Raw genomic sequence first — 47,257 nt, forward strand, 5'->3', positions numbered from 1 at the left:
TCGCCGACGACATACTGCTGATGCACCAAGGCGAACTCAAACCCCTGGCCGCCCCGGAAAAGGTCTTCACCGAAACCCACCTGTCCGACGTCTTCAACCTAAGCGGCCAACTGACCGGCCCGCCCGAAGCGCGCGTCCTCACCCTCGCCAGCCAGCCGCTGCTGTAAAAGAAAGCAAGACACCCCGCCGCCACAAGATGACTTCCTCTTATACCTCCCTGAATTCGCTTGCGAATTTTGGGAGGGGGACCGCCGCGATTTATCGCGGTGGTGGTGGGGTAACTTACGTTCAGCCTTAATCCTGCAAACGCTTCGCTGAAACGCCTGAAGCGTACGCCACAAAATCCGCTCCGTAAGACGGCTCAATGGACATGACCATGGCCTGCCCCGCCTCAATAGCAACCATCTTCTTCTCGAGGAAAGCCGAATAAGCGTCCTGATATTGTTGATCCACCGAAGGATGCGGACCGGGAAAAAGCCGTTCCATGATCAGGGCATCAGGCCGCGTGTTTTGGATGATCTCGGCGTGGCTGATGATGTTGCTTTGCTGAAAATCATCCATATGCAAGCCTTCGACGCCTGTCAGCTCAATCTCCCAGGCTTCTCCGTTGTAACTTGTCAGGGACAGACGGACGTCTTTTTCCAGCACCTGAATGCCGATCAGATACCCGTCATGGAAACTCGGAATCTCCACCGCCCCTCACATCCCCTCCCGCTTCGTCGCGATCCGCGCCAGTCGGCCCCAACTCAGCCGCCCGGCCGCCAGCGCGCCCTGGCGGAAGGCGCGGCGGCCGACGCCGATCATCAGCCACGCCACCACGATCATCAGACCGAGACTCACAACGATTTCCCACCACGGCAGGTCATCGGCCAGTCGCAGCGGCATCAGGAACGGCGTGAAGATCGGCACGAAGGACAGCCAACGAATAATGGGCGAGTCCGGCGCGACCATGGCCGACTGCATGCACAGCATCGGGATCATCAGCACGATCATCATCGGCCCCATGATCGCCTGCGCGTCCTTCTGCGTCTCGCAAAAGGCGCCGATGGCCGCAAAACTGACGCCGAACATCAGATAGCCGCAGGCGAAATAGACCACGAGCAGCGCGATATGCAGCGGCGAGAACAGCCCGCTCAGCCCCGCCTGAACGCCATGCAGAATTTCCCGCGGGACGAAGCTCATCCCCGTCGCCGCCAGCGCCCAGCCGCCCAGCGCCCATATGCAGGCCACGCTCAGCAAAACGCCCGCCACGCCCAGCACCTTGCCGATCAGCAGGCTTTCCGCCGAACTGGAGGCCAAGACCACCTCCAGCACCTTGCTCGACTTCTCCTCGATCACCCCGGACAGCAGGATCATCGACGACGAGAAGATGCTCATCCAGGCTAGATAGCCGGTCAGCATGCCCGCCAACCTCGGCGCATTCTCACGCAGGGCCTGGCTGAAGCCATCGCCCCCGCCGTCCGCCACCGGGGTCAGGCTGACGATATTGGCGCGCGATTCGCGCATATCGTGGGCCAGTTGCGCATCGACGCCATGCTCGCGCGCCAGCTTGTAATATTGCAGCCCATGCAGATCCCATTGCAGCCTGTCGGCCAGCTTGCCCTTCTGCTTCGGCGTGGACCAGATATGGAATTGCAGCACATCGTTCTGGTCATAGACGACGATGATATTGCTCACCTTCGCATCCGGCGCGTTCAGCATGGCCGGTATCTTCGCCTCGGCCTCGGCGGGCGTCATGCCCGCGCTCAGACCGGCGGGCAAGGCCGCTAGCCGCACCTGATCGGCGTGCGCCATCTGCGCCGCCAGCCCTTCCAACCCCTCGGCTTTCGTCGCCTGCGCCCGGATCAGCGCATCGAGATCGCCTTCGACATGGTCGTCGCTTAAGTCCAGCACCGCCACCGACAGCACGGTCACCGGCGCGGTCTGGCGCAACAGCAGCGGCACCGCGATCACCGCCGTAATCAGCAAAGGCAGCGTCACCAGCGACAGCCAGAAGCCGATCGTCTTCACAAAGGCCAGATATTCGCGTTTCGCGATCAACAGCGTCTTAGACATGAGCGGCCCCCTCTCCGTTCAGCACGATAAACGCATCGTGCAGGCTCGGCTCGCGCGCCTCGAACCGCCGCACGTCCAGCCCTTTGAGGAAGGCCGCCTTGAGCGCCTCATGCGGGCTGGCCTCGGCGGCCAACCGGCAGCGCCACAACCGCCCGCCCTCGCCGTCTGCGACCGCTTCGACCGCCGCAATCCCCGGCAGGGCCAGGCAATCGGCCTCGGACAAGGCCCCCTCCAGATCGAGATAGCGCGGCGCCGCCGCCCGCGCGGCCTTCAGTGTCCCCTCAAACCGCTTCTCGCCCTTCGCCATCAGCACCACCTTCTCGCACAAACGCTCGGCGTGCTGCATGACGTGGGTGGAGAACAGAACCGTCGCCCCGCGCCGCGCCAGATCGCGGATCACCGTCTCCAGCCCGTCCTGATTGACCGGGTCCAGCCCCGAAAATGGCTCGTCGAGAATCACCAGCTCCGGCTCATGCACAAGGCACGAGATCAACTGCACCTTCTGCGACATGCCCTTGCTGAGCGAGCGGATCTGCGCGTTGGCGAACGCCCCCAGCCCCTGCGCCTCCAGCATCTTTCGCCCGCGTTCGCGCGCCACAGACGCCTTGACGCCCTTGAGCCCGGCCAGAAACACGATCACATCCAGCGCGCTCATCTTGCGGTAAAGCCCGCGCTCCTCCGGCATGAAGCCGATGCGGTCCAGCGCCCGACCGACCGGCCCGCCCAGCACCTCGATCGTCCCGCGCGTCGGCGCCGTCAGGCCCAGCATCATGCGCACGCTGGTCGTCTTGCCCGCGCCGTTCGGCCCTAAAAAGCCGCAGATCGTCCCGCGCGGCACTTCAAAGCTTAAATTCCGCACCGCCTCGAAAGCCTCGAAGCTCTTGCCGACCCCCGCCAGCCGCAACGCCAGATCGCTCATGCACACCCCCGTTTTGCCGCGACCCTAAAGCCTCCCGCTTACAAAGAAAAGCCCCGCGTAACCTTTCTCAACAGCGCGACGTATCCCTTAACCGACAGCGCGCCTGTCTTACATCATCACGCCCCACTCCATCTGAGGAACCCCCGCATGACCCGCACCATCACCCTGACCGCTCTGGCCCTCACCCTCGCCACCCTGGCCGCCTGCTCCGCGCCGAAGACCAGCGAAAACGCCATGTCCATGAGCGCCTCCTCCTCCGACGCCATGGCGCCGATGGCCAGCGGCGACGCGATGGCCGCGTCCTCCGGCGACGCCATGGCCCCCATGTCCAACAACGCTATGTCCGACTCCGCCATGAGCCACTGACCGCGTCAGGCGGGCGGTCCCTCCCTTCCGCCCGCCTTACCGTTTTTGAATCTCAGCCCGCCCGTTTCGCGCTCTCATCCTTACGCCGCCCCGCCTATTTTAAGGCGTGGGGCTGCAAGAATGGAGCATGACATGACCAAGACGCAGATTTCCGCCGCCGCCATCGCCGCAGGCCTGGTTTTCAGCGGCGCGGCCTTCGCTCAGACCCTGAACGATCCGGCCCAGCTACAGCGCGAGCATCAACGCGCGGTCGCCGCCAATGACCCGGCCAACGACCCGTACAATCCGCAAAGTTCCAACCGCCTGAACCAGCAGCAATTGCAACGCGCCCAGGCCCTCGGCGACGAGCCAGTCTATCAGACCGACCGCTATGACTACACCGCCCCTGCGGCCCCGCCGGTCGCCTACAATAATGACAGCTACAGACGCGACGACCAGCAAGCCCTGCCCGAAGACACGCCGCCGAACATCACCGTCGTCGGCCCGACCCACGCCGCTCCGTCCAGCTTCGGTCAGCCGGACACCAGCCCGCAATCGACCGGAACGCCCATGGTTGACACCCCCTACGCCACCACCCAACCGGCTCCGGACTTCCAGTAAAACAAAGCCCCCGGCGCAAACCGGGGGCTTTCCATCTCATCCCTCCCTGCGCAGCGGGGAGGAGGGACCGCGAAGCGGTGGGAGGGCTTTATTCCACCCCCAGCTTCGCCTTCAACAGCTCATTGACCGCCGCCGGATTGGCCTTGCCGCCGGTCGCCTTCATCACCTGCCCAACGAACCAGCCCAGAGCCTGCGGCTTGTCCTTGACCGCCTCGGCCTTGTCGGGATTGGCGGCGATGATCTCGTCAATCGCCTTCTCAATCGCGCCGGTGTCCGTCACCTGCTTGAGCCCGTGCTTCTCAACGATCTCGGCAGGGCTGAGAATCCCCTTCTCATCCCACATATGCTCGAACACCGTCTTGGCGATCTTGGACGAGATGGTTTCGTTCTCGATCAGCTCGACAAGCCCGGCAATATGCTCCGGCGTGATAAAGCTCTCGCCGATCTCCTGCCCCGCCTCGGCCAGCCGCGACAGCAGCGCATTCGTCACCCAGTTGGCGACCAGCTTGGCGTCGCGCCCTTTCGCCGCCGCCTCGAAATAGTCCGCCCGCGCCTGATCCGAGATCAGCACGCCCGCATCATAGCTCGACAGACCGTACTCGCTGATAAAGCGCGCCTTCTTGTTGTCGGGCAGCTCGACCAGATGCTGGCGAATCGCCTCGATCCACGCTTCCTCCAGCTCAAGCGGCAGCAGGTCGGGATCGGGGAAGTAGCGATAATCGTGCGCCTCTTCCTTGGAGCGCATCGAGCGCGTCTCCACCTTCACCGCGTCGAACAGGCGCGTCTCCTGATCAATCGCGCCACCGTCCTCAAGGATTTCGATCTGCCGCCGCGCCTCGTACTCGATGGCCTGCTGCATGAAGCGGAATGAGTTGACGTTCTTGATCTCGCAGCGCGTGCCGAACGGCTGGCCCGGACGACGCACCGAGACATTGCAGTCGGCGCGCATATTGCCCTTTTCCATATCGCCGTCGCAGGTGCCCAGATACACCAAGATGGTGCGCAGCTTCTTGAAATAGGCCACCGCCTCATCGCTTGAGCGGATATCGGGCTTGGACACGATCTCCATCAAAGCCGTCCCCGCGCGGTTGAGATCGACGTAAGTCGCGTTGGGGTCAAGGTCGTGGATCGACTTGCCCGCATCCTGCTCCAGATGCAGCCGTTCGATGCGCACGGTGATCGCGGTTCCGTCATCCTTTTCGACCAGCACCTCGCCCTCGCCCACAATGGGGTGGAACAACTGGCTGATCTGATAGCCCTGCGGCAGGTCGGGATAGAAATAGTTCTTGCGGTCAAAGCGCGAGAAGCGGTTGATCTGCGCCCGCAGCCCCAGCCCCGTCTTCACCGCCTGCTCGACGCAGAAACGGTTGAGCACCGGCAACATGCCCGGCATGGCGGCGTCAACCAGGCTGACCTGCTCATTCGGCCCCGCGCCAAAGCCGACGCGCGCGCCGGAAAACAGCTTGGTGTTCGACGCCACCTGAGCGTGAACCTCCAGCCCGATCACCAGTTCCCACGGACCCGTCCGGCCCATAATGTGTTGCGAAGCCTCAGCGGCGCGAATATCGAGAGCGTTTGTCATAGGGGGGATATAGCGGGGGAGTCGGGGCGTGGGAAGGAAAATTGATCTCAATAGCTCCCAAATGTTTATATCATTAGCGTTGAAGCGTGTCTTATTGTACTCTGTGAATCGAATAACTACCAAATTTAGCGCTATAGCGGATGAGACCGATCAATGCTTTCAGACGAAATTGAAAAAGCACAACACTTAGTAAAAACAGACGCTTTTACAATGTCGATTGGGGAAATCGTCAGCATGTATGACGATAGTGAAATTGTAGTTGATCCAGAATTTCAAAGACTCTTTCGATGGAATTCGAGTCAAAAATCAAAACTTATTGAGTCGATTCTTTTGGGCATTCCAATTCCATCCATTTTTGTATTTGAGAAGGATGACGGTAAGTGGGAATTAATCGACGGACTTCAAAGAATATCGACGATCTTAGAATTTATGGGTAAATTAAAAAACCCAGATGGTGGCTTGATGCCCCCCTCAATACTCGAAGCTACCAAGCACCTTCCTTCATTGCATAATACGGTCTGGGAGAGGAGTGAGAAAATAATTGACCTGCCACTCGATGAACAAGTTCCTCTTGAAAAACCATTTCAACTAACAATTAGACGCTCTAGATTAAGTGTGGAAATTTTAAAAAGACCAAGCAATGAGCAAACAAAATTCGAACTATTCCAAAGGCTTAATGCTGGCGGAACTCAAGCAAATGCTCAAGAACTAAGAAATTGCATCATACTAATGGTTAATAAGGATTATTTTAGATCAATAAAGATTCTAGCGGAAGGGGAAGACTTTAAAAGTGTAATATCAGTTACAGAAGATCAAATTGAAAGACAACGCCATCTAGAGTTAATGACACGCTTCCTGGTTCACACCTATATTCCTTATGATGGAACATTGGATGTTGAAGAGTACATTGACAATGGAATTGTCGAGCTTGCAACCAATAATGATATAAATAATAATATTGAGTGCATTAGCTTGACCTTTTCTCTATTAAACAAAATCGCTGGTCGAGACTCCCTTAGGAGGTATGACAACGGGCATTACTCAGGTCGGGTCGGATTGGTTGGTCTTGAAGTTATTGCTGTTGGAATTGCAAAAAACATCACCGCAATATCAGAAATGAAAAACTCTGAAGAATTCGTTTTACAAAAATCTAGAGACTTTTGGTCTCAGCCAGAACTTGAGAACTTCACATCACCAGGATTACGGGGAACTATAAGAATACAGCGAACAGTTCCATTTGGTGAAAAGTGGTTTAAGCCATGAGTAAAGCATTTACCGAAGCCGATTTTTTATCGCAAATTACTGAAGATCGCACTTGGAGACTTAAAGAAATCTCTGACCTGAAAAATGTGACGCTTCGTTCAGACGCCAAGATGCAACGAGTTTTACTCCGCGCGGCCATCACAATTTGCTATGCGCACTGGGAAGGATATGTGCGTTTTTGCGCCCGTAAATTTATGGAACACATTTCCATAAAAAAATTGAAATACAACGAACTAGATGATCAATTTAAAAAGAATTATTTTCTGCCTAGACTTAATTCGTTGGCTATTTCCAAGTTGGGCATTGAGGCTAGATGCCAATTGATAGATGACATTCTATCATGCTCTTCGCAAAGATTTTCACGACCAAATGACGATTTAATTAACACAAAATCTAATTTAAATTCTGACGTCCTCAAAGATATTTGTCTTGTTTGTGGAATTAATTATCGTTTGTTTGAGACAGACCTTTCATTCATTGATGTATTTCTCTTAAAAAGACGTAATGCGATTGCACATGGGGAAGAAGCTTTGATTTCAATTGATGAACTTGATGATCTTGTCGATACAACCACAAAATTGATGCGACTGTTCGGAGATGATTTAGAAAATAAAGTGTCTCTTCAAGAATATAAAGCTGCCTGAAATTCTTTTTTATTAAACGCCTATTATACATTCCGCATCTCAAGTCGATTTAATCCCCGCCCCTCAAACTGGCCCTATCCTATCCCCCATGTCAGACTGGGACGACAGGATCAAAGCCAATGAGGACGCGCTGAAGGCGCGGCTGGCGCAGCCTTGACCGTACACCATCCGTACAGTAAACTCCCCCCTCAATAGGGAGTTCCGCCATGCCCGATGACGCCCGCGCCAAGACCGCCCGGATTGACCTGCGCATGACGCCGCAGGCTAAGACCCTGCTTGAACAGGCCGCAAAGGCGCGCCACAAAACCTTGAGCGAATTTGTCCTCGACCAGAGCCTGAGCGCCGCCGAGGAAACCCTGGCCGACCGCCGCCTGTTCCTGCTCGACGACGCGCAATGGGCCGAGTTCAACCGCCTGCTCGACGCCCCGCCGCGCGACATGCCGGAATTGAGAAAGCTCGCCGCCGTCAAACCGCGCTGGGAAGCCTGAATGCAGCCTCCCCGGCCGATTGCGCCCGGCGATGCGCTGGACGACTTCGATTGCGGCGTTCCTAAACTCAACCATTGGCTCACTCATCGCGCGCTTGGCAATGATCTCAGCGGCGCATCGCGAACCTTTGTCATCGAAAATAACGATCGGATCATAGGCTATTACGCCCTCAGCGCCGGTTCCATCTTCCACGCCGACGCCACAGGCAATATTCGCCGCAATATGCCCGATCCGATCCCCGTCGCCATTCTGGCGCGGCTCGCCATCGACACCGCGTTTCAGAACGACGGCCTTGGACACGAACTGCTGCACGACGCCGTGCGCCGCACGCTCAGCGCCGTTGAAACCCTCGGCCTGCGCGCCCTGCTGATCCATGCCCTGTCGGAACGCGCGCGTGGTTTCTATGAAAAATGGGGCTTTAAACGCTCGCCCACCAATGACCTGACCCTGATGGCGTCCCTGACCGACCTGCGCAAAGCTTTCGGATAAGGCAAGCAAGACACCCCACCACCACATCTCAGCCGCTGCGCGACTTCGTGCGGTCCCCCTCCCCGGCATAGCCAGGGAGGTATAAGAATAACTAACCTTATACCTCCCTGAACGCGCAGCGTTTGGGGAGGGGGACCGCGCCCGCAGGGCGTGGTGGTGGGGTATCTTGCTTCCCGACTAATCCCCGCCCCTCAAACCGCGCTTATCCTATCCCCCATGTCAGATCGGGCGGACAGGATCAAAGCCAATGAGGACGCGCTGAAGGCGCGGCTGGCGAAGCTGCGCGAGTTTTCCGAGGGCGTGGCGGAACGGCTGCGCCAGCTTGACATGCCCAAGACCTATCTGGAAGCCGCGCGCGGCGCCCGCGCCGTTCAGCAGGCCGACCGCCTGTTGCTGCTGGTTCCGAAGGTCGATCTTGTGATCAACGGGCCGCTGCCGGAGACAACGGAAAGCCACCCCTCCACCGCTTCGCGGTCCCCCTCCCCATCGCTGCGCGACAGGGAGGAGAGCGATGATGCGCCCCTCTCCTCCCCACCCTGTGGGGAGGCGGCGCAAGAAGCGGTGGAGGGGTACAACATCCCCGACCCGAAGACCGGCTATCAGGCGGTCCACCCGGCGCGGCTGGACTTGCGCGACTATGCCGACCGGCTGATGGAGGCCGTCGGCGAGATCGCCGAGGCTGACACCTATCTCGAAGCCCTGCGCGCCGCGCGCTACGGTCAGGCCGCCGAGCGCATGTTGCGCCAGCTCTATCACCTGCCCGACGGCGGCTACGGTCCGTGGACCTATGACCACGACGACGATGAAGACGAAGACTGGGACGAGGACGACTGGGACGAAGACGAAGACGACGATGACGGACAAGAGGACGCCGAAGCCGAACCCGTCCTTTACAACTGGCAAAAATACGTCTGGGGCACGCCCAGCTTCCGCCATCCCGACAATGAGCTGTGCATCGAAATGCCCGGTGAGGAAGACAAAAGCGACTGGCAACTCTTCTGCGCCACCTGCGATGAATTGCTCTATGTCAGATTAGCCCGCGAAAGCGGCGTCTGGCGCGACGGAACCCCTTACGATCCCGACGATCCCTGGCATTCCTGCCCGCGCCTGCAATATTTCTACGCTGCCCACCCGCCGCCGGAATGAAAAAAGGCCCCGGCTGACGCCGAGGCCCTGAAAACGCCCTCTCACCACAGCTTAGTGGTAACGATACGTCTTGCCCTTATAGATGTACCAGTAGTTCATCCCGGCAGGACGCGTCTCGAAATAAACGACCTTATGATCCGCACGCGGCGCCGGCTCATAAGAACCGTGCTTGAAGACATAATAGTTGGCGCCGCGGCAGCGGATCTTCTCGTGCGAATTCTTGCCGACCACATAGCCCGCCGCGCCGCCGACCGCGCCGCCGATCACCGCCGACTTGGTCTTGTCGCCCTTTTTGCCGAGCAGGCCGCCCGCAATCGCGCCCGCCGCCGCGCCGATGGCCGCGTCCTTGCCCGCCAGGTCTTCCTTCTTGACGTAGCAATAGCCGTCATAACGCGCGCCCTGCGCCGACGCCGCCAACGGGGTCATGGCGCCCAGGCTCAACGCCGCCGCGCCCGTCGCCAAAGTGATCATACGAACCGAAGCCAGACGAATCATGTCGCCCTCCTGATGAAAAAACCTGTTCCCTATCTCGCCCCGGATTACGGTAGAAAGATGACGTTTATAACATCACCTTCATGCCATCATTGTCGGCGCTTTTGTACATGGCCTGAATGATGCGGATATCGCGCAGCCCCATCTCGCCGGGCGTCAGATGCGCCACATTGGCCCGCGCCGCCTTGGAGAAGCCGTCCACCTGCGCGGCGAACTGGCTGATCGGATTGCCCGCATTGAGCGGCTGGCCGTTGGAGAGGGTGACGTTCTGGCGGTAATAGTCCGACGCAGGCTCCATGACGATGGCGCCCGTCGCGCCAAATATCTTCTGCCGCGTCCCCCCGGCATAGCAGTAGGAGGACGAACCCTGCGCGTGGATGCCGGACGGGAAGGTCATGCGCCAGTCCACGCCGCCCTCGACCTCACGGAAGCGCGGATCGTCGCGGGGGTAAGAATAGACGGCCGAGACCGACACCGGGTCTTCGCCAAGGCACATCATCGCCGCGTTCATGGCGTAGATGCCGATATCGTACATCGAGCCGCCCCCGGCCAGCGCCTTCTGCAAGCGCCATTTGTGCGGCGGCCAGTCGGGATTGGCGTTGAAGCCTGCGTCGCCGGTGAAATATCTGAGCGTCCCCAGCTCGCCCGACGCGCAGCGCCGCGCGACCTCGACATTGTTGGGCTCGAAATGCACGCGGTAAGCGACGCCGAGCTGGCGGTTGGCGGCCTTGGCGTCGGCGATCATCGCCTCGCACTCGGCAGGCGTGGAGGCCATCGGCTTCTCGCACAGCACATGCTTGCCCGCCTTGAGCGCGCGGATCGTGTACTCGGCGTGCAGCCCGACCGGCAGCACGATATAGACGCAGTCGATCTCCTTATCCTCTGCGATCTTATCGAAGGTATCATAGCTATAGAGCTTCGAGACGCCGTACCGCGCGCCAAGCTCTTTCGCCTTGTCGGGATTGCCCGAAACAAACGCCGTGATGGTGGACTCGTCCGCGCCCATAAAGCCGGGGATCACCTGCCCCAGCGCGAAGGTGCCAAGCCCCACAATCGCCCAGCGCATGCGCTGCGACGGCTGATCGGGCAGATCGGGATGACCAAGCAGCGGCTGGCCCACAGCCTTGGGCGCAGAGCCTTGCGCAGCGGCGGAAACGGCTGTGGCGGCCAGGGACAGCCCTCCGGCCCCCAGAAGAAGGCGGCGACGATCAATCATAGTCTCTCTCCCAACATGTATTTGCGGGAGAGACTTGCCGGTTTTGTAATCGGTTACAAGTTCTTTATGCGCGGCCCCCACCCGCCCCATCGCTTTTTCCCCGGCGTCGGCGGCAGCTATAAAGAATGAAAACCGCCGCCCTGCTCGACCTGCCGCCAGACCCCGCCGCCGATGCGCGCGCCCAAGGCCTGCGCTATGTCAGCGACGCTAAGCCGGGCCTGACCCGCCGCCGCTACGGCAAGGCCTTCGCCTTCTTCGACCAGAGGGGCGACCGCATCCGCGACGCAAAAACCGTCGCCCGCATCAAGGCCCTGGCCATCCCCCCGGCCTGGCGCGATGTCTGGATCTGCCCGCACGCCAACGGGCATCTGCAAGCCACCGGCTTCGACGCCAGGGGCCGCAAGCAGTACCGCTACCACGCCGACTGGCGCGCCCTGCGCGAGGACAACAAGTTCGGTCACATGCTGGCCTTCGCCGAGCAGTTGCCCGCCATCCGGGCGCGGATCAAAGCCGACATGGCGCGCCGGGGTCTCTGCCGTGAAAAGGTGCTGGCCAGCGTCGTCGCGCTGCTGGAGCGGACCCTGATCCGTATCGGCAATGACGAATATGCGCGTAAGAACAACAGCTTCGGTCTGACCACCTTGCGGCCCGAACATGTCGAGATCAGCGCCCGGACCCTGCGCTTCCGCTTCACCGGCAAGTCGGGCAAGACCTGGAGCCTGAAACTGTCGGACCGCCGTATCGCCCGCGTCGCCCGCGCCTGCGCCGAAATCGACGGTCAGGAGCTGTTCAAATATGTCGATGAGGACGGCGTCGTGCGCGACGTCACCTCCGGCGACGTCAACGCCTACCTGCGCGAAGCCTGCGCAGGCCAGGTCACCGCCAAGGACTTCCGCACCTGGCACGGCACGGTGCTGGCGGTCTCCTGGCTGGCGTCGTGCGAACCTTGCGCCTCGGCGGCGCACGGCAAGCGCATGGTGGCGCAGGCGATGAAGGCGGTCGCGCAGAAGCTGGGCAACACGCCCGCCGTCTGCCGCAAATCCTACGTCCATCCCAAGGCGCCGGAGGCCTATCTGGCGGGCGAATTGGTTCTGCCCGCCGCGAAAGCGACGGACGACCTGTTATCCCCGGAGGAACTGGCCGTGTTAGCCTTTCTCAAGGACAGGCTGGCCTAAGCTTCACCGGGAACGTGCGCCCAGAATTCGATCTCGACCGTCGCGCCGTAAGCGAGACTGGTCACGCCAAAGGCGGTGCGCACCGGCAGGCGGGCCGGATGGAAGTACGGCTTGTACAGGCGGTTGAAGTCGCCCCACTTGTCGATGTCGGTCAGCATGACCGTGCATTTGAAGATGTGTTCGAGGCCAAGACCGTACTTTTTCAGAATGTCGGCGGTGTTCGACATGATGAATTTGACTTCGTTCTCGAAGCCCTTGGCCAGTTCGCCCTTTTCGTCGAGGCCGATCATGGCCGACAGGAACAGCACATTGCCGACCTGCACGGCTTCGGAAAACGGCGAGCGCGGATGCGGATGCAAGAAATAGGTGATCCCGTCAGCCGGGATCGGATTGATGGCGGGGCGGTTTTCGACATTGCTCATGACGCTTATCCTAACGATCTTGCCGGTGCGGGAAAAGGGGGCGCAGGGCCTTTATCACCCGTCGGCGTTCTCCGCGACCACCTTTTTGGCGCGCATGGCCGCCCAGCGATACAGGCCGACAATGCCTATAAAGGCCAGGACCAGGGCGATGATCATAGAGACGCTTTCCGACGGCGCAAAGGACGCGAACGGCCCGGCGAACGGGGCGGGATTTTTGGTCAGGACGATGATCCCGGCCAGGGCGACATTGAGCAGGCTTTCGCCGACGATGAAGCCCGACGCGACCAGCACACCGAGACGCTTGGCCGCCTCGCCCCAGTCATGGCCGTTGACCTTGCGCCCGGAGACGAACTTCTCGAACAGCCAGCCCGCAACGGCGCCGACTACGACCGGCGCGGTGACGGCGGAGGGCAGATAGATGGCCAGCCCCACGCCCAGAGGCGGCAGGCTGAACTTCTCCTTGCTCGACTTGCGCAGCAGGACGTCCACCACGACCAGAGCCAGACCGACTAAAGCGCCGATGCCCAGCAGTCCCCAGTCGAGATCGCCGCCGATCACCCCTTTGGCCAGGGTCGAGATCAGCGTCGCCTGCGGCGCGGGCAGCGGCTGGTTGGTGATGGCGTGGTAATGCGGATCGCCCGCAAAGCCATTGGAATTGTTGAGCAGTTCCAGCACTGGCGGAATGACCAGAGCGCCGGCGAAGATACCGATGATCAACGCCACCTGCTGTTTCCACGGCGTTGCATCGACCAGTTGCCCGGTCTTGAGGTCCTGCAGATTGTCATTGCCGATCACCGCGACGGCCAGAACGACGGTGGTGACGAGCAACGCATAGGCGACCAGGGCCTGCCCGGTATCGGGTCCGGTAAAATGATAGCCGATCATGCCGGTCAGAAAGGCGGCGCCGATTACGGTCAGGATGGCGATGCCCGACACCGGCGAGTTGGACGAGCCGATCAGTCCGGCCATGTAGCCGCACACCGCCGCCGCCAGCAGGCCCGCGACCAGAATATACAAAACGCCGGTGATCACCAGCGGCAGGGCCAGATCGTTCAGCGGCCCGCCGGAGACGAAATTCATCAGCAGCCAGCCCGCCGGAACCATGCTCAGCAGCACGACCAGGCCGACGATCCAGACCGGCAGATCCTGTTCGGTGCGCGCAATAACGACGCCTTCGGAGCGGCTGAGGCGGTTGGTCTCCAGCGCCGACATCAGGCCGGACCACACCGGCAGGGCCAGCTTGCCCAGCGTCCAGATCGCCGCTGCGCCGATGGCGCCAGCGCCGAGGAAGCGCACCTTGGTGGACCAGACCGCACCGGCATGATCGGCGGCGGACAGGTCCGGCATGGGAAAATGCACGGTGAGGATTGGCACGAACACGCCCCAGGCCAGGGCCAGACCGACGAACATGGCGACGCCGACCGTAATGCCCATCAGGTGCCCGGCGCCCGCCAGAGCCAGAGACGACGAACCGGCCAGCCCCGTGGCGCCCTTGGTTCCGACCTTGAAATAGGTGGAGATTTCTCCGGCCAGCAGCTTGGCGCCCGCGCCCGCCGCGTAAAGAGCCGAGGCCAGACTGCCCCAGATGACCGCCAAGAGGCCCGCCCGCCCTTCGGCGCCGCCTTCGCGCGACGAGGTGCCGACGCGCAGCACCTCAGCGGCGGCGACGCCGTCTGGATACGGCAGAGCCGACTGGCTGACCAGCGCCCGGCGCAGCGGCATGGTGTACATCACGCCCAGCACGCCGCCGATCGCGCAGGCGGCGAAGGTGGTGAGAAAATGCACATGTTGCCACCAGCCGATGATCATCAGGCCCGGCAGGACGAAAATCACCGAGGCCAAAGTTCCCGCCGCCGAGGCGATGGTCTGAACGATATTGTTTTCCTGGATCGAGGCGTTGCGAAACGCCTGCAACAGCGCCATCGAGATGACCGCCGCCGGGATCGAGGTTGCGAAGGTCAGACCGACCTTGAGGCCAAGATAGACCTGCGCGGCGGTGAAAACCAATGTGATCAGTATGCCGAGGACGATGCCCCGCGCGGTGAATTCGACGTGCTTGACGGGATGTTTCGCGGGCGCAGTCTGGCTCATGAAAGGCTCCAATGGATCTCTGGCCATGATTTAGCCGCAAGTTGCGGCGTTCGCCAAGGTATTTGTTGCAAAAGATATTTTTCGCGCCGCAGCACGATCAGGCGCCCGTCGCCTGCGGCAGATCGGCGCCGTCGTCATCGCTCAGCAACTGGTCGCAGATATGGCGGTATTTTTGCAAGGTCACATTGCCGTCGTCGAGCAGGTCGGGAAGTTTCGCGTCCGCCTGAGCGATGTCGGCGTCAACCTGATCGTCGTCAAGCTGCGCCGCCTCCTTATAGACTTCACGCGCCTGCGCCCGCGCCTGCTGCACATCGGCGACCTGCTGGCCCGCCAGACCGCGCGCCAGCACCAGATCATAGGTCGCCACACAGCCAATGGCGGCGGTCATGACCGCGTCCGTATCGTCATCGTCGTCGCCGTTCTCATCCTGCGCGAAAGCGATGGGCGCCGCCAGCAGCCCGATCAGGGCGACGGCGGCGACGGACAGGCGAAGTACGGAACGGATCATGGAGCGAACCTGTGGAAAACAGCTAACAGGTAACCCCGCCTCGCGATTCCGGCAAGCCGCCTGTTTACGCCCACCATTGCGCCGGACGCGCCGAAAAGGCGGCGGCGCGCTCGATGGCCTGACCGACATTCAGCACGGTCGCTTCGTCGAGCGCCTTGCCGATGACCTGAAGGCCCAGCGGCAGACCGCTCTTGTCCAGCCCGGCGGGAACGCTCATGCCCGGCAAACCCGCCAGATTGGTGGTGACGGTGAAGACGTCGTTCAGGTACATCTGCACCGGATCGGCGGCCTTGGCCTGATCGCCCAGCTCGAAGGCCGAGGACGGCGTGGCCGGGGTCAGGATGACGTCGCACTTTTGATAGGCCGCCGTGAAATCCTCGGCGATGCGACGGCGCACCTTAAGCGCCTTGACGTAATAGGCGTCATAGAAGCCCGCGGACAGCACATAGGCGCCGATCATGACGCGGCGCTTGACCTCCTTGCCGAAACCTTCCGAGCGCGACAGCTCGTAAACATCCGTCAGGCCTTGCGCCGACTCGGTGCGGTGGCCGTAGCGCATGCCGTCGTAGCGCGCGAGGTTGGACGAGGCTTCCGCCGGGGCGATGATGTAGTAGCACGGCAGGGCGTATTTGGTATGCGGCAGGGAAATGCGCACGATCTCGGCGCCCGCGTCTTTCAGCCACGCAATGCCCTGCTCCCACAGCGCGTCGATCTCAGCGGGGATGCCGTCGAGGCGGTATTCGTCGGGTATGCCGACGCGCAAACCTTTGAGCGACTTGCCCAGAGCCGCCGAGAAATCCGGCACCGGCAGGTTCAGCGAGGTCGAGTCCCTGACGTCGTGCGAACACATGGATTGCAGCAGGATCGCCGCGTCCTCAACCGTCTTGGCGATCGGCCCGGCCTGATCCAGCGACGAGGCGAAGGCGACCATGCCGTAGCGCGAGCAGCGGCCATAGGTCGGCTTGATGCCGACCGTGCCGGTGAAGGCGGCGGGCTGGCGGATCGAGCCGCCGGTGTCGGACGCCGTGGCGGCCAGACACAGATCGGCTGCGACCGCGGCCGCCGACCCGCCGGACGAGCCGCCTGGGGTCAATGGCGCGTTCGAGCCGCTGCTTTTCCACGGATTGACGACATTGCCCCATTTCGAGGTCTCGTTGGACGAGCCCATGGCGAACTCGTCCATATTCAGCTTGCCCAGCATGACCGCGCCGTCGTCCCACAGGTTCTGCGTGACGGTCGATTCATAGGTCGGCACGAAATTATCGAGAATGCCCGAACAGGCGGTCGTGCGCACATCCTTCGTGCAGTAAAGATCCTTGATCCCCAAAGGCGCGCCTTCCAGGCGCCCGCCCTCGCCCTTGGCCAGCCTGGCGTCGGAAGCGGCGGCCTGCGCGCGCGCCTTGTCGAAGGTGGTCGCGACATAGGCGTTGAGCGCCGGATTGGCGGTTTCGATGGCGCCGATAAAGGCTTCGGTCAGTTCAACCGAGGTGAAGTCTTTCGCCTTCAGGCCGTCGAGCGCGCCCTTGAGCGTCAGTTGCGTCAGCTTGCTCATGATTACTCCACCACCTTCGGCACGACGAAGAAGCCATCGACGGATTTGGGCGCATTGGCGACGATCTGCTCGACAATGCCGCCATCCGTGACCACGTCGTCGCGCAGCGGAGTCGGCATGTCGATGGCCGTGGTCAACGGTTCGACGCCCTCGACATCGACCTCGCTCAGCTGTTCGATCCAGCCGAGAATGCTGTTCAGCTCGCCGGCCAGCGCCTCCAGGCGCTCATCGCTTTCGCGCAGGCGCGCCAGACTGGCGACCTTCTTCACCGTCGCCACATCAATGGCCATGACAGGACTCCTTAAAAATCAGGGCTCCCGGTTAGCGATTGGAGGCGGTTTTGGCAAGAGGCGCACACAAATAAGGACCGCGCGGGCGGGGTCGCCGCGCGGTCCTTTGCGCCGTCTGACGGTAAGAAGCGCGTCAGCGGCGCTCGGCCAGCGCGCGCGCAGGCGGCTGGTCTTTGCGGGACAGGCTGGCGTTTCGGGACGCGGTCAGTTGCTGTTCCACCTTCTGCATGGCTTCGGTCTCGCAGGCGCGATCGTCGGCTTCGCGCCATTTCGGCCCCTCGCCTTCGCTTTCACAGACATATTGTGCGGCCTTATAAAGACGGGCGCGCACATTCTGCGCCTTGGCGGGACTGTTGAGGTCGGCGGTTTTAAACGTCACCGCCACCCTGGTCGGCGTCAGATCGTCCGCATTGCAGGCAAAAGCGGTCCCCAGAGCGCTGACCGATACAGCCAGCGCGCCAATAAAATACAGATTTTTCATCGAAGTTTGCTCCGCAGATTTACCGGTCGTTGGACGCCAGAATCTGAGCCTTGTCGGCGCGATCGTTTTCACGGTCGAGACGGCTCAGTTGCGGCGCGCCGACCTGACGGACGGCGTCGTTGAGCGCCTGACGCTCGCACGCCTTATCGGCGTCGGCGGTCAGCGGGTCGGATGCGTCGCTGGCGCAGACCGCATGCGCGGCGGCCTGCAGCTTGGCGTAATAGAAGCGCGTCTGGTTGACGTCGTTAAAATCGACATGCGCGGTGACGGCGCGCTGATCCGGGGTGCGGGTCTGCGCCTGAGCCAGGGTCGGCGCGATGGCGACGAAGGTCAGGGCGGCAGTGGCGATAAGAGCGATGCGGGACATGATCAGTTTCCTTTGAGATAGTTTCCAGAGAGAAGCGTTTAAGAACTGAGCAAACAAATACACGCATCAGATGACGGTTTAAACATGAATATTGTTAAATCGAATCCATGTATTAAATGAATTTCATGAATTACAGGAATTTAATTTATGACATAAATTTAATACTTATGTTGCAAAAGAAATTTTCACGAATGCGACGAGTTCGCCCGCTGCGCATTGACTTGAAAGCGAGGCGGCGCCAGTGGTCAGGTCATGCCCGTATTCGACATCACCGACCTCAAAGCCGCCCTGCCGCCGCGCCGCGCCCTGCTGGGCCTTGACCTCGGCGAAAAGACCATTGGCGTGGCGGTGTCCGACATCTCCCTGACCCTCTCCTCGCCGCTGGAATTGATCCGTAAGAGCAAGTTCACGCAGGAGGCCGAGCGCTTGTTTCACCTGATGAAGCAGTGCGAGGCGGACGGGATCGTCATCGGTCTGCCGGTCAATATGGACGGAACCGAAGGGCCGCGTTGCCAGTCGGTGCGCGCCTTCGGACGCAACCTCTTACGCCTGCGCGACCTGCCGATCGCCTTCTGGGACGAGCGCTGGTCGTCCTCGGTGATGAACCGCTTTCTGATCGAGGAGGCCGACCTGTCGCGCGCCAAACGCGCCGAGGTCATCGACCGCAACGCAGCGGCCTATATTCTGCAAGGCGCTCTGGACCGTATGCGGGACGCCGCCCCGTGAACGCGGCGACGATTTTCGGCGGCCTGTTTCCGATCTTTCTGCTGATCGCGCTTGGCTACGGCTTGCGCAAGTCGAACTTTCTGAGCGATTCGGCGTGGCGCCCGATCGAGACCTTCGCCGTATATGTTTTGTATCCGGGCTTTCTGGTTCCGGCCATCTGGGGCGCGGACCTGTCCGGGCCGTCCGCCGGCCCGGTCGGGGCGGCGATCCTTTTGACCATCGCGATCTCGGCGGGGCTGGGCCTGCTGCTGAAACCCGTCCTCCGCCTGTCCGGCCCGACCTATTCCAGCCTGTTTCAGGGTCTGATCCGCTTCAACTCCTTCGTCTTCATCCCGGTGGCGGCGGCGATTTTCGGGCCGAAGGCGATGAGCGTCGCCGCCGTCGCGGTCAGCGCCCTGATCCCGGTCACCAACCTTTTGAGCATACTGGCTCTGGCGCACTGGGGGGATATGGGGGCCGAAACGGTCCGAAAGACGCCCCTGCAACTGGCGCGCACCGTCATCAGCAATCCGATCTTCGCCGCCTGCCTGCTTGGACTATTGCTGAACCTGCTGCGCGTTCCGCACCTGCCGCCGCTGGAAAAGGCGCTGAACATGCTGGGCGAAGCGGCGATTCCGACCGGGCTGATCCTGGCCGGGGCGGGCTTAAGCTTCGGCTATGTCGCGCGTCAGCCGTGGCTGACGGCGGGAACGGCGGCCTATAAGGTGTTGATCATGCCGCTGATCTGCTGGGGACTGTGCCGCGCCCTGGGCGGCGATGCGCTGGCGCAGGGCGTGGCCCTGTGCTGCGGGGCGGCGCCGTCAGCTGCGGCGGCCTATGTGCTGGCGCGGCATATGGGCGGCGACGCGCCCTTGATGGCTGGAATCATCGCCCTGACCACGGTGTTGAGCGCGGCGGCCATGCCGCTGCTGCTCATCGCGTTTCATCTCGGATAGTCAGGATCAGCCGTAAGACTGCCGCGGCATGGCGGACGGATCGGGCGCCGCGTCAGCCCCCTGCCGCTGCGGCAGCAGCCCCTGCATGATAATGCGGTTGACGTCGATCAGCGGCGCGATCTCTTCCTTGCTGCGCATGACCAGCGAGGTGTGCTTGTTCACCCAGATCGACAGCGAAATGATATTGGCGCGGATCTGCGCAGGCAGCTTGTTGCCGTCACTGGCGCAGTCCGAGGCGAACATCGACCACATGCGCCGGTTCCAGTCCAGCGCGTCCATCCGCTCGCGAATCTGCATGCGGTCCAGCTTCTCAGCCTCCATCAGCGCCCGCGTCACCTGTCCGAACAGACGATACTCGGTCTGGCGGGGGTCTTCGGCGCGGGCGGCGGTGGTCTGATACGCTTTAAGCGACATGTCCCAGTCTTTCGTCCTCATACTCGATGAGCTTGCGACAGCCCATCAACGCTTTATAGTATTCACGCGCCAGAATGCTTTTCGACACGGCGACGCATTCGGCCAGAATCACGGGATTATTGATCACGCCCATGAATTCGGTCATGCGATGCAGGAATTCATCGTAGAACTTGTCGGCGCTCGCCTCGTCCAGATACATCATCATGACCGGGAAATAGACATGACGCGCCGGCGAATTCACGTCCTCGGACTGCATGATGTCCTTTTCGCGCAGTACGGACGCCTTATTCTGCAGCACCAGCGAACAGCGGCGGTCGCCATTCTGCACGACGGCGCCATTCAGCACGAACTTTTCACCAGGCTTCAGCGACAATTTAAGCGGCATCAGACTTTCCTTGGCCGGCCTGGGCGAAACAGACGGTCCCCATTTCCTACCGCAACCGAGGTTAACATCCGGTTTCGCGACAGGCCGGAAGGCGCTGCGAGGATCGGCCCTGCGACAACCCGGCCAGCTTTCTTTAGGTTGTCTTAAGCGAATCCCTGTTTACAGAATGGCACGTCGCGTCGTCCGGAGCTAGTCCATGTCCACTAAGCCAAAAGGTCTGTCCCCCGCCCTTCAGGCGGCGCCGGACGGACGGTTTGCGCCTTTGGAGGCGATTGCCAGCGACCCGCGCTCCGGCGCAAGGCCCCGGGGCGACGTCGCCCTGCCGTTTCAAGGTTTCGATCCTCAGGCGCCCGCGCGAAGGATTATGGGTGATTCGGGCTCAAGCGAAGCCCTGCGCATCCTCGCCGAAGCCAATGAGCATATCCGCAAGGCCGATATGCTCAGGCTTTTGCGCGACTCCGTCGAGAATTTCAAAATCGGCAGATGGGCCGAAGGCGGCGAACTGGCGCTCAAGGCGCTGCATATCGACGAGGAATGCGCCGAGGCCTGGCACATACTCGGCGTGGCGCGCGACAAGTGCGGCGATTTCACCACCGCCCTGACCTGTTATGACGCGGCGCTGAAACTGCAACCCGACAATATCGCCATCGCCTCCGATCTGGGCCGCCTCGCCTATCGCATGGGCCATAACGATATGGCGGAGAAGTTCTTCCGCTTTCACTTGAATCAGTGTCCCGACAGCATTGAAGCGGTCAACAATCTGGCCACCACCTTACGCGAGGAGTCCAAGAACGAGGAAGCCATCGCGCTGCTGCAGGACGCGATCCCGCGCCATCCGCAGGATCCGCAGTTGTGGAATGTGCTGGGCACGGTGATGAACACCATGGGCGATATTCCCAGCGCGCAACTCTTCTATCGCGAGGCGCTGCGCTTCGATCCGAATCATGTCCACGCCCTGTACAATCTCGGCGGCACGGAGGTCAGCGAGGAGTCGGTCGAGCTTCTGGAGCGCGCCCTGCCGATGTTCGACGATCCCTTACATCAGCACACCTGCAAGCTGAGCCTGGCCTTCGCCAATCTCGGCCTGGGACGACTGGAAAAGGGCTGGGAGTGGTATGTCGCCCGCAGCCGCCATGCGGGCAATGAGACCGTTCACTATGTCATACCGCGCCCGCGCTGGCAGCCGGGCGAAGCGGTCGCCGGGCGGCGCCTGTTCGTCTCCGCCGAGCAGGGTCTGGGCGATGAAATCCTGTTCGCCAACCTCTTGAGCGACCTGCGCCGCGAGATCGGACCGGACGGCCATCTGGCGGTCGGGGTCGAACCGCGCCTCGTCCCGCTGTTCCGCCGCAGCTTCCCCGATATCGAGATCGTGCGCCACCACACCACCAAGCACGAAGGGCGCACGGTGCGCATCTTCCCCGATATCGACGACTGGAGCCGTTTCGACGCCTGGACAATCATGGGCGACTTCCTGAGTCGCTACCGCAACCATGTCGAGGATTTCCCGACCGACGGCGGCTATCTGACGCCCGACCCGGAGCGCGTCGCGCACTGGCGGCGCGTGCTGGGCGAACTGAACGCAAAGCCCAAGATCGGCCTGCTGTGGAAAAGCCTGATCCGCCACGCGCGGCGCGACCGCTTCTATTCGCCGTTCGCCGATTGGGAGCCGATCCTCAAGCTGAACGGGCTGCAATTCGTCAACCTGCAATATGGCGACGTGTCCGAGGAACTGGATATGGCGCGGGCCGCTGGGATTGATATCTGGACGCCGCCGGGCATCGACCTGAAAAACGATCTCGACGACGTGGCGGCGCTGTGCGCGGCGCTGGACGTGGTCGTGACGCCGCAGGTCGCCACCGCCAATATCGCCGGCGCCAGCGGCGCCAATATCTTCCTCATGCTGCCATTGCTGAGCTGGACCGCGCTGGGTACGCGACGGTTTCCCTGGTATCCGACAGCGCGCTGCTTCTTCACCGAAACCTTCACCGACTGGGCGCCGGTCGTGCAAGCGGTCGCCGACGCCCTGCGCGCCGCCTATCCGGCTGAGACGAAGACGTGACAGCGACCGCTCTGACTGAGGCCCTGCACCGCGCCGAACGGTTGGAATCGCAAAACGACCTGCCCGGCGCCTTCGCCGCCTATGAGGCGGCTCTGGGCGTTGCGCCGGACTCGCCGCTTGTGGCGCGGCGGCTGGCCAATCTGGCCTTCCGGCTCGGCGATTATGGGCTGGCGGAGAAGTTCTACGCCCATTTACTGCGTGGCGCCGAGGTCGATGCGGCCCTGATCTGCGGCTATGCGTCGGTCTTGCGCGAACTGGGGCGCTGCGAAGAGGCGGTCGATCTGCTCAAGCCGGTCGTCGCGCAGAACCCGGAGATTCCGCAGCTCTGGCGCGCGCTTGGCGAGGTTCTGGCCGCGCAACAGGATAACGACAACGCGCTGATCTTCTACAATGAGGCGCTGCGTCTGGCGCCGGATGACGCCGCGACGCGCATGCTGCGCGGCTGGCTGTTGTTCGAAATGGGCCATGAAACGGAGGCGCTGGACGACCTCGCCGCCGTATCGGGTCAGTTCGACGACGCCGACGACGACGCCAGCGCCGCCATAGCCCATGCGCAACTGCTGCTGGCGACCGGCGACCTCGCTCAGGGCTGGGCGGCCTATGAGGCGCGTTATCGCTATGGCGCGACGCAGGAGGTGCATTACGCTCTGTGGTCGCCGCACTGGCGGCCCGGCGAGTCTCTGGCCGGGCGCCGCCTGCTGGTCTGCGCCGAACAGGGTCTGGGCGATGAGGTTCTGTTCGCCTCGCTGCTGCCCGACGTTTTGCGCGATCTGGGACCGGACGGCGAACTGACGCTCGCGGTCGAGCCGCGGCTCGTCCCGCTGTTTGCGCGCAGCTTTCCGCAGGCGCGCGTCATCGCGCACCGCACCCGGCGCGTCGATGGCCTGTTGCAACGCAGCTTTCCCGACTTCGATCAGAACCAGATCGACCAGTGGGCCTTGATGGGCGATTTTCTCAGCCTCTACCGGGCGCGCCTCTCGGATTTTCCGACGGAAAACGTCTTTCTGACGCCCGATCCGGCGCGCGTCGCGCACTGGCGGGCCGCGCTGGACGGCATGGGCGCGGGACCGAAGATCGGCGTCCTGTGGAAAAGCCTGAAGAGCGGCGCGCGGCGCGATCCTTATTTTGCGCCCTTTGCCGCCTGGCGGGATGTGCTGACCACGCCCGGCGCACGCTTCGTCAATCTGCAATATGGCGATACCGCTGAGGAGACGCGGCTGGCGCAGGGCTGGGGCGCGCCGCTGCTGACCTTGCCCACGCTTGATGTGAAAGACGATCTCGACGATCTGGCGGCGGCTTGTCGCGCGCTTGACCTGATCATCGCCCCGCCCAACGCCGCCAGCAATATCGCCGCCGCGTCCGGCGCGCCTTTATGGCTGGTGACGACGCGGCGAAGCTGGACGCAACTGGGCGCGCCGGACTTTCCGTGGTATCCGTCGGCGCGCGTCTTCCAGCCCGCAGATCTCAGCGACTGGAGCGGCGTTATGCGCGAGATACGCGACGCCCTGATCGCAAGGTTTTCGTTATGAGCCAGCCCCACCTCGGTTCCGTCAAGTTTAACGACGCGGCGACGCGCGACTGGCTGGCGCAAACGCGACGTGAGCGCGATGACCTGCGGCTGGGCGCGCGCCCGCTGATCCTGCTGGGCGCCGGTTCGGTGCTGAGCCGCGATTTCGTCACCGCCATGCTGGCGCGCGGTCAGGTCGTCGCCCTCGTCGATAACGCCCGCGCCGGGACAAGCGAGGACGGCGTTCCCGTCATTGGCGATAGCGACGTCGCAGCGATCGTCGCGCGCCACCCCGATGCGATTGGCGTTATGTGCTGCGGTTCGGAAAACGCCATCGCGCATTTCAACCGCGTCTGGACGAAGACAGACCGGCCCCTTTTGACCTATTTCGCGGTTCTGGCCGCCCTGCCCGGTCTGGTTCCGGCTGGCTCGCCGCTGCGCCTGATCGACGCCTTCACCGATGAGGCGCGCATCTTCGCCGAACACGCCGCCGTCAGCGACGTCTTCAGCGACGCCGACAGCCGCCGCACGCTCGACGCCCTGATGCTGTACCGGCTGACCTGGGATCAGGCCTGGCTCGACGCCGTACGCATGCCGGAAAACAGCATCTATTTTGCAGAAGGCCTGCTGCCGATTGGCGATGACGAGGTGCTGGTCGATGGCGGCGCCTATGACGGCGATACGGCCCGCGCCTTCGCCGCGCGCACCGGCGGGCGCTATCGTCATATCCACGCCTTTGAACTCGACCCGGACAATGCGCGACGTTTTGCCGAAAAAAGCGGCGGCATGCCCAATGTCACCTTGCACGCCTGCGGTCTGTGGGACGGACCGGCGCGTGTCAATCTCAAGGGCGAGATTGATCTTGGCCGCCGCATTGATTCCAGCCTGCCCGGCGAACACAGGCTGGAGGCGCTCGACGACCTCGACATCGGGCCCGTGACTCTGATCAAGCTCGATATCGAAGGGGCCGAAGCCAACGCCTTACGCGGCGCGCAGAAGACGATCATGCGTTACCGCCCGAACATGGCGATCTGCGCCTATCATAAGCCCGACGATCTCAGCGTTCTGACCGCCGCCTTGCGCGACCTGCCGGGCGATTATCGCCTGAAATTGCGCCACCACTCGCCGATCCTGTTCGACAGCGTAATCTACGCGCTTTAGTGCGCCATATAGAGGTTGAGCTGCGTGTTTTGCAGCAGGGCGCGCGTCGTGCCGCCAAAGGCGAATTCGCGCAGGCGTGAACGACCAAAGGCGCCCGCGACCATATAGTCGGCCTTATGGCGTTCATTGGCCTCGATCAGTTGTTGCAGAATATCGCCCTTGGGGAAAGTTTCCACCGTCGTGGCGATTCCGTGCGCGGCGTAATAGTCGGCCAGACGGTTCAGATCGGCGGGTGCGTCGCCGGAAGGCGATCCGACCACCACCACCTTGGACGCCTTTTTCAGCAGGGCGACGGCGCGGCGGGCGGCGCGCGAGGACGGCTCCTTGCCATCCCAGGCGACAATGGCGGTTCCTTTGATATCAAAGGCTTTCCGGGCGATAAACACCCCGGCGCGCTCCTCCATCAGCACCTGCTGGAAGGCTTCGGACAGCAGGCCCTGCCCCCTGGCGCTGGCGTCGCAGAACACCACGAGGTCCGACAGGCGCGTCTCCATGGCCAGATCCTGCCAGACCGGGGAATCGAGCGCGGTGAAGGTCTTGTTGGCGTAAGACAAGGCGGCGAACTGCTCGCGCGCCACGCTCTCGGCCTCGTCGGCGGCGGCCTTGAGATTGTCGAGCGCCGACATCTGCACCGTGCCCATAAAGCCCTCGCCCAGCCATGGCGCCAGTTCGGCGGGATCGGGCGGCGTGAACAGCACATTCAACCGCGCGTCAAAGCTCTGCGCAATCTGCGCCGCCAGATCGAGCGCCAGCCCCTCGCCCTTGGCGCCGCTGACCGGCGCGCTGATCCGCGACCATGCCTGACCTTTTGTCATCTCCGCCTCCCGATTATCTGTGCATAAGCGTCGAATCGTCTCGCCGCCTTTGCAGCAACCTTATTTATATACCTCTTGAGATAAAAACCCGATGTGACATTTTACACCCCAATGGCTCGTAAATCCCAAAAAACCGTGGAACCGCGCGCGTGGCAGCGCATGTTGTCCGGGCGTCGGCTTGACCTGCTTGATCCACACGCCATCGACATCGAGATCGACGACATCGCTCTGGGTCTGTCGCGCGTCGCGCGCTGGAACGGCCAGACGCGCGGCGAACATGGCTTCAGCGTCGCGCAGCACAGCCTGATCGTCGAGGAGATCTGCGGCCATATCCAGCCGGAACTGGCGGTCAACTGGCGATTGATGGCGCTACTGCACGATGCCGCCGAATATGTGATCGGCGACATGATTTCGCCGTTCAAGGCGGCCCTGGGGCTCGATTACCGCCGCTTTGAGGACCAGTTGGAAAAGGCGATCCATATCCGCTTCGGCCTGCCCGCCCTGATGCCGGCCCCGGTCAAGAAGCTGATCAAACAGGCCGATCACGCCTGCGCCTTTTCGAGGCGACGCAACTGGTCGGTTTCAGCGACGCCGAGGCGCGGCAATGGTTCGGCCAGCCGCCTTCAGGTTACGACCTTCTCATCGAACCCCTGTCGCCGAACGCCGCCAGCGCCGCCTTTGTGGCGCGTTTCGAGACCCTGCTGGCGCGGCTGAACGCATGACGCAGGATCTGGCCATCGAACTGTCGGCGGTGGTCGTGACGGTGCGCGACAACGAAGCCTGCGTCCTGTGCCTGAACCTTGCCGATAAGAACCTTTCCGATAAGAATTTGCCCGATAAGGACGGCCCCGCCTACGCCCTGCCGTCCGGGCCGTTCGCGCCGCGCGCGCACCGCACCTTCGACCTGGCCCTGCGCGCCTTCGTGCGCGAACAGACCGGCTTCAAGATCGGCTATGTCGAGCAGCTCTATTCGTTCGGCGACGCCGACCGCGAGGCCGTTCTGCCCGGTCTGAAGGCCGAGCGCATCGTCTCGATCGGCTATCTGGCCCTGACCAGCGACAGCGATTTTCAGGCGCGCATCAACGCCGCTTGGGCGCCGTTTCAGCGCTTCTTTCCGTGGGAGGACTGGCGCTGCGAACGCAATCCGGCGCTGGAGGCGCTGCGCGAACCGCTGGCGCGCTGGTGTGCGGGGGCGCCCACGCCTGAGGAGGCCTCCTTGCGCCGCCGCCGCGTTGAGAGCCTGTTCCCGCGCGAACTTGACCACTGGAACGAAGAGCGCGTTCTGGACCGCTACGAACTGCTGTACGCTGCGGGTCTGATCGGCGAGGCGCGACGCGGAACGGACGACGCCCCGCCTCTCTATGGCGGCGAGCCGATGGCCTCGGACCATCGCCGCATCCTGGCCACCGGTCTGTCGCGCCTGCGCGGCAAGCTGAAATACCGCCCGATCATTTTCGAGCTGACCCCGCCGCGCTTCACCCTGCTGGAATTGCAGAAGTCGCTGGAGGCGCTGTCGGGCCTGCGCCTGCACAAGCAGAATTTCCGCCGCGGGCTGGAGCGCACCGGCTTCCTCGCGCCCACCGGCCAGATGCGCGACGACACCGGCGGTCGCCCGGCGGAACTCTACGCCTATGACCGCGATCGCTTCCGCGTCAGCCCGTCATCGGGCCTGAGCCTGCCACGGGCTTAGGTTTTAAACTGCTCGTCATAGAGCTTCTGATAAAGACCGCCCTGCGCCAGCAAACCCGCATGCGTACCGCGCTCGACAATGCGCCCGTGATCCATGACCAGGATGTCATCGGCGCTCAGCACCGTGCTGAGGCGGTGCGCAATGACCAGGCTGCTGCGGCCCGCCAGCAGGGTTTTCATCGCCTCGCTGATGCGCGCCTCGGAACGCGAATCGAGCGACGAGGTCGCCTCATCGAGAATGATCAGGCGCGGATCGCGCAGGGCGACGCGCGCAATCGCCAGTCTCTGCTTCTCGCCGCCGGACAGTTTATAGCCGCGCTCGCCGATCACCGTGTCGAGCCCGTCAGGCAAGGCTTCGACCACATCGCGGACATGGGCGATGTCGAGCGCGCGCCACAGCTCGGCCTCGTCGGCGCCTGGCTTGGCGTAAAGCAGGCTGTCGCGAACGCTGGCGTTAAAGAAGATCGCCTCCTGCGTCACCACCGCGATCAGCCGCGTCAGCTGCGCGAAGTCGAGATCGCGCAGATCGACGCCGTCCAGCAGCACGCGGCCTTCGGTCGGATCGTAAAGCCGGGTCGCCAGATAGCTTAGGCTGGTCTTGCCCGCGCCACTGGGGCCGACCAGGGCCAGCATCCGGCCCGGCGCCAGATCGAAGTCGATCCCGTCCAACACCTTGCGGTCGGCGCCGTAACGCAGCGACACGCCGTCAAAACACAGTCCGCCCCTGGGTTCGGCGATGCGGACAGGGTGCGGCGGCTCAGTCATATCCACGGACAGATCGAGCCAGGCGAAGATGCGCTGGAACAGGCTGGCGGCGCTGATCAGATCGACCTGGGCGTTGACCAGCGATGTCGCGGGCGCGTACAGCCGCCCCAGAAAGCCGACAAAGGCGACGATGGTGCCGGTGGTGATTCGTCCGTCGATCGCCTCCCAGCCGCCGACCAGATAGATCAGGGCCGGGCCGACGCTGGCGAAGGACATGATGAACAATAGGAACCAGCGCCCCAGCGTGCTTTGTTTGATCACCAGTTGACGCAACTGCGCCGCCCGCTCAGAGAAATCCGCGCGCTCAGTGGCCTGCGCGCCGAACAGGCGCATCAGCAGGAAGCCGCCGACCGACAGGCGCTCCTGCATATAGGCGGTGAACTCGGCCAGCCTCTGCTGAGTCTCCTTCGCCACGTCGCCGCGCGCGCGTCCCACCTTACGCGTCGGCAGAATAAACACCGGCAGGATGCCGAGCGCGATCAGGGCCAGCCGCCAGTCCAGATGCAGGATCACCAGCGCCGTCACCACCACGGTCAGCGTGTTGCTGATCAGATTGACCATGGTGTTGCTGACCACATTGCGGATGCTCGCCACATCGCTTTGCAGGCGCGACTGAATCTCGCCGGAGCGGGTGTGGGTGTAGAATTGCAGCGACTGAGCAAGCAGACGCGCATGCATCTCCATGCGGATGCCGTAGATCACGTCCTCGCCGAGACGGGTGACGACATAGCTCTGCCATACGCCCAGCAGGTTGGCGGCCAGCGGCGCCAGGATCATGCCCGCAACCAGCAGGGCGAGAGTCTGAAAATCCTTGTGCGGGATCGCCTGGTCGATCACCTGCCGGATCAAAAGGCCCGGAACGACGCCCAAAGCCGCCGCCGCCGCCAGACAGAACAGGATGGCCAGGGCCGAGCCCCAGGACGGGGTCAGATAACGCAGGATGCGCCGCCATTCGCCGATGGTCAGGCGCACCGGCGGGCCTTCCGGCGCCGAGGACGGCATCAGGCTGTTCAGATAGGCAGATCGCGCCACTAGGCGAGCTTCACCAGCTTCGCGGCCTGCGCCATCCAGTTTTCGCGCGCGACGCGGTCGCCGGGGCGGATGCGGTTGGCGATCCAGGCGACCTGTTCCGGTCCCCAGCCCGCCACCTGCCAATAATGCCAGATTCCCAGCGCGTTCAGCTCGGCCTCGACGCCGGGCGCGGCGCCGGACAGCACGCTGAGATCGTCAGGCGAACCTTGCGGCGCCGACAGACGCGCAGGCTCCAGACCGACGCCCGCCTGCTCGACCGCGGCGACGACGCTGTGCGGCGACATGGCGGCCAGACTGGAGACGCGGCGTTGCAGATTGTCGCCCTGCGGTTTGAGCGTGATGTGCGCCGGGGTCTGCGGTTGCGTCGTCACCGGCGATGCGCCATGCACGATCCCGACCGGCAGCGGCGTGTACGGTCCGCTGGCGGCAGGTTGCGATCTGGCCAATATGCCCGCGGTAAAGGCTTCGGCGGCGGCGTCAAGATAGGCCACCGGCGCAGGACGGGCGGCGGGCGCAGGTTCAGGCTTCGCCTCTGGCGTGGCCGCAAGTGTTTTCGGTTCGTCGTCCAGCAGCATGGGCGCCGGCATGGCGCGGCGCGGCGTCTTGCGCGGCGCCGGGGTCACAAGATAGGCCAGCAGCGCCGGGACGAAGAAGGCCACGGCGAACAGAAGGCCTGTCTTCGCCAGCAACAGATCCATGCCATGCACATGATTGAGCAGGTTCATCGCTTCGCCCGCTTCATCAGCACGCCGGTCAGCAGGCCAATACCTGCCGCCGCCGCCAGAAACCAGCGCAATTCCATGACCAGATGCACCATCGCCCCCTACCCCGCATTCACTGAAAAAACGATCCGGCGATTCTGTTCGCGCCCTTCCGGCGTGGCGTTGTCCGCCACCGGCAGGGCTGCGCCATAGCCGCGCACCGCGATGCGGTCGGCGGTCAGGCCCTTTTTCACCAGTGCGTCGGCCACCGCCTGGGCGCGCGCCTGCGAAATCAACTGATTGACCGTCCCATCGCCGACATTATCGGTATAGCCTGATATGGTCAGACGCGCCGTCGCCGGACAGGCCGCCACCACGCGATAGACATCGTTCAGCACGACGCGGCTGGGGCTGGTCAGATCGTAGGTGCCTGGCTCGAAATCGAGGCGCTGGCCGGTCATGACGGCGTTGACGCGCTGTTCGCAGCTATTGGCGGCGACGGTTGCGGCCTCATAGGCGGCGTCGCCCGCCACGCGCGGTTTGTCGCTGTTCGCTGCGACCGCCGTGGCGCGCGCGCCCTCGACTGGCGGCGGCGCGGCCATCGAGGCGGCGGGCGCGACCTGCGAGGCGGGCAAGGCGCTGTGGTCGTTGTCGGCGGGCACCGGCGGGGTCGCGACATCGGCGATCGCCACGCGGCTGACGGGACGGTTGAGAAGCGCGCCGCCGTGCGCGATATGCGGCTCGCCCGGCATGGCGACGCCGGACACGACGGTCTTCGCCTCAGTCAATTCGGCGACGTGGGCCGGATCATTGTCCTTGAGCCGAAGGGTGACGTCCTGCCCGCTGACCTCGGCCTTGACGTGGATCAGGCCATTATCGGCCAGCGCCCGGTTCACAGCGGTCTGCAGGTTGGTCTGCATCTGCGGCAAGACCTGCGTGGTCGCCACGACAGCCAGAGCCGCCGTCGCCGCTATCCCTAGAAATGCTACGGCGCCGGCCTTCATGGCGTCCCCTCTGCGCTGATCCGTTAACCTTTTTATCGCGGGAACGCACAGGAGACAAGCCGGGAAACCCCGCGGTTGAATGTAATGACAAAGCCCGGACGCGCAAACGTCCGGGCTTTGCGTGATTTACGAGCGGGAGGCCTTACTTCGACACAATCGCCGCCTGCGCCGCCGCAAGTCTGGCGACCGGCACACGGTAGGGCGAACACGACACGTAGCCGAGGCCCTGACGGTGGCAGAAGGCGATCGAGGCCGGATCGCCGCCATGTTCGCCGCAGATGCCCAGCTTGATGTCCGGGCGCGTGGCGCGGCCCTTCTCGGCGGCCATGCTGATCAGCGCCCCGACGCCGTCCTGATCGAGCGACACGAACGGGTCTTTCTCGAAAATACCCTTTTCAATGTAGGGGTTGAGGAAACGACCTGAGTCATCGCGCGAAATGCCGAAGGTCGTCTGGGTCAGGTCGTTGGTGCCGAAGGAGAAGAACTCCGCCGTCTCGGCCAGCTTGTCCGCCATCAGGGCCGCGCGCGGCAGCTCGATCATGGTGCCGACCTTATAATCGACGCTCTTGCCGCGCGCCGCGAACACGGCCTTGGCGACGCGGTGCGTCATGTCGGTCAGGTACTTCATCTCGGCGCGGGTGGCGACCAGCGGGTGCATGATCTCAGGCTGAGGCTTGCCGCCCGCCTCAATGCGGTCGATGGCCGCGTCGAAAATGGCTTCAAGCTGCGATTCGTAAATCTCCGGGAAGGTCACGCCCAGGCGGCATCCGCGCCAGCCGAGCATCGGATTGGTTTCCGACAGCTCCTTGGTGCGCTTCATCAGCTTGTCCTCGCCGACGCCCGACGCCTCGGCCACCTGCGCCACATCTTCGGGCGTATGCGGCAGGAATTCGTGCAGCGGCGGATCGAGCAGACGGATGGTGACTGGCAGGCCGTCCATGATCTCGAACAGTTCGGCGAAGTCCGCCTTCTGCATCGGCTGGATCTTGGCCAGAGCCTTGCGGCGGCCCGCCTCGTCGTCGGCCAGGATCATTTCGCGCACGGCGGCGATGCGGTCTTCGTCGAAGAACATATGCTCGGTGCGGCACAGGCCGATGCCTTCCGCCCCGAAGCCGAGCGCAGTGCGCGCATCCGTCGGGGTTTCGGCATTGGTGCGGATGGCAAGCCGCTTATGCTCGTCCGCCCAGCTCATGATCTGATGGAAGTCTTCGGAGAATTCCGGCTCGATCATGCGCACGGCGCCCTTGATGATCTCGCCGCTTGAACCGTCGAGCGTGATCAGGTCGCCAAAGCGATAGGACTGGCCGCGGGCGGTGAATTCGCCACGCTCGGCATAGATGTTCATCTCACCGGCGCCCGATACGCACGGACGACCCATGCCGCGCGCCACGACGGCGGCGTGGCTGGTCATGCCGCCGCGCGCGGTGACGATGGCCTTGGCGGCGTGCATGCCGTGAATATCCTCCGGCGAGGTCTCATCGCGCACCAGGATCACGTCTTCACCCGCCGCGGCCAGACGCACGGCGTCATCGGCGGTGAAGACGATCTTGCCGCAGGCCGCGCCCGGCGAGGCGGGCAGGCCCTTGGCGATGACGATCTTTTCCGCCGCCGGGTCGATCATCGGGTGCAGCAACTGGTCCAGCGAGGCCGGATCGACGCGCATCAAGGCTTCGGCGGGCGTGATCAGCCCTTCCTTCGCCATATCGACCGCGATCTTTAAGCCTGCGCGCGAGGTGCGCTTGGCGTTGCGGGTTTGCAGCATGTAGAGCTGGCCCTGCTCGACCGTGAACTCGACGTCCTGCACGTCGCGGTAATGGCGCTCCAGCGTATCAACCGTTGATTTGAACTGCGCGAACACCTCGGGAAGCTGCTCCTCCATCGACGGATTGCGCTCGCCCATATCTTCGCGCGCCTTCTTGGTCAGGGCCTGCGGCGTGCGGATGCCCGCCACCACGTCCTCGCCCTGCGCATTGAGCAGGAATTCGCCGTACAGCTCGCCCTCGCCGGTCGAAGGGTTGCGCGTAAAGGCGACGCCCGTGGCCGAGGTGTCGCCCATATTGCCGAACACCATCGACTGCACATTGACCGCCGTGCCCCAGTCTTCGGGGATGTCGTGCATCTTGCGATAGAATTTGGCGCGGTCGTTCATCCAAGAGCCGAACACCGCCTTGACCGCGCCCCAGAGTTGGTCCTTGGGCTCCTGCGGGAAGTCGCGGCCCAGTTCGGACTTCACCATATCCTTGTAATCGGCAATGACCTTTTCCCAGTCCTTGGCCGTAATATCGGTATCGACGCTGACGCCCAGACGGTCCTTGTGATCGTCGAGAATGTCCTCGAAGCTGTGGTGCGACACGCCCAGCACGACGTTCGAGTACATGGTGATGAAGCGGCGGTAGCAGTCGAGCGCGAAGCGGCGGTCGCCGGTCAGGCTGGCCAGACCTTCAACCGTGGCGTCGTTGAGGCCCAGATTCAGCACCGTGTCCATCATGCCCGGCATCGAGGCGCGAGCCCCGGAGCGCACCGACACCAGCAGCGGATTCTCGACCTGGCCGAAGCCCTTGCCGGTCACCTTTTCCAGATCGCAGAGAGCGTATTCGACCTCAGCCTCCAGGCCCTGCGGCAGCTCCGAATTGTTCTTGAAATAATGGACGCAGGCTTCGGTGGTGATGGTGAAGCCCGCCGGGACCGGCAGGTTCAGCGACGACATTTCGGCGAGATTCGCTCCCTTGCCGCCCAGCAAGTCTTTCATACCGGCGTTTCCGTCGGCCTGACCGGCCCGGAAAGCGTATACCCATTGCTTAGACATGAATGTTCCCTTTTTCACTTCGCAAGCAGTTTATGTTTCAGGATCGCGTTGGCTCGCAATTCCATGATTTTCTTGTCGATTATAAAAAATCTATCCGGCAATGCGGGACAGGTCCGCAATTCCGGCCGACAACGCACACACCCCGGCCAGCAGATTCAGACGCGCGGCTCTGACGCCCGCATCCTCGGCATTGACCAGAACTTCATCGAGGAAGCCATCGACATTTTGCCGCAATGCAGCAATGGCTTGCAAGGCTTCCGCGTAATTTTCCGTGGCGAGCGCCTTTTGCACAACGCCCTGCGCCTTGACCAGCGCGTCCACCAGCGCCGTTTCAGCGGCTTCGGCTTCGCTTGAGGCCAAAGGCGCGCCCGCCGCTTCGCTCCACTTGGCGGCGGCGAGGATATTGGCCGCGCGCTTGTGGGTCTGGATCAGGTCGTCGCCCTCAGCCAGCACGGCTTCGAGCGCATCAAGCTTCTTCGTCAGGCGCAGAATATCGTCATCTTTCAGCGCAAACACGGCGTCCAGCACGTCCGGCGCATGGCCTTCCTCGCGCAGTTGCACCTTCAGGCGGTCGTTGAAGAAGTCGAGAATGTCCGGACGAACATCATTAAACGCAGCAAATTGGAATTTGGGCGCGGAAAATACGCCACTGCCGCCATAAAGCCTCTCTCTATTCAGACCAAATGTGAGCGCTGAATTTTCCCCTCCTTCTGCAACAGATACTATCCCGTTAAGCAATCCATCAAAGAAGATACGTTTACTGGCTTCAGGAAACTCTAATTCATGCAGCTCATACGACGGGCCTAGCGCTACAAAACCATCGCCATTTTCAACAATAATTGACAATTTTGAATGGCAATAATTTATAATTGAAAGATACCAAGCTCGAACGAGATCATTAATCGACGCTCTCACATTTTGATCGCGTACAATTCGCAAAATCCCTAACGCCGAGCGACGCAGCGCATAAGGATCTTTTGAACCCGTTGGCTTTTCACCAATGGCGAAGAAGCCGATCAGCGTATCCAGCTTGTCCGCCAGCGCCACGGTCGCGGCGACCTTGCCTTCGGGCAGGCTGTCGGACGGGCCTTGCGGCTTGTAATGCTGGCGGATGGCGTCGGCGACCTCACGATCCAGCCCCGCCGCATCGGCGTAATAACCGCCCATCACGCCCTGCAATTCGGGAAATTCGCCGACCATGTAGGAGGCCAGATCGGCCTTGGCGAGACGCGCGGCCTGCTCGACCTTGCCCACATCCGCGCCCGTGATCGGCGCCAGATGCTTCGCCAGAGCGACGATACGCTCGACGCGCTGCTTCATGGTGCCGAGCTTGACGTGGAAGGTCGTGCCTTCCAGCTTCGTCAACCATTGATCGAAATTGCCCGAACGGTTGTCTTCCTTCCAGAAGAAGACGCCGTCCGACAGCCGCGCCGACAAGACCTTGGCGTTGCCGCGGCGGATTTCCGAGCCGTCATCCGTCGGCTCAATATTGGCGACCAGCACGAAATGCGGGGCCATTTTGCCGGTTTTAGCGTCACGAACCGCAAAATACTTCTGGTGCGTGCGCATCGAGGTCTTGATGACCTCCGGCGGCAGGGTCAGGAATTGCGGGTCCATATCGCCGAGCATCGGCACAGGCCATTCGTTCAGCCCCGCGACCTCCTCAAGCAGGCCCTGATCTTCGATCAGTTCGCAACCCGCAATGTCACAGACCATGCGCGCCTTATCGAGAATGACCGCCTGCCGCTCTGCATGATCCAGAATGACAAAATTCTCGCGCAAGCCATTTACGTAGCTTGAAAAATCGCTCACGCCGAAGGCTTCCCCCGACCCCAGGAAACGATGGCCCTGCGTCAGGTTCGACGCCAAAATCCCTTCCAGCTCGAACGGCACGACCTGCCCGTCGAACAGGAACAGGATGCGCTTCAACGGCCGCACCCAGCGGAAGCTCGACGTGCCCGAGCGCATCGACTTCGGCCACGGAAAGCTCAAAATCACCTCACGCAGCATGTCGGGCAGCACATCGACCGTGCGGCGGCCGGGCTTTTCGATCTTCGCCATCCACACGCCGTTTTCGACGACAAGCTGGTCCTGAGTCAGGCCGACCTTGCGCAGGAACCCGGCCATGGCCTGTTCCGGCGCGCCCTCGCGCGGCCCCTTGACCTCCTCGGTGACGGCGGCCTGCTCGACCGGCAGGCCATCGACCACCAGAGCCAGACGGCGCGGGCTGACCTTGGCTTGCATACCCGCAAAGCTCAGGCCGGAGGCGGCGAATTTCGCCCCCATCAGCCGCTCGAAATCGCGCGCCGCGCCAAGCTGCATACGCGCGGGAATTTCCTCGGAGAACAGTTCGATCAGAAGCTGGGCCATGTTTATTGCCCTACCACTTCGTTGCTTGAGGGCATACGCACCTCCTCCTGGCGCGCCCACTCTTGCGCGCACGCCTTACAGAGATCGCGGATGCGCCCGATATAGCTCTGGCGCTCGGCCACGGCGATGGCGCCGCGCGCATCCATCAGGTTGAACAGGTGCGACGCCTTCAGCACATGGTCATAGGCGGGCAGAACCAGCGGATAGCCGAGGCTGTTCTTCGTCTCCAGAATACGCTTCACCTGAATTTCCATATCCTCGAACTGGCGCTTGAGCGTCGCCACGTCCGACGCCTCGAAATTGAAGGCCGAAAACTGGCGCTCCTGCTCCTTGAACACCTCGCCATAGGTGACGCCTGCCTTGTTGAACTTCAGGTCATAGACGTTATCGACGTTTTGCAGATACATGCACAGGCGCTCTAAGCCATAGGTCAGCTCGCCCGACACCACATCGACCTCGATGCCGCCGACGCCCTGAAAATAGGTGTATTGCGTGACCTCCATGCCGTCGCACCATACCTCCCAGCCAAGGCCCCAGGCCCCGACCGTCGGGTTTTCCCAGTCATCCTCAACGAAGCGGATATCGTGCAGATGCGTATCCAGCCCGATCGCCTTGAGCGAGCCGAGATACAATTCCTGCAAATTCTCCGGGTTCGGCTTCAGGATCACCTGATACTGGTAATAGTGCTGCAAGCGGTTCGGGTTCTCGCCATAGCGGCCATCGACCGGGCGGCGCGACGGCTGTACATAGGCGGCGCGCCACGGCTTCTTACCCAGCGCGCGCAGGACGGTCGCCGGATGCAGCGTGCCCGCCCCGACCTCGACATCATAGGGTTGCAGGATGGCGCAGCCCTGTTCGGACCAGTAGGCGTGCAGGGTCAGGATCAAATCCTGAAAGCTCAGAGGTTCAGACGACATAAAAACGGCGTATCCGGTGGTCGAAATTTGGCGCGAACATACTGGCCCGCCCCCTCCGCCGCAAGCGCTAAGACCACACAAAGCCTTCGCTTTCTTCGCAGAATCGGCCTTGATCGTATCCGGTGAGAAGACAATGACCCTATCCCCCAATCTGTCGGCCCTGCGCGCCAGCCTGAAACGCCCGACCTCGTGGCTGCTGATCGCGCTCGGCTTCTCGTCCGGCCTGCCGTTTCTGCTGGTCGGATCGACCCTGAACCTGTGGCTGCGCGGGGCGGGCGTGTCTTTGAGCGTGATCGGCTTCGTGTCCTGGGCGAGCCTGCTTTACGGCCTGAAAATCCTGTGGGCGCCGTGGATGGACAAGGCGCACATCCCGTTCCTGCACGCCCTGCTGGGCCAGCGCCGCTCCTACATGCTGTTAAGCCAGATCGGCGTCGCGATAGGTTTGTGCGCCATGGCCCTGATCGGACCGGCGCACCTGCCCGCCTTCGTCGCGGCGGCGGTCTTCGTCACCTTCTGCGCCGCCTCGCAGGAGATCGCGGTGGACGCCTGGCGCGTCGAGGAGACGAAAACCGAAACCGATCAGGCGTTTAACCCCAGCGCCTACAGCCTCGGCGTCAAGATCGGTCTGTGGTCGGCCTCCTCGATCATCCTGATCGCGGGCAATCATTTTGGCTGGCCGCTGACCTATGAGATCATGGCCGGGGCGCTGATTATCGGGGTGATCGCCACCTTAGCCGCTCACCGCACCGAGGCGGAGCAGCGCTATGACGCCGCGCCGAAATCGTTCCGGCAACTGATTGTCGAGCCTTTTGAGAGCTTCTTCGCCGAACATGCCGGAACCGCCGGGCTGATCCTGCTCACCCTCGCCTTTTACCGACTCGGCGACTATCTGATCGGGCCGGTCTGTACGCCCATGTATCAGGACACCGGCCTCGATCTTGACGCCATCGGGGCCTTGCGCGGCACTGTCGGGCTGGCGGCGGGCTTTATCGGCATCGGCATTGGCGGAGCGTGTCTGTATTTTCTGGGCCTGCAACGCGCCTTCTGGCTCGGCGCACTGGTCGGCCCCGCCTCCAACCTGTTCTTTAGCTGGATGTCGCTGGTCCACGGCTCCGTCGCCCTGTTCGGCGCGGCTCTGGTCGTCGATGATATCGGCGACGGCGTCGCTGAGACGGCGCTCGTCGCCTTTATGACGAAGATGACCGGGCGCGACCACACCCTGACCCATTATGCGCTGATGTATTCGGTGGCGGCGCTGACGGGCAAGTTTTTCAAAGGCTTTTCCGGCCTTTTGATCGACAGCGTCAAGCCCTCTATCGGCCTGTTTCCGGCCTATGCCGCCTTCTTCGCCTTTACGGCGGCGCTGGCGATTCCAACCTTGATCCTGTGCTGGCGACTGCGGCGAAACGGCGTCTTTACGGCGGGCTGAAACGGCGTAAAATCGCATCGCGTTTTTATGGCCATGCGCGCATTTATGGCTGCAAAAACAGGGTGAAGCCGTGAAAAAAATCGCCAATACCTTCATCACCATCGCCGACGATTGTCCAAACCGGCAAGGCGTCCCGCCGCCCGAGCGCGACGGCGCCCGCAGCATCGCGCGGCTGCATTTCGACCTCTTGAACGACCATCCGTATGAATACGATATCGACGCGCTCAATTTCGAGGTCTGGCGGTTGCGCAACGGCCTGTCCGAGGTCGAGGCCGCACAGCATCGCGACGCCTTTTTCAGCAAGGGCCATCCGTGCATGCGCGCCTCGCCCCTGACCAAACAATATGGCTATGGCGCCCATTATAACGCCTCAGGCAAGATCGCGATTTATCCCGTCGATTCCGTCGCCTATGGCAAATTGCTCAATGATCCTGACAACAGGGTCGAAAAGGCGATGCGCAACAAGCGCGCCTCAGCCGAGCTGGCAGGCGCGCACCCAGGCCGTCGGCCACAGGACGCGCATCCGCTCCGCCACGTCTCCTGACGCCTGTTCGTCGCGGCAGAGGGCGAAACAGGTGGCGCCGGACCCGGACATGCGCGCCAGCAAGACGTCCGGCTGATCACGCAGAGAGGTCAGTACATCGACAATCACCGGCTGCAACCGGATGGCGGGCGACTCCAGATCGTTACGCGTCGCCTTCAGTGCGGCGACCAGTCCGTCAATATTGACAATATCCGCAAAGCCTTGTTTCGCCTCGATTGCTTCAAAGCACCCGAGCGCGTCATAGGCCGCAAATACCTGCGGCGTCGAACAGGCGACTCCCGGATTGATCAGCACGCAAGGCATGGACGGCAGTTTCACGGGCGTCAGCAGTTCGCCATAGCCTTCGGCGAAGGCGCTCTGACTGCGCAGGCACATCACGCCGTCCGCGCCGGTAGCCTGCGCCATCTCGTCCAGCAGCTCGTCGCTGATCTGCGGCGCGTAGGTCGCCTTCAACAACCGCAAAGTCGCCCCCGCATCGGCGCTGCCGCCGCCAATGCCCGACGCCAAAGGCAATTGCTTATCCAGATGCAGACCGTGGCGCAATTCAACGCCCGCCAGCGCCTCAAACCGCCGCGCCGCCCTGAGGATCAGATTGTCCTCGCCCGCGCTCAGGCCCGCGCCAAAAGGCCCGTCGATGGTAAGTCCCGGCGCGTCGGTGAGAGATACCTGATCGCCTATGTCCGCAAAGGCCACCAGGCTTTGCAGCGGATGCCAGCCGCGCGCATCGGGCGCCGCAACGTGCAGGTACAGATTGATCTTGGCGCGCGCCAGTTCGGAAGTCATGAACAATACTTCTTATGTTTTGGCTCTTATGTCTTGCCTCCCCCTCTCCCCATGCAAATGGGGAGAGGACGAGAGCCGAGCGAAAGCGAAGGCGATCGGGTGAGGGGCCGCCAGCCGGTTGAGCGCAGAGGATGGGCAGCCCCTCACCCGAGGATCGGCGGCTTCGCCTTGCTCCTCGTCCTCTCCCCATGTGCATGGGGAGAGGGGGAAATATGCGCTGGCTTACCGTCGGCGCGGTTTGGGCGCGTCGTTGAGCGCCGTGGTCTGCGCGCGCGCAGGCCCAGGATTGAGCGCGGCGGGGGGCGCCGACGCCATGCGGATCGCGGCGGCGTTCTCGTCGATCTTGCGCCGCACCTCGGCGGCCTGCTTGTCGCTGGTCTTCAACGTCAGCACACGGCCCCACTCATAGCCCGCCTCGACATTGCGGCCCATCGCCTTATAGACGTCGCCCAGATGCTCGTTGATCTCCGGGTCGGCGGGCTCAAGCTGCACGGCCTGCTCGATAAAGCTGAGCGCCTGCTCATAGTCGCCGAGCTTGTAATAGCCCCAGCCGAGCGAATCGATGACCGCGCCGGATTTGGGCGTAATGTTGAGCGCCGAGCGCACCAGATCCATGCCCTCCTGCACATGCTGGCCGCGGCTGATCCAGCCATAGCCGAGGAAGTTGAGGATTTCTGGACGTCCCGGATTCATCGCCTGCGCCTTCTTGATCGCCGTTTCGGCGTTCGGCCAGTCATCGAGCGAATCGTAGATCATCGCCTTCAGAAACCAGGTCTGCCAGGTGAAGTCGGCGTCCCCGGCCCGCTTGGCGCGCGCCTGCAAGGCGTCCAGCGCCGCCTGATCCTTGAAATCGGCGTGCAGCAGCCCCGCCTGCTCGCTGACCAGAGCCAGATTGTCAGGTTCCTGTTGCAACGCCTGGCTCAGGAGATCGAGCGCGCCCGCATTGTCGTCATTGTCACGACGCAGCCCGGCCCGGCGCAAGCTTGCCTCGGCGTAGAACGGCGAATCCTTGCCGATGGCCGCCCACACCGAGTCGGCTGCGGCGTCATCGTCCAGCGACTGCTCGACCTGGCCCAAAAAGATGCGCGCGCGATCCGGCGTCGGGTCGAGATAGAGCGACAGGCGCACGCTGGCCAGCGCCATCTCCGAATCGCGTTGACTGAAGGCGATGGTCGAGGACACGAACAGGCCCTGCGCCAGCGACGCCCTCAGATCCGGCAAAGCCGGCGCCGGGCCGTTATCCGCCAGCCGCTTCAAAGCGGCGCGCGAAGCGGCGTCGTTGGTCTGGGCGGCGATGCCGCTCCACAGGGTTTTCGCCTCATCGGCGCGCCCGCGACGCTCCAGAAAGGCCGCATAGTCGGGGCCAAAAATATAGCTGGCGGCGCCGGGCTGGCACAGCGCCTTATAGATCGCCTCGGCCTTGTCATTCTGACCGCGCAGCTCATAGAGACGCGCGCGTTCCGATTTGAGCAGATAGACCAGCAGCCGCCCGCTGTCGCTGCCGTTGAGCGCCGCATCGCCGGACTCGTCAAACGCCTGATCCCATTTGCCATTCATGGCCAGCACATAGGGCCGCATCAAAACGGCGTTACGGTCCTGCGGGCGCACCTTGAGCGCCGCGTCGATCTGTTTGAGCGCCAGCCCCTTGCGCCCGTCATGCACCGCGACCACGGCCTGCACCAGCGGCGCCATCAGTTGCGCGGTGTCCGAGCCCTTGCTGACCTGAGGCGCAATCTTCGCGGCGCTGTCGATATCGCCGTTGAGAATGCCGATCAGAAAGGCGCTTTCGCGCAGGTCCGAACTGCCCGGATCGGCGGCGGCGGCGGCGTTCATCGCCTCAGCGGCGGTCGCGACATCGCCGTTCGCAATCGCGTAGCGACCGATCAGAAAATTGGCGTAAGGCGAGCGCGGCGTCCCCAGCTCCGCCGAGGCCGTGCCCATAATGGGCGTCGCCGCCGCAGGCAGGGCGAAGGCGGAAAAGAGCAGGGCGACGCGAAAAGCAGAGAAAGCACGCATGAGAGGCGAATGACCTTTTTACAGACGACAGCCTGAAAGTAAGCTGCAATCCTATAAAGTCAAAACCTGTCACGCAAAAGTTGACAAGACGTCAGCATTGCGGCGCGTCTCTACATATTCGGATAGTTGGGCCCGCCGCCGCCTTCCGGGCAGGTCCAGACGATATTGCCCGTCGGATCCTTGATGTCGCAGGTCTTGCAGTGGACGCAGTTCTGCGCGTTGATCTGCAGACGCGGCTGGTGCTGCTCCAGCCCGACAATCTCATACACGCCCGCCGGGCAGTAGCGCTGCGCCGGTTCGGCGTATTTGGGCAGGTTGATGTCGATCGGAATATGCGGGTCTTTCAGCCGCAGGTGGACCGGCTGGTCCTCCTCGTGATTGGTGCTGGACAAAAACACCGAGGACAGCTTGTCGAAGGACAAAACGCCGTCCGGCTTGGGATAGTTGATTGGCTTGAACTCGACGGCGGGCTTGAGCGAATGGGCGTCGCTCTTGCCGTGGCTCAGCGTGCCGAGGAAGGAGAAACCGCCCAGCAGTTTCGTACACCACATCTCGACCCCGCCGACCAGCGTGCCGAGGCTTGTGCCGAGGCGCGACAAAAGCGGCTTGACGTTGCGCACCAGTTTGAGTTCGCGCGCGATGTCGGATTTGTCATAGGCGGTCTGATAGCCCTCCAGCACGCGCGGCGCCTCGCCTTGCAGCGCCTTGATCGCCGCGTCCGCCGCTAAAATACCGCTCTTGATGGCGTTGTGGCTGCCCTTGATGCGCGGCACATTGACGAAGCCCGCCGAACATCCGATCAGCGCGCCGCCGGGGAAGACCAGCCGCGGCACGGACTGAAAGCCGCCTTCATTGAGCGCCCGCGCGCCATAGGCGACGCGCTCGCCGCCCTCCAGCGTTTCGCGGATCACCGGATGGTGCTTGAAGCGCTGGAATTCGTCATAGGGCGACAGATACGGATTGGCGTAGTTCAGATGCGTGACGAAGCCGATGGCGACATAATGGTCGCCGAAATGGTACAGGAACGAGCCGCCGCCGGTGCGGTCGTCGAGCGGCCAGCCCAGTGTGTGCTGCACCAGCCCCGGCTTGAACTGCTTCGGTTTGACCTTCCACAATTCCTTGATCCCCAGACCGTATTTCTGACAGTCGCTGTCACGGTCGAGATCGAACTTGCGAATAACCTGCTGCGACAGCGAGCCGCGCGCACCCTCGGCGAAGAAGGTGTATTTGGCGCGCAGTTCAAGACCCGGCTGATAGTCCGGCTTGTGATGGCCGTCCTTCGCCACGCCGAACACGCCCGCCACCACGCCGGCCACGCCGCCGTCTTCGTCATACAGCACTTCCGAACAGGCCATGCCCGGATAGATTTCCACGCCAAGGCCCTCGGCCTGCTCGGCCAGCCAGCGGCTGATATTGCCCAGCGACGCGATATAACAGCCGTGATTGCTCATATAGTCGGGCTTGGGCAGCCAGGAAATGTCCATCGCGCCCTGCGGCCCCAGGAACAGGAACTTGTCGTCCGTCACCGGCGTCTCCAGCGGCGCGCCCAAGTCCTTCCAGTTCGGAAACAGTTTGGCCAGACCCGACGGGTCAATGACCGCGCCCGACAGGATATGAGCGCCGATCTCAGAGCCCTTCTCCAGCACCGCGACGCTGACCTCGATACCGGCCTGAGCCGCCTGCTGCTTGAGACGGATGGCCGACGACAGGCCCGCCGGACCGCCGCCGACGATGACGACGTCATAATCCATCGACTCGCGCATCGCTGCTTGTTCGCTGTCCGCCATAGCCTCTAACCCTTTTTCGCCGCCGTTTTGCTTTGAACTTCCCGGCAAGTCATCCTATGACTGACCAAAGACGCTTCTATCGACAAGGCCCCCGTCCCATATATGCCGTACAGTGACGACATTTCTCAGGAGATCGAAAGCTATCTGGGCTTCCTGATCGACCATGAGTTGGACGACGCCTATGAGACTGAGCCTCTTAATCGGACTCTCAGTGAAAATAAACAACGGATTCAACGTGCCGTAGCGGCGCCTGCGCACATTCAGGTGACGGCGCCGCCCGCGGGCGGCGCGGTCAACGCCCTGCGGCCGCCAGGTATGGTGCATCTCGACATCGCCGCGGCCCAGCATGAGGCGAAACAGCGCGCCGCCGCCGCGCGCAGCTTCGACGAGTTGTACGCCGAACTCGACGCTTTCCAGCACATGCCGCTGCGCCACGAGGGCGCGAAAGCGCTGGTGAAATTCCGCGGCGCCCCCGCCCCGGCCCTGATGGTGATCGGCGAACCGCCCGACCCCGATGAGGACGACAGCGGCCTCGCCTTTGCGGGCAAGCCGGGCGAGTTGATGGACAAGGCGCTGAAGGCGGCGGGGCTGGAGACGCAAAGCCTGCTGGCGCCGTGCGTCCCGTGGCGTCCGGCGGGCGGGCGCCCGCTCACCCCCGAAGACGTGACCCTGAGCGCGCCCTTCCTGCACGCCCTGATCCGGCTGGCGCAGCCGAAGGCGCTGCTGCTGCTGGGCGCCCCCGCCGTCGCCTGCGCGCTGAATCTCGACCAGAGCCTGTCAAAACTGCGCGGGCGCGTGGTCAGCTATCATGAAAACGGCCTGCAAATCCCGGTCGTCGCCGCCTATCCGCCGCGCCTGCTGCTTAGCCAGCCGCAGGCCAAGGCGCTGTTCTGGCGCGACCTGCTGGAACTGAAGGTCAAGGCCGGCCTCTGATCGCTCACATTTAAGTGAGCCTTGCCTGAACAGTCGGCTCGGTCCGATTTTCGCCACATCTGACAGCGAGTTAAAGGGGCTGCGACATAAGGCGGCAAGGCCATATGGCTTGCCAGCTCATCAATATCCGATTAGTCTCAACTCTTTCCGTAGCGCCACCGGCCTGCCCTCTGACCAAGGACACCGTTTTGACGTCTAAGCGTTTTGCCCCCCGCTCCGTTCGCGCCCGCTTCGGGTTGATCAACGCCGCCGCGTTGAGCCTCGCCCTGATGACAGCGGCGCCCGCCATGGCGACGGCGCACAAGACCGCGACGCACAAGACCGCGACGCACAAGACGTCAACAGCTTCTAAATCCACCAAATCCACGCACGGCGCCAAGGCGGTCAGGACTTCAGCGCATACGGATAAGTCCAGCGCAAAAAAGATCCCGGTCGCGACAAAACACGGCAAGTCCGACACGGCGGCGCTGAAGACAGCGCTCAAGGCCGAGGGCAAAAAGAGCGTCAAGCCGGTCAAGACCTCAGCGCAGGTGTCCGGCAAGAAGCTGCTCGCCACCGATTCGTTCGCCGCCGACGGCATGGACGCCCTGACGCGCGCGCTGGCGGCCGTGCCGAAGACATTCTTACCGGAAAAGTCCACTGCGGCGTCCGATCATACCACGACCGAAGCGCCGGTCGTCATGAACGCCGCGCCGGTCCCGTACCGCCTGATCGCCACCTCGGCGCCGGTCAGCGCCAAGCCCTATGTCGCCCCGCTGTCCGATCAGGACGCCAGCCTCTATCAGGCCGCCTTCACGCTGATCGACCAGGGCAGGTATGACGACGCCGAGGCGCAACTGGCGCAGGTCAGCGACAAGAGCCTGATGGGCTATGCCGAATACCATAAGCTGTTCAGCCGCGGATACACCTCGACCTATGATGAATTGATCGCATGGCTCAACACCTATGGCGACCAGCCGATGGCGATGAATGTCTGGAATCTGGCCAAGCGTAAAAAGCCTGATGGCGCGCCGGACCCTGCCTTCCCTTCGCTGAACGGCGCGCCGCCCCTGACCGCCGCGACGGGCGCGGACTCCGCCGCCGTCGCCCTGTCGGCCAAGGTTTCGCTCACGGATTCGACGCCGCATATAGGCGCGCCGGACGGCGATGATGCGGCGCCGGAACTGGACTCGCCGCTGACGCCGAAATCGGCGCGCTCGGCCTACAATAATGGCGACCTCGAAGGCGCGGTGAAGCTGGGTCGTCAGATCGGCGATCACTGGGTGGCCGGTCTGGCCCTGTGGCGGCTGAAGCGCTTTGATCAGGCTCTGACCGAGTTCAAATTCGTCGCCACCGATCCCAGCCGCAATTCGTGGAGCCAGTCCAGCGGCGCCTATTGGGCGGGCCGCTGCGCCTTGCAGCTCAAGGATCAGGACGACGCGCAATCGTGGTTCAAGATCGCGGCCAGCTTCCCCTTTACCTTCTATGGTCTGGTCGCCGAGGCGCGTCTGGGCGTGACGCCCGCCGTCGAACTGGCGAAAAAGGGCCTGCCGCCCAGCTTCAACGTCGATTCCCGCGACGCGCTCAAGGCCAGCCTGAGCGGCAATTTCGCCTGGGCCCTGTCCGATCCGCGCGCGCGCCGTCTCGACGCTCTGGTGCAGATCGGCCGCACCGACGACGCGCAGGACGAACTGAAATCGGCGATTCAACATGCGGGCGGCGCGGCGGACCGCGACAACTGGCTGGCCCTGGCCGCCAAGACCCATGTGCCGTTCAACCAGTTGACGACCTCGGACTGGCTGTTTGACGCCTCCAGCTATCCGATGCCCGACTACGGCCCCAGCAGCGGCCTCAAGGTCGATAAGGCGCTTCTGTTCGCCTTTGCGCGCAAGGAAAGCAAGTTCAACCCGAAAGCCTATTCCTATGCGGGCGCTTATGGCCTGCTGCAACTGATGCCCTCCACGGCGGCGCTGGTCGAGAACGATTCCAGCTACGCCAAACGTCCGAAAAAGCTGCTCGACCCGGACGTCAATCTCAAGGTCGGTCAGGACTATATCAACCGCCTGCAGGATTCGAGCATCGTGTCGGGCGACCTGCTGCGCACCATCGCCGCCTATAATGCCGGGCCGCGCCCGGTGAAGGACGCGCTCGATTCGCTGGGCGACGGCTCGGATTCGCTGCTGGTCATGGAGTCGATCCCGGTCGCCCAGACGCGGCAATATGTCGAGGAGGTCGCCGCCTCCTACTGGATCTACCGCCAGCTCATGAATCAGCAGACCCCGACCCTGGCCATGGCGGCCAGCGATTCGCCGGTCATCGCCGTCGGCAAGGACGAAGGCCCCGCCGCGCCGATC

At 62.6% G+C, this 47,257-nt stretch carries 43 protein-coding genes and 1 pseudogene; 19 read left to right on the forward strand and 25 right to left on the reverse strand.

Going from position 1 to position 47,257, the window contains the following annotated elements; all coding sequences use genetic code 11:
* Positions 1-294: 294 nt before the first annotated feature.
* Genes ACTHLA_RS04215 through ACTHLA_RS04225 form a run of 3 tightly spaced genes read right to left on the reverse strand, consistent with a single transcriptional unit; the run spans position 295 to position 2,974 of the window.
* Positions 295-693 carry a hypothetical protein gene (locus ACTHLA_RS04215; protein ID WP_440185796.1) on the reverse strand — a complete coding sequence of 133 codons (399 nt, stop codon included), beginning with the start codon at positions 691-693 and terminating at the stop codon, positions 295-297.
* Between the two features lie 6 nt (positions 694-699).
* A complete protein-coding gene (locus ACTHLA_RS04220; RefSeq protein WP_440185798.1) occupies positions 700-2,055 on the reverse strand; it encodes an ABC transporter permease in 1,356 nt (451 codons plus the stop codon).
* Positions 2,048-2,974 carry an ABC transporter ATP-binding protein gene (locus tag ACTHLA_RS04225; protein ID WP_440185800.1) on the reverse strand — a complete coding sequence of 309 codons (927 nt, stop codon included), beginning with the start codon at positions 2,972-2,974 and terminating at the stop codon, positions 2,048-2,050. Before ACTHLA_RS04225 ends, ACTHLA_RS04220 begins: the two co-directional genes overlap by 8 nt.
* A 147-nt stretch (positions 2,975-3,121) precedes the next feature.
* On the opposite strand from ACTHLA_RS04225, the gene ACTHLA_RS04230 reads away from it, so the two are divergent.
* Positions 3,122-3,340 carry a hypothetical protein gene (locus tag ACTHLA_RS04230; RefSeq protein WP_440185802.1) on the forward strand — a complete coding sequence of 73 codons (219 nt, stop codon included), beginning with the start codon at positions 3,122-3,124 and terminating at the stop codon, positions 3,338-3,340.
* Between the two features lie 132 nt (positions 3,341-3,472).
* Complete coding sequence (locus ACTHLA_RS04235; protein ID WP_440185804.1) at positions 3,473-3,940, forward strand: hypothetical protein; 468 nt, start codon at positions 3,473-3,475, stop codon at positions 3,938-3,940.
* An 88-nt stretch (positions 3,941-4,028) separates the two neighbouring features.
* On the opposite strand, the gene gatB is transcribed toward ACTHLA_RS04235, so the two are convergent.
* Positions 4,029-5,522 (reverse strand): Asp-tRNA(Asn)/Glu-tRNA(Gln) amidotransferase subunit GatB, encoded by a 1,494-nt coding sequence (gatB, locus tag ACTHLA_RS04240; protein ID WP_440185806.1) that lies wholly within the window; start codon positions 5,520-5,522, stop codon positions 4,029-4,031.
* Between the two features lie 153 nt (positions 5,523-5,675).
* On the opposite strand from gatB, the gene ACTHLA_RS04245 reads away from it, so the two are divergent.
* The 5 genes from ACTHLA_RS04245 to ACTHLA_RS04265 all read left to right on the forward strand — a co-directional run bounded on the left by ACTHLA_RS04245 (position 5,676) and on the right by ACTHLA_RS04265 (position 9,552).
* Positions 5,676-6,785, forward strand: a complete 1,110-nt coding sequence (locus ACTHLA_RS04245; RefSeq protein WP_440185808.1) for a DUF262 domain-containing protein — start codon at positions 5,676-5,678, stop codon at positions 6,783-6,785.
* Complete coding sequence (locus ACTHLA_RS04250; protein WP_440185810.1) at positions 6,782-7,429, forward strand: MAE_28990/MAE_18760 family HEPN-like nuclease; 648 nt, start codon at positions 6,782-6,784, stop codon at positions 7,427-7,429. The genes ACTHLA_RS04245 and ACTHLA_RS04250 overlap by 4 nt, the downstream gene beginning before the upstream one ends.
* Positions 7,430-7,635: 206 nt before the next feature.
* Positions 7,636-7,917, forward strand: a complete 282-nt coding sequence (locus ACTHLA_RS04255; protein ID WP_440185812.1) for a DUF1778 domain-containing protein — start codon at positions 7,636-7,638, stop codon at positions 7,915-7,917.
* Positions 7,918-8,406: a GNAT family N-acetyltransferase gene (locus tag ACTHLA_RS04260; RefSeq protein ID WP_440185814.1), complete on the forward strand. Its 489-nt coding sequence runs from the start codon at positions 7,918-7,920 to the stop codon at positions 8,404-8,406.
* A 216-nt stretch (positions 8,407-8,622) separates the two neighbouring features.
* Complete coding sequence (locus ACTHLA_RS04265; RefSeq protein WP_440185816.1) at positions 8,623-9,552, forward strand: hypothetical protein; 930 nt, start codon at positions 8,623-8,625, stop codon at positions 9,550-9,552.
* Between the two features lie 51 nt (positions 9,553-9,603).
* Here ACTHLA_RS04265 and ACTHLA_RS04270 read toward each other — a convergent pair whose 3' ends face one another.
* Positions 9,604-10,047, reverse strand: a complete 444-nt coding sequence (locus ACTHLA_RS04270; protein ID WP_440185818.1) for a glycine zipper domain-containing protein — start codon at positions 10,045-10,047, stop codon at positions 9,604-9,606.
* 64 nt (positions 10,048-10,111) lie between these two features.
* Positions 10,112-11,260, reverse strand: coding sequence for a Gfo/Idh/MocA family protein (locus ACTHLA_RS04275; protein WP_440185820.1), 1,149 nt, complete (start codon positions 11,258-11,260; stop codon positions 10,112-10,114).
* A 125-nt stretch (positions 11,261-11,385) separates the two neighbouring features.
* Between ACTHLA_RS04275 and ACTHLA_RS04280 the strand changes: the two genes are divergently transcribed.
* A complete protein-coding gene (locus tag ACTHLA_RS04280; RefSeq protein ID WP_440185822.1) occupies positions 11,386-12,435 on the forward strand; it encodes a DNA topoisomerase IB in 1,050 nt (349 codons plus the stop codon).
* Here the strand turns inward: ACTHLA_RS04280 and ACTHLA_RS04285 are convergent.
* The 7 genes from ACTHLA_RS04285 to ACTHLA_RS04315 form a co-directional block, all read right to left on the reverse strand.
* On the reverse strand, positions 12,432-12,857 hold the full coding sequence (locus ACTHLA_RS04285; RefSeq protein WP_440185825.1) for a RidA family protein: 426 nt from the start codon (positions 12,855-12,857) through the stop codon (positions 12,432-12,434). The two genes, ACTHLA_RS04280 and ACTHLA_RS04285, sit on opposite strands and share 4 nt — an antisense overlap.
* 54 nt (positions 12,858-12,911) lie before the next feature.
* Complete coding sequence (locus ACTHLA_RS04290; protein ID WP_440185827.1) at positions 12,912-14,948, reverse strand: OPT family oligopeptide transporter; 2,037 nt, start codon at positions 14,946-14,948, stop codon at positions 12,912-12,914.
* 97 nt (positions 14,949-15,045) lie between these two features.
* The gene (locus ACTHLA_RS04295; protein ID WP_440185829.1) at positions 15,046-15,456 is read right to left on the reverse strand and encodes a hypothetical protein; all 411 of its coding nucleotides are present in this window, start codon (positions 15,454-15,456) and stop codon (positions 15,046-15,048) included.
* Positions 15,457-15,520: 64 nt separating this feature from the next.
* Entirely contained in the window at positions 15,521-17,008 is a 1,488-nt protein-coding gene (gatA, locus tag ACTHLA_RS04300) for an Asp-tRNA(Asn)/Glu-tRNA(Gln) amidotransferase subunit GatA (protein WP_440185831.1), read from the reverse strand.
* Positions 17,009-17,010: 2 nt separating this feature from the next.
* On the reverse strand, positions 17,011-17,298 hold the full coding sequence (gatC, locus tag ACTHLA_RS04305) for an Asp-tRNA(Asn)/Glu-tRNA(Gln) amidotransferase subunit GatC (protein ID WP_440185833.1): 288 nt from the start codon (positions 17,296-17,298) through the stop codon (positions 17,011-17,013).
* A 133-nt stretch (positions 17,299-17,431) separates the two neighbouring features.
* Entirely contained in the window at positions 17,432-17,779 is a 348-nt protein-coding gene (locus ACTHLA_RS04310) for a UrcA family protein (protein WP_440185835.1), read from the reverse strand.
* Positions 17,780-17,798: 19 nt separating this feature from the next.
* Entirely contained in the window at positions 17,799-18,146 is a 348-nt protein-coding gene (locus ACTHLA_RS04315) for a UrcA family protein (protein ID WP_440185837.1), read from the reverse strand.
* A 252-nt stretch (positions 18,147-18,398) separates the two neighbouring features.
* Between ACTHLA_RS04315 and ruvX the strand changes: the two genes are divergently transcribed.
* Together ruvX and ACTHLA_RS04325 are read left to right on the forward strand one after the other, a co-directional pair.
* Complete coding sequence (gene ruvX, locus ACTHLA_RS04320; protein WP_440185839.1) at positions 18,399-18,872, forward strand: Holliday junction resolvase RuvX; 474 nt, start codon at positions 18,399-18,401, stop codon at positions 18,870-18,872.
* Positions 18,869-19,807: an AEC family transporter gene (locus ACTHLA_RS04325; RefSeq protein ID WP_440185841.1), complete on the forward strand. Its 939-nt coding sequence runs from the start codon at positions 18,869-18,871 to the stop codon at positions 19,805-19,807. Before ruvX ends, ACTHLA_RS04325 begins: the two co-directional genes overlap by 4 nt.
* 6 nt (positions 19,808-19,813) lie before the next feature.
* Here ACTHLA_RS04325 and flaF read toward each other — a convergent pair whose 3' ends face one another.
* Complete coding sequence (gene flaF, locus ACTHLA_RS04330) at positions 19,814-20,221, reverse strand: flagellar biosynthesis regulator FlaF (RefSeq protein WP_440185843.1); 408 nt, start codon at positions 20,219-20,221, stop codon at positions 19,814-19,816.
* On the reverse strand, positions 20,211-20,606 hold the full coding sequence (gene flbT, locus ACTHLA_RS04335; RefSeq protein ID WP_440185845.1) for a flagellar biosynthesis repressor FlbT: 396 nt from the start codon (positions 20,604-20,606) through the stop codon (positions 20,211-20,213). Before flbT ends, flaF begins: the two co-directional genes overlap by 11 nt.
* Positions 20,607-20,802: 196 nt before the next feature.
* Between flbT and ACTHLA_RS04340 the strand changes: the two genes are divergently transcribed.
* The 3 genes from ACTHLA_RS04340 to ACTHLA_RS04350 are packed head-to-tail and all read left to right on the forward strand — an operon-like array spanning position 20,803 to position 25,333.
* Positions 20,803-22,665 carry a tetratricopeptide repeat protein gene (locus ACTHLA_RS04340; RefSeq protein ID WP_440185847.1) on the forward strand — a complete coding sequence of 621 codons (1,863 nt, stop codon included), beginning with the start codon at positions 20,803-20,805 and terminating at the stop codon, positions 22,663-22,665.
* Positions 22,662-24,194 (forward strand): tetratricopeptide repeat protein, encoded by a 1,533-nt coding sequence (locus ACTHLA_RS04345; protein ID WP_440185849.1) that lies wholly within the window; start codon positions 22,662-22,664, stop codon positions 24,192-24,194. The genes ACTHLA_RS04340 and ACTHLA_RS04345 overlap by 4 nt, the downstream gene beginning before the upstream one ends.
* A complete protein-coding gene (locus tag ACTHLA_RS04350; RefSeq protein ID WP_440185851.1) occupies positions 24,191-25,333 on the forward strand; it encodes an FkbM family methyltransferase in 1,143 nt (380 codons plus the stop codon). Before ACTHLA_RS04345 ends, ACTHLA_RS04350 begins: the two co-directional genes overlap by 4 nt.
* Here ACTHLA_RS04350 and ACTHLA_RS04355 read toward each other — a convergent pair.
* Positions 25,330-26,148 carry a universal stress protein gene (locus tag ACTHLA_RS04355; RefSeq protein WP_440185853.1) on the reverse strand — a complete coding sequence of 273 codons (819 nt, stop codon included), beginning with the start codon at positions 26,146-26,148 and terminating at the stop codon, positions 25,330-25,332. The genes ACTHLA_RS04350 and ACTHLA_RS04355 overlap by 4 nt on opposite strands.
* Positions 26,149-26,307: 159 nt before the next feature.
* Between ACTHLA_RS04355 and ACTHLA_RS04360 the strand changes: the two are divergent.
* Positions 26,308-26,870, forward strand: a pseudogene (locus ACTHLA_RS04360) (HD domain-containing protein).
* Positions 26,867-27,838: an NUDIX hydrolase gene (locus ACTHLA_RS04365; protein WP_440185855.1), complete on the forward strand. Its 972-nt coding sequence runs from the start codon at positions 26,867-26,869 to the stop codon at positions 27,836-27,838. Before ACTHLA_RS04360 ends, ACTHLA_RS04365 begins: the two are co-directional and overlap by 4 nt.
* Here the strand turns inward: ACTHLA_RS04365 and ACTHLA_RS04370 are convergent.
* From ACTHLA_RS04370 to ACTHLA_RS04395, 6 genes are all read right to left on the reverse strand, one after another.
* The gene (locus tag ACTHLA_RS04370) at positions 27,835-29,634 is read right to left on the reverse strand and encodes an ABC transporter ATP-binding protein (protein ID WP_440185857.1); all 1,800 of its coding nucleotides are present in this window, start codon (positions 29,632-29,634) and stop codon (positions 27,835-27,837) included. The two genes, ACTHLA_RS04365 and ACTHLA_RS04370, sit on opposite strands and share 4 nt — an antisense overlap.
* Positions 29,634-30,359, reverse strand: a complete 726-nt coding sequence (locus tag ACTHLA_RS04375) for a hypothetical protein (protein WP_440185859.1) — start codon at positions 30,357-30,359, stop codon at positions 29,634-29,636. The genes ACTHLA_RS04370 and ACTHLA_RS04375 overlap by 1 nt, the downstream gene beginning before the upstream one ends.
* A 98-nt stretch (positions 30,360-30,457) precedes the next feature.
* The gene (locus ACTHLA_RS04380; protein ID WP_440185861.1) at positions 30,458-31,339 is read right to left on the reverse strand and encodes an OmpA family protein; all 882 of its coding nucleotides are present in this window, start codon (positions 31,337-31,339) and stop codon (positions 30,458-30,460) included.
* Between the two features lie 142 nt (positions 31,340-31,481).
* Positions 31,482-34,145 carry a pyruvate, phosphate dikinase gene (gene ppdK / locus ACTHLA_RS04385; RefSeq protein ID WP_440185863.1) on the reverse strand — a complete coding sequence of 888 codons (2,664 nt, stop codon included), beginning with the start codon at positions 34,143-34,145 and terminating at the stop codon, positions 31,482-31,484.
* 90 nt (positions 34,146-34,235) lie between these two features.
* Positions 34,236-36,515 (reverse strand): glycine--tRNA ligase subunit beta, encoded by a 2,280-nt coding sequence (glyS, locus tag ACTHLA_RS04390; protein ID WP_440185865.1) that lies wholly within the window; start codon positions 36,513-36,515, stop codon positions 34,236-34,238.
* A 2-nt stretch (positions 36,516-36,517) separates the two neighbouring features.
* Positions 36,518-37,432: a glycine--tRNA ligase subunit alpha gene (locus ACTHLA_RS04395; RefSeq protein WP_440185867.1), complete on the reverse strand. Its 915-nt coding sequence runs from the start codon at positions 37,430-37,432 to the stop codon at positions 36,518-36,520.
* Between the two features lie 133 nt (positions 37,433-37,565).
* Here ACTHLA_RS04395 and ACTHLA_RS04400 point away from each other — a divergent pair, with 133 nt between their 5' ends.
* Both ACTHLA_RS04400 and ACTHLA_RS04405 read left to right on the forward strand, forming a co-directional pair.
* A complete protein-coding gene (locus tag ACTHLA_RS04400; protein ID WP_440185869.1) occupies positions 37,566-38,861 on the forward strand; it encodes an AmpG family muropeptide MFS transporter in 1,296 nt (431 codons plus the stop codon).
* A gap of 70 nt (positions 38,862-38,931) precedes the next feature.
* A complete protein-coding gene (locus ACTHLA_RS04405; protein ID WP_440185871.1) occupies positions 38,932-39,405 on the forward strand; it encodes a DUF6157 family protein in 474 nt (157 codons plus the stop codon).
* On the opposite strand, the gene ACTHLA_RS04410 is transcribed toward ACTHLA_RS04405, so the two are convergent.
* From ACTHLA_RS04410 to ACTHLA_RS04420, 3 genes are all read right to left on the reverse strand, one after another.
* Positions 39,334-40,188 (reverse strand): 4-(cytidine 5'-diphospho)-2-C-methyl-D-erythritol kinase, encoded by an 855-nt coding sequence (locus ACTHLA_RS04410; protein WP_440185872.1) that lies wholly within the window; start codon positions 40,186-40,188, stop codon positions 39,334-39,336. The genes ACTHLA_RS04405 and ACTHLA_RS04410 overlap by 72 nt on opposite strands.
* A 222-nt stretch (positions 40,189-40,410) precedes the next feature.
* Positions 40,411-42,204, reverse strand: coding sequence for a tetratricopeptide repeat protein (locus tag ACTHLA_RS04415; protein WP_440185873.1), 1,794 nt, complete (start codon positions 42,202-42,204; stop codon positions 40,411-40,413).
* A gap of 110 nt (positions 42,205-42,314) precedes the next feature.
* Positions 42,315-43,991 (reverse strand): electron transfer flavoprotein-ubiquinone oxidoreductase, encoded by a 1,677-nt coding sequence (locus tag ACTHLA_RS04420; protein ID WP_440185874.1) that lies wholly within the window; start codon positions 43,989-43,991, stop codon positions 42,315-42,317.
* A gap of 102 nt (positions 43,992-44,093) precedes the next feature.
* Here ACTHLA_RS04420 and ACTHLA_RS04425 point away from each other — a divergent pair, with 102 nt between their 5' ends.
* Entirely contained in the window at positions 44,094-44,924 is an 831-nt protein-coding gene (locus ACTHLA_RS04425) for a uracil-DNA glycosylase (RefSeq protein WP_440185875.1), read from the forward strand.
* A 188-nt stretch (positions 44,925-45,112) separates the two neighbouring features.
* Positions 45,113-47,257 (forward strand): transglycosylase SLT domain-containing protein (locus tag ACTHLA_RS04430; RefSeq protein ID WP_440185876.1); only part of this gene is annotated, 2,145 nt, incomplete at its 3' end.

This window comes from Asticcacaulis sp., from assembly GCF_051956075.1.
GTDB lineage: Bacteria > Pseudomonadota > Alphaproteobacteria > Caulobacterales > Caulobacteraceae > Asticcacaulis.

What these genes read in the sequence shown, in the direction of transcription:
- ACTHLA_RS04340 (WP_440185847.1), top strand. Translation starts at nt 20,803, where the DNA reads ATGTCCACTAAGCCAAAAGGTCTGTCCCCCGCCCTTCAGGCGGCGCCG.
- ACTHLA_RS04255 (WP_440185812.1), top strand. Translation starts at nt 7,636, where the DNA reads ATGCCCGATGACGCCCGCGCCAAGACCGCCCGGATTGACCTGCGCATG.
- ACTHLA_RS04285 (WP_440185825.1), bottom strand. Translation starts at nt 12,857, where the DNA reads ATGAGCAATGTCGAAAACCGCCCCGCCATCAATCCGATCCCGGCTGAC.
- flbT (WP_440185845.1), bottom strand. Translation starts at nt 20,606, where the DNA reads ATGCCGCTTAAATTGTCGCTGAAGCCTGGTGAAAAGTTCGTGCTGAAT.
- gatA (WP_440185831.1), bottom strand. Translation starts at nt 17,008, where the DNA reads ATGAGCAAGCTGACGCAACTGACGCTCAAGGGCGCGCTCGACGGCCTG.
- ACTHLA_RS04245 (WP_440185808.1), top strand. Translation starts at nt 5,676, where the DNA reads ATGCTTTCAGACGAAATTGAAAAAGCACAACACTTAGTAAAAACAGAC.
- ppdK (WP_440185863.1), bottom strand. Translation starts at nt 34,145, where the DNA reads ATGTCTAAGCAATGGGTATACGCTTTCCGGGCCGGTCAGGCCGACGGA.
- ACTHLA_RS04395 (WP_440185867.1), bottom strand. Translation starts at nt 37,432, where the DNA reads ATGTCGTCTGAACCTCTGAGCTTTCAGGATTTGATCCTGACCCTGCAC.
- ACTHLA_RS04415 (WP_440185873.1), bottom strand. Translation starts at nt 42,204, where the DNA reads ATGCGTGCTTTCTCTGCTTTTCGCGTCGCCCTGCTCTTTTCCGCCTTC.
- ACTHLA_RS04375 (WP_440185859.1), bottom strand. Translation starts at nt 30,359, where the DNA reads ATGAACCTGCTCAATCATGTGCATGGCATGGATCTGTTGCTGGCGAAG.
- ACTHLA_RS04225 (WP_440185800.1), bottom strand. Translation starts at nt 2,974, where the DNA reads ATGAGCGATCTGGCGTTGCGGCTGGCGGGGGTCGGCAAGAGCTTCGAG.
- flaF (WP_440185843.1), bottom strand. Translation starts at nt 20,221, where the DNA reads ATGTCGCTTAAAGCGTATCAGACCACCGCCGCCCGCGCCGAAGACCCC.
- gatC (WP_440185833.1), bottom strand. Translation starts at nt 17,298, where the DNA reads ATGGCCATTGATGTGGCGACGGTGAAGAAGGTCGCCAGTCTGGCGCGC.
- ACTHLA_RS04230 (WP_440185802.1), top strand. Translation starts at nt 3,122, where the DNA reads ATGACCCGCACCATCACCCTGACCGCTCTGGCCCTCACCCTCGCCACC.
- glyS (WP_440185865.1), bottom strand. Translation starts at nt 36,515, where the DNA reads ATGGCCCAGCTTCTGATCGAACTGTTCTCCGAGGAAATTCCCGCGCGT.
- ACTHLA_RS04260 (WP_440185814.1), top strand. Translation starts at nt 7,918, where the DNA reads ATGCAGCCTCCCCGGCCGATTGCGCCCGGCGATGCGCTGGACGACTTC.
- ACTHLA_RS04290 (WP_440185827.1), bottom strand. Translation starts at nt 14,948, where the DNA reads ATGAGCCAGACTGCGCCCGCGAAACATCCCGTCAAGCACGTCGAATTC.
- ACTHLA_RS04270 (WP_440185818.1), bottom strand. Translation starts at nt 10,047, where the DNA reads ATGATTCGTCTGGCTTCGGTTCGTATGATCACTTTGGCGACGGGCGCG.
- ACTHLA_RS04400 (WP_440185869.1), top strand. Translation starts at nt 37,566, where the DNA reads ATGACCCTATCCCCCAATCTGTCGGCCCTGCGCGCCAGCCTGAAACGC.
- ACTHLA_RS04355 (WP_440185853.1), bottom strand. Translation starts at nt 26,148, where the DNA reads ATGACAAAAGGTCAGGCATGGTCGCGGATCAGCGCGCCGGTCAGCGGC.
- ACTHLA_RS04275 (WP_440185820.1), bottom strand. Translation starts at nt 11,260, where the DNA reads ATGATTGATCGTCGCCGCCTTCTTCTGGGGGCCGGAGGGCTGTCCCTG.
- ACTHLA_RS04295 (WP_440185829.1), bottom strand. Translation starts at nt 15,456, where the DNA reads ATGATCCGTTCCGTACTTCGCCTGTCCGTCGCCGCCGTCGCCCTGATC.
- ruvX (WP_440185839.1), top strand. Translation starts at nt 18,399, where the DNA reads ATGCCCGTATTCGACATCACCGACCTCAAAGCCGCCCTGCCGCCGCGC.
- ACTHLA_RS04410 (WP_440185872.1), bottom strand. Translation starts at nt 40,188, where the DNA reads ATGACTTCCGAACTGGCGCGCGCCAAGATCAATCTGTACCTGCACGTT.
- ACTHLA_RS04425 (WP_440185875.1), top strand. Translation starts at nt 44,094, where the DNA reads ATGCCGTACAGTGACGACATTTCTCAGGAGATCGAAAGCTATCTGGGC.
- ACTHLA_RS04220 (WP_440185798.1), bottom strand. Translation starts at nt 2,055, where the DNA reads ATGTCTAAGACGCTGTTGATCGCGAAACGCGAATATCTGGCCTTTGTG.
- ACTHLA_RS04235 (WP_440185804.1), top strand. Translation starts at nt 3,473, where the DNA reads ATGACCAAGACGCAGATTTCCGCCGCCGCCATCGCCGCAGGCCTGGTT.
- ACTHLA_RS04280 (WP_440185822.1), top strand. Translation starts at nt 11,386, where the DNA reads ATGAAAACCGCCGCCCTGCTCGACCTGCCGCCAGACCCCGCCGCCGAT.
- ACTHLA_RS04250 (WP_440185810.1), top strand. Translation starts at nt 6,782, where the DNA reads ATGAGTAAAGCATTTACCGAAGCCGATTTTTTATCGCAAATTACTGAA.
- ACTHLA_RS04350 (WP_440185851.1), top strand. Translation starts at nt 24,191, where the DNA reads ATGAGCCAGCCCCACCTCGGTTCCGTCAAGTTTAACGACGCGGCGACG.
- gatB (WP_440185806.1), bottom strand. Translation starts at nt 5,522, where the DNA reads ATGACAAACGCTCTCGATATTCGCGCCGCTGAGGCTTCGCAACACATT.
- ACTHLA_RS04380 (WP_440185861.1), bottom strand. Translation starts at nt 31,339, where the DNA reads ATGAAGGCCGGCGCCGTAGCATTTCTAGGGATAGCGGCGACGGCGGCT.
- ACTHLA_RS04310 (WP_440185835.1), bottom strand. Translation starts at nt 17,779, where the DNA reads ATGAAAAATCTGTATTTTATTGGCGCGCTGGCTGTATCGGTCAGCGCT.
- ACTHLA_RS04315 (WP_440185837.1), bottom strand. Translation starts at nt 18,146, where the DNA reads ATGTCCCGCATCGCTCTTATCGCCACTGCCGCCCTGACCTTCGTCGCC.
- ACTHLA_RS04365 (WP_440185855.1), top strand. Translation starts at nt 26,867, where the DNA reads ATGACGCAGGATCTGGCCATCGAACTGTCGGCGGTGGTCGTGACGGTG.
- ACTHLA_RS04265 (WP_440185816.1), top strand. Translation starts at nt 8,623, where the DNA reads ATGTCAGATCGGGCGGACAGGATCAAAGCCAATGAGGACGCGCTGAAG.
- ACTHLA_RS04420 (WP_440185874.1), bottom strand. Translation starts at nt 43,991, where the DNA reads ATGGCGGACAGCGAACAAGCAGCGATGCGCGAGTCGATGGATTATGAC.